The 44,253-nt window shown below is 64.0% G+C and carries 42 protein-coding genes (1 of these 42 only partly in view); 19 read left to right on the top strand and 23 right to left on the bottom strand.

Annotated elements, in window-relative coordinates; translation table 11 throughout:
- Together BST14_RS04265 and BST14_RS04260 are read right to left on the bottom strand one after the other, a co-directional pair.
- Nucleotides 1-249 (bottom strand): transposase (locus BST14_RS04265; protein ID WP_142279254.1); only part of this gene is annotated, 249 nt, incomplete at its 3' end.
- A 209-nt stretch (nucleotides 250-458) separates the two neighbouring features.
- Nucleotides 459-1,088 (bottom strand): TetR/AcrR family transcriptional regulator, encoded by a 630-nt coding sequence (locus BST14_RS04260; protein ID WP_245845289.1) that lies wholly within the window; start codon nucleotides 1,086-1,088, stop codon nucleotides 459-461.
- Between the two features lie 1,377 nt (nucleotides 1,089-2,465).
- On the opposite strand from BST14_RS04260, the gene BST14_RS04255 reads away from it, so the two are divergent.
- From BST14_RS04255 to BST14_RS04210, 10 genes are all read left to right on the top strand, one after another.
- Nucleotides 2,466-3,251 (top strand): MlaE family ABC transporter permease, encoded by a 786-nt coding sequence (locus BST14_RS04255; protein WP_083063353.1) that lies wholly within the window; start codon nucleotides 2,466-2,468, stop codon nucleotides 3,249-3,251.
- Nucleotides 3,248-4,102, top strand: coding sequence for an ABC transporter permease (locus BST14_RS04250; RefSeq protein WP_083063327.1), 855 nt, complete (start codon nucleotides 3,248-3,250; stop codon nucleotides 4,100-4,102). The genes BST14_RS04255 and BST14_RS04250 overlap by 4 nt, the downstream gene beginning before the upstream one ends.
- A 14-nt stretch (nucleotides 4,103-4,116) precedes the next feature.
- On the top strand, nucleotides 4,117-5,586 hold the full coding sequence (locus BST14_RS04245; RefSeq protein WP_083063352.1) for an MCE family protein: 1,470 nt from the start codon (nucleotides 4,117-4,119) through the stop codon (nucleotides 5,584-5,586).
- A gap of 36 nt (nucleotides 5,587-5,622) precedes the next feature.
- Entirely contained in the window at nucleotides 5,623-6,651 is a 1,029-nt protein-coding gene (locus tag BST14_RS04240; RefSeq protein ID WP_083063326.1) for an MCE family protein, read from the top strand.
- Complete coding sequence (locus BST14_RS04235; RefSeq protein WP_083063351.1) at nucleotides 6,648-7,970, top strand: MCE family protein; 1,323 nt, start codon at nucleotides 6,648-6,650, stop codon at nucleotides 7,968-7,970. Before BST14_RS04240 ends, BST14_RS04235 begins: the two co-directional genes overlap by 4 nt.
- Entirely contained in the window at nucleotides 7,967-9,316 is a 1,350-nt protein-coding gene (locus BST14_RS04230; RefSeq protein WP_142279253.1) for a virulence factor Mce family protein, read from the top strand. The genes BST14_RS04235 and BST14_RS04230 overlap by 4 nt, the downstream gene beginning before the upstream one ends.
- Nucleotides 9,313-10,473 carry an MCE family protein gene (locus BST14_RS04225; protein WP_083063324.1) on the top strand — a complete coding sequence of 387 codons (1,161 nt, stop codon included), beginning with the start codon at nucleotides 9,313-9,315 and terminating at the stop codon, nucleotides 10,471-10,473. The genes BST14_RS04230 and BST14_RS04225 overlap by 4 nt, the downstream gene beginning before the upstream one ends.
- Before the next feature lie 4 nt (nucleotides 10,474-10,477).
- Nucleotides 10,478-11,947, top strand: a complete 1,470-nt coding sequence (locus BST14_RS04220) for an MCE family protein (protein ID WP_083063323.1) — start codon at nucleotides 10,478-10,480, stop codon at nucleotides 11,945-11,947.
- The gene (locus BST14_RS04215; RefSeq protein WP_083063322.1) at nucleotides 11,911-12,660 is read left to right on the top strand and encodes an Rv1363c family protein; all 750 of its coding nucleotides are present in this window, start codon (nucleotides 11,911-11,913) and stop codon (nucleotides 12,658-12,660) included. Before BST14_RS04220 ends, BST14_RS04215 begins: the two co-directional genes overlap by 37 nt.
- 62 nt (nucleotides 12,661-12,722) lie before the next feature.
- On the top strand, nucleotides 12,723-13,409 hold the full coding sequence (locus BST14_RS04210; RefSeq protein ID WP_083063321.1) for an Rv1363c family protein: 687 nt from the start codon (nucleotides 12,723-12,725) through the stop codon (nucleotides 13,407-13,409).
- Nucleotides 13,410-13,464: 55 nt separating this feature from the next.
- On the opposite strand, the gene BST14_RS04205 is transcribed toward BST14_RS04210, so the two are convergent.
- The 8 genes from BST14_RS04205 to BST14_RS04170 all read right to left on the bottom strand — a co-directional run bounded on the left by BST14_RS04205 (nucleotide 13,465) and on the right by BST14_RS04170 (nucleotide 20,786).
- Nucleotides 13,465-14,100 carry a cysteine hydrolase family protein gene (locus tag BST14_RS04205; protein WP_083063320.1) on the bottom strand — a complete coding sequence of 212 codons (636 nt, stop codon included), beginning with the start codon at nucleotides 14,098-14,100 and terminating at the stop codon, nucleotides 13,465-13,467.
- Nucleotides 14,101-14,102: 2 nt separating this feature from the next.
- Nucleotides 14,103-15,278 (bottom strand): cytochrome P450, encoded by a 1,176-nt coding sequence (locus tag BST14_RS04200; RefSeq protein ID WP_083063319.1) that lies wholly within the window; start codon nucleotides 15,276-15,278, stop codon nucleotides 14,103-14,105.
- A gap of 49 nt (nucleotides 15,279-15,327) precedes the next feature.
- Nucleotides 15,328-15,831 (bottom strand): SDR family NAD(P)-dependent oxidoreductase, encoded by a 504-nt coding sequence (locus BST14_RS32790; protein WP_158085852.1) that lies wholly within the window; start codon nucleotides 15,829-15,831, stop codon nucleotides 15,328-15,330.
- Nucleotides 15,832-15,842: 11 nt separating this feature from the next.
- A complete protein-coding gene (locus tag BST14_RS04190) occupies nucleotides 15,843-16,670 on the bottom strand; it encodes a mycofactocin-coupled SDR family oxidoreductase (protein ID WP_083063318.1) in 828 nt (275 codons plus the stop codon).
- Between the two features lie 158 nt (nucleotides 16,671-16,828).
- On the bottom strand, nucleotides 16,829-17,608 hold the full coding sequence (locus BST14_RS04185) for an SDR family oxidoreductase (RefSeq protein ID WP_083063317.1): 780 nt from the start codon (nucleotides 17,606-17,608) through the stop codon (nucleotides 16,829-16,831).
- A 9-nt stretch (nucleotides 17,609-17,617) separates the two neighbouring features.
- Nucleotides 17,618-18,709 (bottom strand): acyl-CoA dehydrogenase family protein, encoded by a 1,092-nt coding sequence (locus BST14_RS04180; protein WP_083063316.1) that lies wholly within the window; start codon nucleotides 18,707-18,709, stop codon nucleotides 17,618-17,620.
- Nucleotides 18,706-19,854, bottom strand: a complete 1,149-nt coding sequence (locus tag BST14_RS04175) for an acyl-CoA dehydrogenase family protein (RefSeq protein ID WP_083063315.1) — start codon at nucleotides 19,852-19,854, stop codon at nucleotides 18,706-18,708. The genes BST14_RS04180 and BST14_RS04175 overlap by 4 nt, the downstream gene beginning before the upstream one ends.
- Nucleotides 19,851-20,786 (bottom strand): SDR family oxidoreductase, encoded by a 936-nt coding sequence (locus tag BST14_RS04170; RefSeq protein ID WP_083063314.1) that lies wholly within the window; start codon nucleotides 20,784-20,786, stop codon nucleotides 19,851-19,853. Before BST14_RS04170 ends, BST14_RS04175 begins: the two co-directional genes overlap by 4 nt.
- Nucleotides 20,787-20,832: 46 nt before the next feature.
- On the opposite strand from BST14_RS04170, the gene BST14_RS04165 reads away from it, so the two are divergent.
- Genes BST14_RS04165 through BST14_RS04155 form a run of 3 tightly spaced genes read left to right on the top strand, consistent with a single transcriptional unit; the run spans nucleotide 20,833 to nucleotide 24,031 of the window.
- Complete coding sequence (locus BST14_RS04165) at nucleotides 20,833-22,053, top strand: Zn-ribbon domain-containing OB-fold protein (RefSeq protein ID WP_083063313.1); 1,221 nt, start codon at nucleotides 20,833-20,835, stop codon at nucleotides 22,051-22,053.
- Nucleotides 22,050-23,210, top strand: coding sequence for a thiolase C-terminal domain-containing protein (locus BST14_RS04160; protein WP_083063312.1), 1,161 nt, complete (start codon nucleotides 22,050-22,052; stop codon nucleotides 23,208-23,210). Before BST14_RS04165 ends, BST14_RS04160 begins: the two co-directional genes overlap by 4 nt.
- An 11-nt stretch (nucleotides 23,211-23,221) precedes the next feature.
- On the top strand, nucleotides 23,222-24,031 hold the full coding sequence (locus tag BST14_RS04155; RefSeq protein ID WP_083063311.1) for an enoyl-CoA hydratase/isomerase family protein: 810 nt from the start codon (nucleotides 23,222-23,224) through the stop codon (nucleotides 24,029-24,031).
- 3 nt (nucleotides 24,032-24,034) lie between these two features.
- Here BST14_RS04155 and BST14_RS04150 read toward each other — a convergent pair whose 3' ends face one another.
- From BST14_RS04150 to BST14_RS04130, 5 genes are all read right to left on the bottom strand, one after another.
- Complete coding sequence (locus tag BST14_RS04150; RefSeq protein ID WP_083063310.1) at nucleotides 24,035-24,871, bottom strand: PaaI family thioesterase; 837 nt, start codon at nucleotides 24,869-24,871, stop codon at nucleotides 24,035-24,037.
- Entirely contained in the window at nucleotides 24,868-25,608 is a 741-nt protein-coding gene (locus tag BST14_RS04145; protein WP_083063309.1) for a FadR/GntR family transcriptional regulator, read from the bottom strand. Before BST14_RS04145 ends, BST14_RS04150 begins: the two co-directional genes overlap by 4 nt.
- A 102-nt stretch (nucleotides 25,609-25,710) precedes the next feature.
- Entirely contained in the window at nucleotides 25,711-26,853 is a 1,143-nt protein-coding gene (locus BST14_RS04140; protein ID WP_083063308.1) for an acyl-CoA dehydrogenase family protein, read from the bottom strand.
- Nucleotides 26,854-26,860: 7 nt separating this feature from the next.
- The gene (locus BST14_RS04135) at nucleotides 26,861-27,811 is read right to left on the bottom strand and encodes an acyl-CoA dehydrogenase family protein (RefSeq protein WP_083063350.1); all 951 of its coding nucleotides are present in this window, start codon (nucleotides 27,809-27,811) and stop codon (nucleotides 26,861-26,863) included.
- Nucleotides 27,812-27,855: 44 nt separating this feature from the next.
- Nucleotides 27,856-29,061, bottom strand: coding sequence for an acyl-CoA dehydrogenase family protein (locus tag BST14_RS04130; protein WP_245845288.1), 1,206 nt, complete (start codon nucleotides 29,059-29,061; stop codon nucleotides 27,856-27,858).
- Between the two features lie 109 nt (nucleotides 29,062-29,170).
- Here BST14_RS04130 and BST14_RS04125 point away from each other — a divergent pair, with 109 nt between their 5' ends.
- From BST14_RS04125 to BST14_RS04110, 4 genes are read left to right on the top strand one after another with little or no spacing between them, the layout of a single operon-like run.
- Nucleotides 29,171-30,667, top strand: a complete 1,497-nt coding sequence (locus tag BST14_RS04125; RefSeq protein WP_083063307.1) for an aldehyde dehydrogenase family protein — start codon at nucleotides 29,171-29,173, stop codon at nucleotides 30,665-30,667.
- Nucleotides 30,664-31,875, top strand: coding sequence for a CaiB/BaiF CoA transferase family protein (locus tag BST14_RS04120; RefSeq protein WP_083063306.1), 1,212 nt, complete (start codon nucleotides 30,664-30,666; stop codon nucleotides 31,873-31,875). The genes BST14_RS04125 and BST14_RS04120 overlap by 4 nt, the downstream gene beginning before the upstream one ends.
- Entirely contained in the window at nucleotides 31,875-32,825 is a 951-nt protein-coding gene (locus BST14_RS04115; RefSeq protein ID WP_083063305.1) for a VOC family protein, read from the top strand. Before BST14_RS04120 ends, BST14_RS04115 begins: the two co-directional genes overlap by 1 nt.
- 30 nt (nucleotides 32,826-32,855) lie before the next feature.
- A complete protein-coding gene (locus tag BST14_RS04110) occupies nucleotides 32,856-33,686 on the top strand; it encodes an enoyl-CoA hydratase/isomerase family protein (RefSeq protein ID WP_083063304.1) in 831 nt (276 codons plus the stop codon).
- 12 nt (nucleotides 33,687-33,698) lie between these two features.
- Here BST14_RS04110 and BST14_RS04105 read toward each other — a convergent pair whose 3' ends face one another.
- The 6 genes from BST14_RS04105 to BST14_RS04080 all read right to left on the bottom strand — a co-directional run bounded on the left by BST14_RS04105 (nucleotide 33,699) and on the right by BST14_RS04080 (nucleotide 39,803).
- Nucleotides 33,699-34,277 carry a TetR/AcrR family transcriptional regulator gene (locus BST14_RS04105; RefSeq protein WP_083063303.1) on the bottom strand — a complete coding sequence of 193 codons (579 nt, stop codon included), beginning with the start codon at nucleotides 34,275-34,277 and terminating at the stop codon, nucleotides 33,699-33,701.
- A 7-nt stretch (nucleotides 34,278-34,284) separates the two neighbouring features.
- Entirely contained in the window at nucleotides 34,285-35,289 is a 1,005-nt protein-coding gene (locus BST14_RS04100) for an aromatic ring-hydroxylating oxygenase subunit alpha (protein ID WP_083063348.1), read from the bottom strand.
- Between the two features lie 101 nt (nucleotides 35,290-35,390).
- Nucleotides 35,391-36,299, bottom strand: a complete 909-nt coding sequence (locus BST14_RS04095) for an SDR family NAD(P)-dependent oxidoreductase (protein WP_083063302.1) — start codon at nucleotides 36,297-36,299, stop codon at nucleotides 35,391-35,393.
- Between the two features lie 11 nt (nucleotides 36,300-36,310).
- Nucleotides 36,311-37,438 (bottom strand): acetyl-CoA hydrolase/transferase C-terminal domain-containing protein, encoded by a 1,128-nt coding sequence (locus BST14_RS04090; protein ID WP_083063347.1) that lies wholly within the window; start codon nucleotides 37,436-37,438, stop codon nucleotides 36,311-36,313.
- A 59-nt stretch (nucleotides 37,439-37,497) separates the two neighbouring features.
- On the bottom strand, nucleotides 37,498-38,655 hold the full coding sequence (locus tag BST14_RS04085; protein WP_245845292.1) for an acyl-CoA dehydrogenase family protein: 1,158 nt from the start codon (nucleotides 38,653-38,655) through the stop codon (nucleotides 37,498-37,500).
- A gap of 548 nt (nucleotides 38,656-39,203) precedes the next feature.
- The gene (locus BST14_RS04080) at nucleotides 39,204-39,803 is read right to left on the bottom strand and encodes a TetR/AcrR family transcriptional regulator (RefSeq protein ID WP_083063300.1); all 600 of its coding nucleotides are present in this window, start codon (nucleotides 39,801-39,803) and stop codon (nucleotides 39,204-39,206) included.
- Between the two features lie 304 nt (nucleotides 39,804-40,107).
- Here BST14_RS04080 and BST14_RS04075 point away from each other — a divergent pair, with 304 nt between their 5' ends.
- Both BST14_RS04075 and BST14_RS04070 read left to right on the top strand, forming a co-directional pair.
- Nucleotides 40,108-41,763, top strand: coding sequence for a pyruvate, phosphate dikinase (locus tag BST14_RS04075; RefSeq protein WP_245845291.1), 1,656 nt, complete (start codon nucleotides 40,108-40,110; stop codon nucleotides 41,761-41,763).
- Nucleotides 41,760-42,362, top strand: a complete 603-nt coding sequence (locus BST14_RS04070) for a MarR family transcriptional regulator (protein WP_083063298.1) — start codon at nucleotides 41,760-41,762, stop codon at nucleotides 42,360-42,362. Before BST14_RS04075 ends, BST14_RS04070 begins: the two co-directional genes overlap by 4 nt.
- Before the next feature lie 2 nt (nucleotides 42,363-42,364).
- Here the strand turns inward: BST14_RS04070 and BST14_RS04065 are convergent, their stop codons facing one another.
- Nucleotides 42,365-43,987, bottom strand: coding sequence for a PEP-utilizing enzyme (locus BST14_RS04065; protein WP_083063297.1), 1,623 nt, complete (start codon nucleotides 43,985-43,987; stop codon nucleotides 42,365-42,367).
- A gap of 71 nt (nucleotides 43,988-44,058) precedes the next feature.
- Nucleotides 44,059-44,253, bottom strand: the end of a protein-coding gene (locus BST14_RS04060) for a nuclear transport factor 2 family protein (protein WP_083063296.1). 315 nt of this gene lie beyond the right edge of the window; the window shows 195 of its 510 coding nt (coding positions 316-510); the start codon falls outside the window, past its right edge; the stop codon is at nucleotides 44,059-44,061.

The raw sequence follows: 44,253 nt of genomic DNA, 5'->3' as shown, positions 1-44,253 counted from the left end.
GACTTTCTCCAACTCCGCATCAGCCAACAACCGCTTCAGGGTGGCGTTTTCACGCTCAAGGTCTTTGAGCCGCCTAGCGTCCTCGGCCTTCAAGCCGCCGAACTGGTTACGCCACCGGTGATAGGTCGCTTCGGAGACACCCAGCTCGCGGCACACCGCCGCGGTGTCCTGGCTCTCGGCCAAAAGCCGATCGGCCGCCATCAGCTTGCGCACAATCTGTTCGGGGCTGTGCCGCTTCCTCGTCGCCATGATCTTGTCGAGCCTTCCTGCCCACGTCGTGGGCCGCAAGACTCTCATAGGCCATGGATCAACCGATCGGGGTCAGGCCATGTAAGATGAGCGACTTGGGATTGAAGCTGTCAATCCGTACGGTTTCGGTCACCTTCGCGAAGTATGGGCGACATCGGAACCGCCGAAGCGCCTTGTACCGCAGGCCATCTGTCGCGTGGTACATCGGTCTACCGACGGGGTGCTAGTGAGGCGATTAGCAAGTTGCGTAGCACGCCGTCATCACCGCCGTCTTCCGGCTTGGCGGGTTCAGTAATAAGGCTGAAGGTTATGCGGACAATCCAGCGAGCGAGAGTGTCGGGGGCCAGATCCTGACGAATCTCGTTTGCGGCGGCCGCCGTCTCGAGCCGGCGCACGAGGGCATCAGCGAGTTTGGCACGCCATAGCTCGGAGCCCTCTGCGTCGCGATAGGCGGCGCCCAAGCCTTCATGGCCGTCGACGAGCGCGCGCATCACCGCAGAGGCGCGAGCGATGTCGGTGCCGCGGAGGCATGCCGCGATTAGCTGAGCGAGAAACGGTTCGTCGGTCTGCCAGCACTGCTCAACCGCATTCAGGGTAGACGTCAGCAGTCGTACGAAGGAAGCTGCCAAAAGCGCGTCTTTGCTGGGGAAGTAGTAGTACACAGTCGATCTATGCACACCCGCGCGACGGGCGACGTCGCCCATCCGGGTACGCATCGGCCCCTTGTCCTCATAGCACGCATCGGCTGCGGCGAGCAGCCGTTCACGTGCCTCCTCCTCGTCCGCCGGCGAGTTCGCGGCCCGCGAATCAGCATGTCGATCGCTTGGCTGATCGGTCACAATTGCACCATAAAGCCTCAGGCAAGGCATTGATGCCGATCGCGGTCGGCCTCGGGCACCGCTGGGTGGCGGTTTGGCTTGGTGGTCGAAGTTTCAGCGGTGCAACCGCCCGCACCTGTGGCGCCGGCAATGGGCAACGGGCGCGCGTACCAGCGACGTTTCCCGCGCGCAGCTAACGGTTAGCGGTCGTCGAGGCGCGGGTCGAGCTCGCTCGGTTCAGCATCTGACAGAACGATTGAGAATCGCCCACGAAGAGCCCAAATCGCACCAAAGGTATAATCCGATATATAGATATATGTTTTGCTAAAACCGCCGTTGTCGGACGGGCCACGCTCTTTAGCGCACTGCGTTGCGGCTCAGCGCACAAAAGCGGCGGTCCGCCGCCGGACTGGCGCTACTTGCCCATCTGCTTCGAGGCAATGTTGAAAATTGCCGACTGGTATTTCTGCAAGCCCAGTCTGGAGCGCCAAGCGATTGGGAAGCATCGACCGACGTGAAGTTCGTAGCGATGTCGGCACCTATAACCGCTGGTCGCAGCGCTGTCTGTGGGGCGGCGTCCGCGGGGCGCCGCTTCGTGAGTTTCGGGCTGATCACCGGACCAGCATCCCGAGCGCGCACCGACACGACCGCAGCGGAACTTGTCCGCGGCGTTCTTCCGGCCTCACATCAGCACGGATATGCGCGAAAGCACATCGCAATCGTATTGTGCATATCCGCAAGGTGCACTTGATAAAAAATCCCAAAATACGACGGAGATTCCTCCCACGGGCGGTATTGCTGGCGGACGATTAGTAGGAGTGGCCGGACCGCTATCCTGCTGCAAATTCTCGACGACAAAAATCGTATTTTAATTTTGGGTTCTATTACTAAAGAGGCACTTATTTAGCAAACTTATAGCGCGACGGGCGCCTGGCTGTAAGCAGCGGTCATGATTCGGGCGGCCTTTGAGGGGATCGCTCCGGCAATAGCCAGGATGCAACGCGAAGACCCAGGTTAAAGGGTCGGACAGCGCGCACGGTAGCGCTTGCATTCCGCTGGCGGATCCGTCCAGCTTGGCGGGAGTGCGACAATCTGTGCAAAAATGTCGGGATAATCAGCAAATCACGTCCGGCGGTCTAAATCTAATTCGCTTCGCCCACTGGAAACACCGCGCGGCCGGTATTGCCTTGTCTTCCTGAGATGGTGTAGCGTCCCGCTGTGCTGTATGCCACATCAATACGACGGCGGGTTACCTTTCCGCCGGAGGGAGGATCCATACAGTCCAATGTTGGCTGCGATTAGATTTCGGGGAACACGCTAGTGGTGGCGGTAGATACTGAGCCCATTCCCGCCGCGTCCAGGGCGGCCGGTGCGGCCGGTGCGGCCGGTGCGGCCAGTATCCTGGCGTCTCTCGAGACTGGGCGGGCGGCCAGCGCCGCCAAGCCGCTACGGGAGGTTGGCGGTTTCTTCGCGCTGTCGCTCGACACGCTGGTCCAGATGTTCCGTCCACCTTTTGCCTGGCGCGAGTTCATCCACCAGGCGTGGTTCGTCGCTCGTGTGTCGATGCTGCCGGCCGTCTTCCTGTCGATCCCGTTCAACGCCCTGGCGATTTTCATCATCAACATCCTGCTCGTCGAGATCGGAGCCGCCGACGCCTCCGGCGCTGGCTCCGCCCTGGCGGCTGTGGTGTATATCGGCCCTATAGCGGCAGTGCTCGTAGTCGCCGGGACCAGCGCTACTGCAATGTGTGCCGACCTGGGTGCCCGGGCCATCCGTGAAGAAGTCGATGCCATGCGGGTCATGGGCATCAACCCGGTCCAGCGACTGCTTGTGCCCCGCGTCCTGGCGATCGGATTGAACGGGTTCCTTGTCAACTCCATCATCACCGTCGTCGGTTTGGTCGCCAGCTATTTGTTCTCCGTCTACCTCCAACACGTCAATCCCGGCTCGTATGCGGCGAGCCTGACGTTGCTCGTTGGGCTGAGTGAGCTAGTCATAGCGTTCGCCAAGGCGATGTTGTTCGGCTTCATCGCCGGTTTGATCGCCTGTTACAAAGGCACCACGGTCGGTGGGGGACCCCAAGGCGTCGGCAATGCTGTCAACGAGACGGTCGTGTACACGTTTTTGGCGCTCTTTGTCATCAACGTGGTACTGACCGCGATCACTAACAAGGCGACGATGTGAGCGCCGCGCCAGCGGCGGCCCGTTTGCCGCATCTGACGAGAACGCTGCACCGCCTCGTTGACGGTTGGAACCGACTCGGCAGCCAGACCGCGTTCTACGTTCGAACCCTCGGGTTTTTGTGGGAAGCGGTGAGCAGCTACAGAATAGAGACGCTACGGCTGATCGCAAACATGAGTTTGGGTGTCGGCGCTCTCGCTATGATCGGCGGCACCGTCGTGATCGTCACAACCTTGACGATGTCCACCGGCGGACTTGTGGGGATCCAGCTCTTCCGATCGTTGTCCGACGTCGGGGTGCAGGCGTTGAGCGGATTCGCGTCCGCCTATATCAACACACGTCTAGCCTCGCCGCTGATCGCCGACGTCGGCCTGGCAGCCACCATCGGTGCGGGTGCCACAGCACAGTTGGGCGCCATGCGGATCAACGAGGAAGTCGACGCGCTCGAGGTGATGGGCATCCACTCCGTCTCTTACTTGGTCTCCACCCGGGTGGTTGCCGGTGTGCTGGTGGTGATCCCGCTGTGGTGCATGGCGACGTTGTCCGGATATCTGGCCACCCGCAGCTTGATCATTTTTGTATACGGGCAGTCACCGGGCGTGTTCGATCACTACTTCCACACTTATCTGAAGCCCACCGACTTGATCTGGTCGCTACTGCAAGTGATTGCCGCCGGAACCGTAATCATGTTGGTGCACACGTATTACGGCTTCCACGCCTCGGGCGGCCCGGCGGGCGTCGGTGAGGCGGTCGGTCGCGCCGTGCGTACCTCCTTGATCGTGGCGGTCGCGGTGACGTTGGCGGTGGCATTGGCCGCCTATGGAGTGTCCGGCAACTTCCATCTGTCTGGGTGAGAGTTATGACGACCATGCGACGAATGCGACGAGAGGCTGGGCTGCCACCGGCGTTGTGGACCTTCATCCTGTTCGCGTTCATCATCGGATCGATCGTGCTGACGACAGCCGCGTTTAACAGAGACCTCAGGCCGTACGCACGCGTGACCGTGACGTCGGATCGTGCGGGCTTGGTCATGGAACCTGGCGCGAAGGTGAAGTTGCGCGGCGTGCAGGTTGGCCGGGTTGCGGCGATTCAGCCGGGCAATCCCGTGAAACTCCAGTTGGAGCTGTATCCCGAACAGCTGCGATACATTCCGGCGAACGTCGGCGCAAAGATCACCGCCACCACCGCTTTTGGCGCCAAGTACATCGACCTACTTACCCCAAACACCCCGAGCCCCAATCGGTTAGCGGCGGGGGCCGTTGTGTCGTCGAGCAACGTCAGCGTCGAGACGAACACGGTATTTCAGAACCTCGTCTCGGTGCTGAACCAGATCGACGTGCCTAAGCTCAACGCAGTGCTCACAGCCGTAGCGGACGGATTTCGCGGCAAGGGGCAACTCATCGGTGAGGCCACCACGGACCTCAACCAGGTGTTGTTGGCGGTCAATCCCCGCAGCGAGACAATCCGAGCCGACTTCCGCGCTTTGAAGGGATTCAGCGACACCTACGACGCGGCAGCGCAAAACATCGTGGCCGTTTTGAATTCGGTCAGCACTACAAGCACCACGATCACCGATGATGCCAAGCAACTTGACGCGTTGCTGCTCAATGTCAGTGGGCTTTCCCGCGCCGGCACCAACCTGATCGGCCCGAACAAAGACAACCTCGTGCACGGTGTCAACTTGCTGGAATCCACCACCCGTCTATTGATGAAGTACAACCCCGAACTCACCTGCACGATCGTCGGCGGAAAGAACGTGCTCGACGACTTCCTCCCCGTCGCCGGTGGCAGCAACGGATATTCAGTCATCCTCGACGTCGCGTTGCTGCTCGGCGACGATACCTACCGGTTCCCCGACAACCTTCCGATCAACGGCGCTAAGGGAGGACCCGGCGGTCAACCGGGCTGTGGATCGTTACCCGACGTCTACAAGAACTGGCCGCAGCGCTACCTGGTCACCAACACCGGGTGGGGCGGCGGGCTGGATATGCGGCCCAACCCTGGCATCGGTTTTCCCGGGTACGTCGATTACTCTCCCGTCACCCGAGGAATACCCCGACCACCGAGCATTCGCCATCCCGGCGGAGCGGCGCCCGGGCCCATCCCGTATCCGGGAGCCCCCCCGTACGGGGCGCCGCAGTATGCGCCCGATGGCACCCCGCTCTACCCCGGGTTGCCGCCCGCACCACCGCCAGGTAGGCCGCGCGACCCCGGCCCACCACCCGCAGGGACCGAGCCCTTTGTGCCGCCAACACCGGGCGGGTCGCAGCCGACCTGCGGGGTCGTCACCCAAGAGTGCTCGCCCCTGCCACCACCGCCCTACGCCCCAGCGCCCTGACCGCCCCGACTCCGACACGACCAGAGGAAAACAGACATGCGAGAGAACTTGGTAGGCGCCCTGTGGCGCCTGACCATCTACTTGGTCGTATGCCTGATCGGTGCCTTCGCGCTGCTCGCCGTCTTCGCCCAGTTGCGCTTCCAGCCGGAGAAGACCTATAAGGCCCGGTTCGCCAGCGTATCCGGACTCGAGAACGGAAACTTCGTTCGCGTCGCCGGTGTCGATGTCGGCAAGGTTAAAAACATCACCATCCAGCCCGACTCCACGGTCCTTGTCGAGTTCACCGCGGCCGACTCGGTAGTGCTCACTCAAGGCAGCAGGGCAGCTATTCGCTTTGCTGATCTCATCGGCGGTCGGTATGTGGCCCTCGAGGAGGGGGCCGGGGGAGTCACGCTCCTGCATCCGGGGGACACGATCCCGCTGAGTCACACGGAGCCCGCGTTAGACCTCGATGCGCTCATCGGTGGCTTCCGACCCTTGTTCCGCGCGCTGGATCCCGACCAGGTGAATCGGTTGACGGGTCAATTGATCGCCGCCTTCGATGGACAGGGCGCCACGATCGGCTCGTTTCTCACCCAGGCCGCCGCCTTGACGAACACCCTGGCCGATCGCGACCAACTGATCGGTCAAGTCATCACCAACCTCAATACCGTCCTGGGTTCGCTCGGCGGCCAGAGCAAACAATTCGGCAAAGCGGTCGACTCGCTGGCTGAGCTGGTGGAAGGCCTCAAGGCCCGCAAGCAGGACATCAGCAACGGGGTGGCGTACGGCAATGCAGCTGCGGCGTCGGTGGCCGATCTGCTGGCCCAGGCGCGCCCGCCGCTGACGAAGGTGGTGCACGAAGCGGATCGAACCACCTCGCTCGTTCTGGCCGATCACGACTATGTCGATCATTACCTCGAGACCTGGCCCGAGGCGTTCCAAATCCTCAATCGGCAGGGCATGTATGGAGACTTCTTCAGCTTCTACCTGTGTGACCTCGTGCTCAAGGTCAATGGCAAAGGGGGACAACCGGTTTACATCAAGCTGGCCGGCCAGGCCACCGGACGGTGCACGCCGAAATGAAGCCCTTCTCCGAACGCAATCCGCTTGTCATCGGCGCGGCCGGCCTCGCGGCCGTCCTGGTGCTCATGCTGCTGTCGGTGAACTATCAGAAGCTGCCATTCTTCAACACCGGAAAGACGTATTCGGCCTACTTCGCAGAGGCGGGAGGCTTGCTGCCCGGCGACCGCGTCCAAGTGTCGGGCTTCCGGGTCGGGCAGGTGTCCAGTGTGGATCTGGATGGACCGCGCGTGCTGGTCAAATTCAGTGTCGCCAACGGTGTCCGCCTCGGTGACCGCACCGAGGCGGCAATCAAATTACGAACGGTGCTCGGTACCAAACTCCTCGAGGTCACCCCGCGTGGGGACGGACAACTGGCCGGCCCGATCCCGCTCGACAGAACCACGTCGCCCTATCAGTTGCCAGACGCGCTGGGTGATCTCACTACCACGATCAGCGGGTTGGACACCAAGCAGCTGTCCAACTCGTTGGCCGTGCTGGCCAACACCTTCTCCGACACGCCACCGGACCTGAAGGCCGCGGTGCAGGGAGTGGCCCGCTTTTCGAAGACCATCGACGAACGCGACAGCGAGCTGCGAAACCTGTTGGCTAATGCCGATAAAGCGACGAAGGTGCTGGCCGAACGCAGCGACAAGATCGTCGGACTCGTCGCTAACACCAATGCCCTGCTGGTGCAACTGCGAAGCCAAAGCCGTTCACTGGAACAGATTTCGCACAATCTGTCGGCCCTAGCCCGGCAGCTCAAGGGATTCATCAGCGAGAACCGCAACACGTTCAAGCCTGCGCTCGACAAACTCAACGGCGTGCTTACGATGGTGGACAACCACAAACAGAATGTGCAGAAGGCTATTACCGGGCTCAGCAAATACGCCCTGAGCCTGGGTGAATCGGTCTCATCCGGCCCTTTCTTCAAGGCCTACTTAGTCAATCTGTTTCCCGGCCAGTTCGTGCAACCCTTCATCGACGCGGCGTTCTCCGATTTAGGACTGGACCCCAATGTTCTGCTGCCCTCCCAACGCGCCGATCCCCAGACCGGGCAGCCGGCTACTCCACCGCTGCCGATTCCGTACCCGCGGACCGGCCAGGGTGGCGGCCCGCGCACGACCATCCCGGACGCCATCACCGGCAACCCGAACGATCATTCGTGCGGTCCAGCCGGTGTGCCGCTACCTGGGCCTGGCTGCTATCCCTATCGAGAGCCGCCCGCCGCGCCACCACCCGGCGGGCCGCCGCCAGGACCTCCCGCGGCGCCGGGTCCCGGTGAAGGACAATCAATCCCGACTCCGGACCCGCCGACCCAAATCGAAGTTGGTGGACATTGAGCGCAGGTAAGGCCAGGATCGCCGTGGCCATCACCTTGGTCGCGGTGCTTGTCGGCGGAATTGTCACGCTGGTCCACTCGGCCGGCATCGGCCGCATCTACGTCACCGGATACTTCGCCAACAGCACCGGCCTCTACGGCGGCGACGACGTGGTAATCCTCGGGGTGCGTGTGGGCAAGGTCGAAAAAATCGAGCCACTGCCAGACGGTGTCAAAATCAGTTTCTGGTACGACGACAAGTACAAGGTGCCGGTCGACGCCAAGGCGGTGATCCTGTCGCCGTCACTGGTGACGCCACGCTCCATTCAGTTGACGCCGCCCTATACCGGAGGTCCGGTGCTGCCCGACCGTGCGGTGATTCCTCAGCAGCGCACCGCCGTTCCGGTGGAATACGACGACTTTCGCCGGCAGCTCGAAAAGCTGAGCCAGACTCTGCAACCCACCCAACCGGGTGGAACCAGCACCCTCGGGGCATTCATCAATACCGCGGCCGACAACCTGCGCGGTCAGGGCCCTGATATCCGCGACACGATAATCAAGCTGTCGCAAGCGATTTCCGCGCTCGGCGATCACCGCAACGATCTGTTCGGCACCGTGAAGAACCTGTCGATCCTGGTCTCCGCGTTGCATGACAGCAGCGACGTGTTGGGCCAGCTCAACCAGAATCTGGCCGCGACAACCGGCCTGCTGGCCGAAGACCCAAACCAAGTAGGCAATGCGGTTCACGACCTCGACGACGTCGCCGACGACGTCCGAAACTTCGTGGCCGATAACCGTGAAACGCTAGGTACGACCTCAGACAAGCTGGCCTCGGTATCGACAGCCCTGAACGAAAGCCTGGACGACGTCAAACAGGTGCTGCACGTCGGCCCGACAGCGTTCCAAAACTTCTTGAATATCTACCAACCCGCGCAGGGCACGCTGACCGGCGCGCTCGCGATCAACAACTTCGCCAACCCTATTCAATTCCTGTGCTCAGCAATCCAGGCGGCATCGCGTCAGGGCAGCAAGCAGTCAGCCAAACTGTGTGTGCAGTACCTGGCGCCCATCATCAAAAACCGCCAGTACAACTTCCCGCCCCTGGGAGAAAATCTGTTCGTCGGCGCCTCGGCGCGCCCCAACGAGATCACCTACAGCGAGGATTGGCTGCGACCGGACTACATTCCCCCGCGGCCACCGCCATCGGCCGACTCGCCTGAGGCTGCTGATCCGGCCAACCCGCCGGCCCCGGCCGGCGCCCCACCGGCGCCAGAGGCGCCGACCGCGCCGCCGGCTAAAGAACCCGTATCTACCAACCCGGCCGATGGCCTGCGAGGAATGATGACGCCACCCGGAGGTGGACAGTGACTCGACCACGGAGCTGGTGGCACTTCGCCACGGCGCTCGTTGCGACGCTGGTTGTGGCCGCGCTCTCTGGCTGCGATTTCCATGGCGCGAACTCGTTTACCCTTCCCGGAACCAAAGGCCGGAGTCCAGGCGCCTACACGATTCAAGCGCAAATGCCCGATGTCCAGAATTTACAACGGAATTCGCGTGTCCGAGTCAACGATGTCACCGTCGGGAATGTCACCAACATCGAGCTTCAGGGTTGGCATGCACTCGTCACCATGACCATCGACGGCGACGTTGAGCTGCCGGCCAACGCGACCGCCACCATCGGACAAACCAGCTTGCTCGGGTCGGTGCACGTCGAATTGGCGCCACCGACCGGCGTGCCACCCCAGGGGAAGCTCAAAAACGGGTCACTCATTCGGCTTGCGTCGGCCACCAGCTATCCCTCGACCGAACGCACCCTGGCCGCGGTTTCACTTCTACTCAACGGCGGCGGCCTCGGCCAACTCCAAGACATCACCAAGTCATTGGGGACAGCGTTTACCGGTCGCGAGCAAGACCTGAGAAGCCTGCTCGGGCAGCTTGATAGGTTCGTCGGCTACCTCAACGATCAAAAAGCGGACATCATCGCGGCAACCGACAGCCTCAACAACCTCGTCGGCCAATTCGCCGACCAAAAGCCGGTGATCGACAAGGCGCTCAAGACGGTCCCGGACGCCTTGGCCGTGCTGGAACGTGAGCGGGACAACCTCGCCGAGGCGCTGGGCGACGCAGGAAAATTCGGCGCGCTTGCCGCTGACTCGGTGAACAAGACCAAGGAGAACCTGGTCAAGGAGCTCAAGGACCTCGGCCCGGTGCTGCAGTCACTGGCCGATGCCGGACCGGCGCTGACTCGCGCTATCGGTTTCTACGGAACCTTCCCGTGGCCCCGAGACACCATGAGCAAATGGCTGCGTGGCGACTATGCCAACTTGACCGCGGTGATCGACCTGACCCTGAGTCGACTCGACGCGTCGTTTTTCACCGGAACACGCTTTGAGTGCAACCTGACCGAGCTAGAGCTGCAATGGGGCCGCACCATCGGCCAGATGCCCAGCCCTTGCACCGGAGGTGGGCCGTACAACCCCGGCAACCCGCTGGTCGTTCCCTACCACTTCAACCAAGGGCCGTGACAGCGTGCTGACCAGACGAGTCAAGATTCAGCTTGCGGTTTTCGCGGCGCTCAGCCTCACCGCCGCGACTATCATGTTCTTCGCCTTCATGCAAGTACCTACCGTGTTTTTCGGAGTGGGCCGCTACACAGTGACCCTCCAGCTGCCCCAAGCTGGTGGCCTCTATGAGGGCGGCAACGTAACCTACCGGGGCGTCGAGATTGGCCGGGTGCAAGCGGTGCAGCTGACCAACAGCGGCGCAGAGGCTGTGCTGCAATTGAATTCGGACATCAGGGTCCCTGCGGACCTCAGCGCCGAAGTGCACAGCGTGTCGGCCGTCGGTGAACAATATGTAGAACTGCTACCGCGCAGCGGCAAAGGGCCGTCGTTGAAAAACGGCGACATCATCCCATCCGACCGTACCTACGTCCCGCCGGATATCAACTCGCTGTTAGGCGCAACCAATCGGGGCTTGACGGCGATCCCGCGTGACAACTTGAAAACGGTGGTCGACGAATCCTATGTCGCCGTCGGCGGGCTCGGTCCGGAACTGTCTCGGTTGGTGAGCGGGACGGCGAACTTATCGATCGATGCCCGCAAGAATCTGGACGCGATCGCTGCTTTGATCGACAAACCCAAGCCGGTTCTTGACAGCCAGACCGACTCAGCCGGTGCAGTTCACGCATGGGCCGCCCACCTGGCGACCATCACCTCCGAGCTGCGCGACAACGATTCTTCGGTGCGCGGTCTTCTCCAAAAAGGCAGCCCGGCGGCCGCTGAGGCCAGCGCACTGTTCGACCGGCTCAACCCCACGTTGCCTATTGTGTTGGCCAATCTGGTCAGTATCGGACAGGTGGGGGTCACCTACCGGGACAACTTGGAATCAATCTTGGTCGAACTGCCCCAAGGCGCGGCCGATATCTTGGCGGTCAAGGTGGCCAACAAGAACACCAAACAGGCTTACAACGGTGCCTTCCTGAGCTTCAATCTGAACCTCAACTGGCCTCCGGTATGTAGCACCGGATTCCTGCCGGCCCAGCAACAGCGCTCGCCCAGCTACGAGGACTATCCGGATCCCCCGAAGGGAGACTTTTATTGCCGGGTGCCCCAGGACTCCATGCTCAATGTGCGTGGCGCCCACAACTATCCGTGCGAAACCCGTCCAGGCAAGCGGGCCCCGACGGTGAAACTGTGTGAAAGTGACCAGACTTACGTCCCCCTCAACGACGGCTTCAACTGGAAGGGTGATCCGAACGCGACGTACACCGGCCAAGGCATCCCGCAGTTCGCACCCGGTGAGGAGCCGCCCGGCCAGGTACCGCCGCAGTCACCGCCGGGGCCGTTGCCACCGCCGATCGCCGCAGTTCAATACGACCCAGCCACGGGCATGTACATGGGACCAGATGGGCGCATGTACACCCAGGGTGACCTCGCCCGCGGCAGCAAAAAGGAGCAAACATGGCAAAGCATGCTGGTGCCACCCAAGAGGAACTAACCAACACGGAACCGTCCGAAACGGCCTCCGACCCATCAGACCGCGTCGACGAGGGCTCAGCACCGTCGCTCGACGACGTCACTGAGAACCCGGAAAGCTCAGAGGCCTCACCCGGCTCCGACGACGCAGAAGATGTTAAGGGCGAGAAAGTGGCGTCTGACAACGCATCTCGTGATCAAGTTGCCGATGCCGACCGCGGTAGCGGAGGCGACGCATCGACCAATAAGCCCAGATCACCGGTGCGTTTAGCGGTCATCCTGGTGTTGCTCGCGGTGGTCGCTTTGGGCGCGCTGGCCGGATGGTTCGGCTTCCAGGAAGCAAAGGCACGCCAGGCGCAGCAGCAGCGCGAGGCGCTCATTCGCGTTGCGAGGCAGGGCGCACTGAACCTGACCACCATCGACTGGCAGCATGCTGACACCGATGTCAAACGCATTCTCGATAGTGCGACCGGCGCCTTCTACGATGATTTCTCCCATCGATCCCAGCCCTTTATGGATGTGGTGAAGAAAGCGCAGTCGACGTCGGTGGGAACCGTCACCGAGGCGGGCCTGGAATCACAGTCCGGGGACGAAGCTCAAGTGCTGGTTGCTGTATCGGTCAAGACTTCGAATCTCGGTGCAGCAGAACAGGATCCTAGACACTGGCGGATGCGCATCACCGTCCAGAGGATCGGCAACGACGTAAAGGTCTCCAATGTCGCATTCGTGCCATAACGGATCGGGAGATTGGCGGGCAGCGACAACCATGGTCACGGATCAGAAAAGGAAGCGTAGCAGTGCGAGTTGAAACCGATTCCGTCACAGAGCATGACGAAGTGGAGGTGGCCGAGGAGACGCGTCCACGCATCGCTGTTAGCAACACCGATGTTGAGCAGACCGGCGACGGCACCGACGCCCTCGACAGCAAAGACCTTGCCGAATCAGGGGAGAAATGCGCCGAAGATGACGATGCCGAGCGCTCAGCAGCAACCAAGCGTCGAATCAAGTGGTCGCGTGTGGTGGCCTTCGGCGTGTTACCCATCTTGCCGTTGGTGCTTGCAGCCGCCGTCGGCTACCTCAAATGGCAAGACGCCTGGGTCCGCGGATCAGCAGCCGCTGGCATCGAGTCGGTTACGGCCGCAAAGGATTCCACTGTGGCGATACTGTCGTACCAGGCTGACAGCGTTGAGAAAGATCTGGGCGGCGCCCGTGAACGACTAACTGGAAAATTCAAGGACTCCTACAGCCAGCTGATTCACGACGTGGTGATACCCGGCGCCAAAAAAGACCACATCGCCGCGACCGCGACCGTTCCCGCCGCCGCCTCGGTGTCGGCCACCCCGGACCACGCAGTAGCCTTGATTTTCGTCAATCAGACCGTGACCGTGGGTAATGATGCCCCTACCGATACTTCGTCCGCTGTGCGAGTGACTCTCGACAAGAGCGGTGGGCGCTGGCTGATCTCAGCCTTCGATCCCATCTAGTCGTCAAAAGTTTATGGAACGCGGCATCTCGCGAACGAAACCGAGAGCCAGCAGCTCAGCCGGTTCGTGGCTTGGCTTCCCGATGGAAGCTGCCTGCGGACCATTCTCCGATGAGGTCATCGACGGTGGTTAACCGGCCGAGCACGGCGATCGTGTTGTCCAGCACCTGATCTCCGTACTCGGCCGGCGTGCCCGCAACCGCATCGCGTGGGACCACGAGTTCGAAACCGGCCTGGGTGATGTGCCCGGCCGAAACCGGGAGTGCGAGGTTCAACGAGACACCGGCCAGAACAATCGTCCGCACGCCGAGGCCACTCAGGACCGGCAACAGCTCGGAATCCATGGTGGGGAACAAGCCATGATGGCGCGGCAGCACCAGATCGGTCGGCGCGAACAGCTTAGAGAGCACTTGAGTTTCAGGGGAGCCGGGTGCCCACGCCGCGGTGGCCGGCCCCAGCACTCGCCACAGCCGCGCGGTGCCCGGGTGCCCGCCGCCCAGTGTGCCTTCATAGGTGGCATGGACCACCCTGACACCAGACGTCCGCGCTGCGTCGAGGAGCCGGCAGACGTTCTCAACGAGTCCCGCGCTGTCCGCAGCGAGTTGTGGGAGAACCGATCCGGGTCCGAGCACACCGTTCTGGCACTCGACGCACACCACTGCCACAGCGTGGGATGGGCTTGCAGTGGCCATCCTCAGCACCGCAGTAACAGTGAGCCAAGTGCGAAAGTATTTGCGGGAAAGGTGATTGTGGGCTCGCAGTCCGGAGCCACCTCGAATTCGGGCGCCCGCTTCAGCCACTCCTCGACGATCATGCTGAGCTCTATCCTCGCCAAGTGTGATCCAAGGCAGCGGTGCGGGCCGCCGCCGAATCCCCAGTGAGGATGAACCTTTCCGTCCATGACCACATGGTTTGCCGAGATATCGTCACTGTCGTCCCGATTGATCGCAGCCAGACAAAGGCGCAGCTTTGTGTCAGCCGGAAACGTAACGCCGCCGATGGTCACCTCCCGGGTGGTCACTCGCGGGACCATCGGGGCGGGCGGCTCCAGTCTGACCATTTCCTCGACGAAAACGCGGATCTCCTCGGGATTCTCACGCAAAGTCCGCCGAAGTTTGGGGTTGCGTGCCAGCTCCAGGAGGGCGAAGCCCATCGCCGCGGTAACTGTGTCGAGGCCCGCGAGCACAAAGAGAAAGCTCAACCCGATTGCTTCGGCGTCGTCAAGCGGGTCGTCGCCGATGAGCACCTGCGACAGCAGATCGTTTCCCGGATTCTGGCGACGCTCATTGATCGCCTCCGAGACGTAGGTGACCAGTTCGAGTGCGGGGGCTAGGTCGGCGCCCTCCATTGACGGCAGCTCCGACAGGGCGATCACATTGTCTTTCCACGCGATCAGGCGGTCGCGATCCTTCAGCGGTAAACCGAACAACGTGAGGAACACCTGCGACGGGTAGGGGATCGCTACATCGGCCATCACGTCGCATTCCTTCTTCGCTACGGCCGCGTCGACGATGGAGATTGCCTGTTCCTGCAGCGATGGCAGCATGTCCTTGAGCGTGTGCGGGCTGAAAAACGGTTGCAGGATCTTCCGGAATCGCGTGTGCTCGGGCGGATCGAACGAGATGGGGACCAGCGGCAGCGGGCTGCCCAGCTCGTCGAACGCCTTCTTCGACGAGAACGTGCCTGGATCTCGCAGCGCCGCGAGGACATCCTCCCGTCGGGTCAGGTAGTACCAGCCATCCATATACACCACGGGCCCGGCGTCACGCACCGCCTTCCAGCCTGCTCCCCGGTCGGTGGCCATCGGCAATTTCGCCCATTCGAGTTCGGCCACGCCTGCGATCGCTCGTTCCTGTTGGTCGGTGCTCATGATCGTCCTCCATCCTTAGAACGCCGAACGGTGCAGTCCACCATCGACCTCAATCCACGCCCCAGTGATGTAACCTGCGGTCTCCGAACACAAGTACGCGATGAGTGACGTCGATTTCGTAGGGTTTGCCGATCCGTGCCGGGGGAACGCGTGCCTGCCTCAGCATGGGCTGGCGGCGCTGCTCCTCATCGGCGAGGCCCATGTTGTTCGTGAGATAGGCGATCGCGTTGTCGGTCTCGATCCACCCCGGAGCGAAGTCGCCGGGGGCCTGATAGATGGCTTGTCCGATGACGATCAGCGGCGGCCCGAACTCGTTGCCGACCTGCCGGGTGGCGTCGTCGAGCGCCTCGGGCTCACTGACGTCCGCACACACACCTACGGCCGTCTTCTTCTCGCGCCGAATAGCTTGCACGTCGCTATCGACGGAGGCCCTCGTTCTTGCCAGCACCGAGACCCGACAACCCTCGGTTGCGAGCATCCGCGCGGCCTCGAACCCGATGCTCTTACTCCCGCCGACGACCGGTGCCGACTTACCCCGGATTCCGCAGTCCACCAACGCTGTCCCTATCGGCGGACGTCCATGCCGGCGTCGACCTTGAGCACGCTTCCGGTGAAGGACCGGCCCAGATCGGAGATCAGGAACAAAATGGCGTTGCTCACGTCTTTGGGCTCGATCATTGGCAAGTCGGGCAGCGCCGTCTGCATCGCATTCGCCAGGTGCGGATACGCTTCAATGACCTTGAACAGCGCGGGATTCTCGGTCACCATCGGCGTGGCACAGTTGGTGGGGGCGACAGCGTTGACTCGGATCCGGTCGGCGGCGAGGAAATTCGCGTACGCACGCACCAAGCCGGTAATGGCCAGTTTTGCCATGCCATAGGCGTCCGAGCCGCCGCGGCCGTCGGTCATGTCCAGCAACGCCGCCATCGAACTGGTCGCGACGAGGTTGCCCCCCTCGCCGCGCTCCTTCAGGTGGGGGATGGCGACTTGAAAGGTGTTCCAGACACCGATTTGCATGATGTCGATTCCGACCCGTAACGCCTCGGAAGCGTCCACCTCATCGACATTGGAGAGGATGACGCCCGCGTTGGCGATCACCGTGTCGATGTGGCCGAATCGTTGCACGCCGGTGTCGAAGGCGCCCTGCAGCGCAGCCTTATCCCGCACATCGGCTTGCGCCAAAAGCATCTGCTGGCCCGTCTTTTCGACGAGCCGGGCGGTTTCCTCGAGATCGTCGAGGGTGCCGAGCTTGTAGGGCACGACGTCGAGGTCGTGGCAGATGTCCACACCGACGATGTTCGCGCCCTCCTCGGCGCACGCGACGGCATGTGACCGTCCCTGTCCGCGGGCCGCACCTGTTATGAAGACGACCCGACCCTCGAGTAAGGACATAAATGCTCCTCGCACCTTCGATCGCGCTGACTGTGCTCACGCCGTTGTCAGGGCGTCAGCCGCACCACGGATGGATGCTACGCGCCTGGGTCAGAAATATACAACTATTTCGATGATTAGAGCGTGCGCGGGGTCGAAAGCTCCGGCCGCGCGGGAAGTCAACGCGGAGCGAAGCGTTGTGCGCCGTCCAGGCGCAGCACTTCACCGTTGACGTACCCGTTGGTCAGCAGGAAGACCGCCGCGTCGGCGAACTCAGCAGGGGCCCCGAGGCGCTTCGGGAAGGGCACGTTGGCGGCGAAGTTAGCGATTGCCTCTTCTCCGACCGACTCCATGATCGGCGTCTTCATCGTCCCAGGGGCGATCGTGTTCACCCGAATGGCGGCGGAGCTCAGGTCGCGGGCAGCGGCGATCGTCAATCCGATCACGCCGGCTTTCGCCGCGGCGTAGGCGGTTTGACCGATCTGACCCTCGTAACCGGCGATGGACGCCGTGAGCACCAACGCGCCTCGCTCACCGTCGGCCTGCGGCTCGGCGGACGCGACGGCGGCGGCGACGAGCCGAGCGACGTTATAGGTCCCGTTGAGATAGAGATCGATGGTCTTGGTGAAGCCGGCAAGATCGGCCGGGCTGCCGTCGCGTTGCACGATGCGTTGCGCAACGCCGAACCCACCGTGTGCGACGACGGCATACCGCAGCCGGCCGAGTTGGTTGGCCTGTGCGATCGCTTCCTGCACCGAGTCTTCGCTCGTCACGTCGGTACTGACAAAACTCGCACGGCTGCCCAACTCGTCGGCCAGCGCCTTACCCCTGTCGGCGGCCAGATCCGCGATCACCACGCCGAGGCCTTCGGCATGCAATCGCCGCACCGCGGCCTCACCGAGGCCGCCCGCGCCCCCGCTGACGATCGCGGACGCACCATCGAATTTCTCGACTGTCACTGGATCTCCTTAAGTTGACTGCACCGATCGGAAATTGCCGATTACCAGGTCCCACGGGTCGGCGGCGGTTAGGGCCATCCGTCCGAGTCGACGCGCGTAGCCGGCGGTCGTGTCGTAGTCGTTACACCAGCTTTGGGCGCGCAGTGTCACCAACGACAACGGATGTTCGGCGGTGACGCCGATCGCCCCGTGAAGTTGGTGGGCGATGGTCGTGACCGATCTGACGGCCCGTCCGACAGCCACGCGTGCGACGACAATCGCGAATTCGGTTTCGCGACAACTGAATCCGTACTCCGCGGCGGCCGCGACGGCAAGTGTGGTGGCTGCTCGGGCGCGTTCGATCTCACCGGCCATCGCCGCTAGAGCATGCTGGACGGACTGGAACTTGCTCAGCGGCCGGCCGAACTGAATTCGTTCCCGCGTGTGCGTCACCGACATCGCTGCCGCCGCATCGAGCGCACCGACAACCTGTACGCAGCGACACCACGAGCCGCGCAGCGACAACTCGTCGGCGACGGCCGGTTCGACGACGGCGAATTCGTCGGCAGCCACGTCGAACGTCAATCGATCGCGTGGCTCTCCGGCCAGGTTGTGGCTCTCCACCAGCCGGGCATCACGGATGTCGACGACGCCCACGCGCGCCTCGTCGGGGCTTCGCGCGAGCAGCAGCACGGCCGCGCATGCGCGCGTCCACGCCACGTCACTGGTCGTTCCGCGGACACGGCCCCCCGAGGCATCCGCGTCCGCGATCGCGACGGTGAGTGGTCCTTCCGGCAGTTCGATGCCCGCCCGGTTGCCGAGCCAGCCTGCCAGCGCGTCGGTTTCGGCCAACGGGACAGCGCCCGCATGCCGGGCGATGCCGGATAGCGCAATGGCAAGCTCGGGCGGTCCCGCGCCCAAGTCCGCGGTGCTCGTCAACCGGGCCAGCCCCGTGTCCTCGAGGTTGCGCCATAGCTCTGCGTCGAATTGCTCGGGGATCCTGCGCTGACCGAGCCGGGCATCGAACGATCGCCGCCCGATGTCGTCGACCAGCTGCCGCAGCTCGGCATGTTCGTCGTTGACGGTGTCGGTGGCGAACACACCCGTCGAAAACGCCGTCATCGCAGTCCCATTCCCCGTGCGACGACGCCGCGCAACACCTCGTTGGTGCCACCGCGCAAGGTGAACATCGGCTTGTGCAGCGCCGCGGTGGCCATCAGCGCGGCCAGTTCCGGTGTCACCGGTACCTGGTCGAGCAGGTCGGTGATCACGTCGATCGATTCCTGCTCGAACCGGGTGCCAAGATCCTTGACCAGCGCCGCTTGATTCGCCGCATCCGTCTTCTCGCTGAGCGTCTGCGCCACCCACACCGATAGCTGTCGCAACGAAATCAGCCGTCCCAGAAGGTCTCCCACGATGCCGGCGGTGGTGTCATCGGTGCCGCCAAAGCTGCTCAACAGCCGGATCGCGGCCATGATCAGCGGTGCGGTCGACAGGATCCTTTCCGGCCCACTGCGCTCGAAGGACAGTTCCGCGGTCACCTGGTGCCATCCTTGGCCGACCTCGCCCAGCACGTCGCTATCCGGAACGAGTACATCCTCGAAAGCGACTTCGTTGAAATGATGGTCCCCGTTCATCAGCAGGATCGGTTCGATCCGCACACCCTGGGCGTCACAGGGAACCAGGAACTGGCTGAAGCCGTCGTGCCGTCGTTGCGGGTCCGGCGGACTCGTCCGGGCGAGCACCACAATCTGATGGGCGTGGTGCGCCCCGCTCGTCCACACCTTGGTACCGGTGAGCAGCCAGCCGCCGCGGGTCTTGGTCGCTTTGGTCCGTACGGCCGCTAGGTCGGAGCCGGCGCCATGCTCGCTCATGCCGATGGCCGAGTAGAAGGTCCCGGCGGCGATGCGCGGCAGCAGCCGCTCGCGCTGTTCCTCGCTGCCATAGGCCAACAAGCCGGGAACGACCTGTCGGTCGGCGACCCAATGGGCGGCGATCGGCGCACCCGCCGCCAGCAATTCCTCGGTCACCGCGTGGCGATGGAGATGGGTCAACCCTCGTCCGCCGTACTTCTCCGGAATGATCAGCCCCACAAGACCGGCCGCGCCGAGGCGCGCACTGAATCCCTCGTCCCAATGTCCGAGCCAGGAATCGACGTCGGGCACCCAACCGTATTCGGCCCGGTCGGCTCGCAGGAACTCCCGTACCGACATGCGGAGCTTGGCGAGCTCGGGCTCGTTGGCGCGCAGCGCGTCGTATTGATTCACGGATCAACCCGAACGGTCGGCAGCGGCGTGGAGGGCAGATAAAAGTTGGGCGCCAGATCTTCCTCGTGGGCGGCGAGTCGGTAGCCGGCAAAGTCGTCCGTGCCCTCCTCGCGCAGCACCTCCTCGTCGGTGTAGAAGTGGCCGGTACAAGCGGCGGGCCGGGTGATCAAGGCGTGCACCGCGTCGCCCATGATGCGGGGGTCTCGGGCTTGCGCCCGCACGCCGTCGCCCATCGCGACGATCAACCCCGTGCTGGCCACCGTCACCGCGGGCCACAGGGAGTTCACCGCGATGGGCACCGACGCGAATTCCGCGGCCCAGCCCAGCGTCAACAGACTTTCGGCGTACTTGCCGACCGTGTGGCCGACGTGTGCGCCAATCCAGCGCGGCTCCAGATTCAGCGGAGGCGAAACGTTGACGATGTGGGCGTTGTCGGACTGCCGTAGGTACGGCAGCGTCGCCTGCACCACCGCAAACGGCCCCTCGACATTGATCCCCAGTAGGCGGCGGAAATTCTCGGGAGGCAGCTTCGACGTGGCGCGCAGATCTAGTGCGCCCGCGTTGTTGACCACGGCGTCGATGCCACCGAACACCTCTGCCACCTCCGCCACAGCCGTTACAACCGCCGCCGAATCACGGACGTCGCACACGACCTGCAGTGCCCGGCCGCCGGCTTCGCGAACCGCGTCAGCCGACTCGCCTAAAGTGCCGGGTAGCTTGGCGTTCGGGGCATCGGTCTGTGCCAGTAGTGCAACCGCGGCGCCGTCGGCAGCGGCCCGCACCGCTATCGCGCGGCCGATGCCACGGCTTGCGCCGGTCACCACCAGCACGCGGTCCTTGAGCGTGCGAGAACCCGACCCGTCCACCGTCTTGAGCTCCTCCCACCCCGGGCGCGGACACGCGACCTCGAATGCTATAACTATATATCTCATTTAACGGGCGACTGCGACGACCCCTGTCGCACAGGAGCGAGGCATCATGACTCAAGTCATCTCCATCGGGACATATGTTCCGCCGTGGTGCAAGGGTGACCGGCGGGTCAAGGGACCCGACGAGGACGCGCTCACCATGGCGGTGGCGGCCGGCCGGGGTACCGACCCCGATGCTCTTGCCCGCCGGGTGGTCCTCGTGTCCCGCGACTTTCCGCTCATCGAGGGCGGCAACGGTGCAGTCCTGCTGGCGGCGCTATCGCTACCGGCTGATACGCCGATCGCGGAGGTGCTCGGCGGCGCGCCCGCGGTCTTGGACCAGATCGTGACGGCGTCGCCCGGCACGCTGGTGATCGCGGCCGACGACGACGGCGCGACTGCGGGCGCGGCCGCCGTGTTGATCGGCGACGGCGAACCCACTTTGACCCCGGTGGGGCGTCAGACGAGGAGCTTGCCGCTGGTGGCGCGCGGCGAGGATGGCAGGCGTCATTCCTACGCCGACCCCCGCCTGCAGCGCGAGGTTGGAATCCGGGGCACCATGAGCAGGCTCCAGTTGAACGGCGTTCCCGTCGTGGCAGCTGTGGCGGGCGTTCCCGGCGCGCAACTCGGTCCTGGGGTCGACGCGAAAGCGGCCGTGGAGGACCCCCAGGCGTCAGCCGCCGCGGTCATCAGAGTGATCGCACAGGCGATCGACAGGGGCGCGTCCGGCTTGGTGATCGCGGCCGAACAGTCGACGATGAGCGTGGCGGAACTCAGCAGCAGCGCGACCGCCCCGCGCATCGTTCGCGATGAGCTGCCCGCTCGCGAGCTTCCCGCCAGTCGGGTCGCCGAGGGCGTCGGCATTCCGATCTCCTTGCCGGCATACAGTCGTGCATTCGAGCCGAAGATCCGTTGGGAGGCAGCCGTATTCGACGAGCGACCCGGCGTCGACTCTGCGCCGCAGTTCCCGCCCCGCGTCCGCGTCGACAACTCCGGTTTGCTCGCCACCGAATACCGGCTGGAGCCGTTGCCGAGAACGGGCACCGTCTACACCCACACGACCATTCGAGTCCCGGTACCGGACCTCCCCAGCCCGTACTCGCTGGCCGTCGTGCAACTCGACGACAACCCGGTTCGCGTGCTGATGAAGGTAACCGGGGTTCCCGCGGGAGAAACGACGATCGGGCAGGCCGGCGCGGTGGTGTTGCGACGGATCGCCACCCGCGCAGGCATACCCGACTACGGCTACGCGTTCTGGCCCGGCCGTAGCGAGGAAGGAGCTCGGGCATGAGAAAGGTTGCCATCATAGGTGCGGGCATGACCCCGTTCGCCGAACATTTCGAACTCGGCATCAAAGACCTGGTTCCGATGGCCTACGCCGAAGCGGTGGGCAACGTCGACAAGGGCATCGCGAAGTCCGAGATCGAGGCGGCGTGGTTCGGAGAGCTCTCGACCACCGACGGCTTCCCGTCGGGCATCCTCGCGGATACCCTCGACCTCACCGACATACCCGTTACTCGCGTCGAGAATGCCTGTGCCACAGGGAATGACGCGATCCGCAACGGAACCATGGCCATCGCGTCGGGCTTCTATGACGTGGTCCTCGTCGTTGGGGCGGACAAGGTGCGCGAGACCGCTTCCAACACCACCTTCTGGGACTGGGCGGCGATGACCCGCGACAACGCCTGGGATTACCCACTCGGTCTGGTGGCTCCCGCGAACTTCGCGTTGCACGTCACCCGGTACCTGCACGAGTCGCCGGCGACCAAGGAACACATGGCCATGGTCGCGGTGAAGAACCACTTCCATGCGCTGACCAACCCCAAAGCGCAACTGCGCTACGAGATCAATGTCGAAAAGGCGCTCGCCGCACCCATCGTGGTCGAACCGTTCGGCCTCTACGACTGCACACCCCAAAGCGACGGCGCGGCGGCGGTTATCTTGGCAGCCGAGGACGTGGTCGATCGTTACACCGACCGCCCGGTTTGGGTGCGCGGGGTCGGCATCGGTATGGATCGGGTGATGCATCAGCACAAGCAGGACATGACCAGCTTTCCGCCTACCGTGCGGGCGGCGAAGTCGGCGATGCGGATGGCGGGACTGACACCGAGTGACATCGATGTGGCCGAGGTGCACGACTGCTTCACCGGGGTGGAACTGATCAGCTATGAGGACCTCGGCTTTGTCAGCAGGTTCGAGGCATACAAGCTGGTCGAGGCGCGCGAGAATTACGTGGGCGGCTCGATCCCGATCAACCCCAGTGGCGGCTTGAAGGCCAAGGGGCACCCGCCGGGCGCTACCGGCGTCGCGCAGTGCTATGAACTGTTCAACCAGCTTCGTGGCCAAGCCGAGAACCAAGTCGACGGCGCCCGGTTTGCGCTGGCGCACAACATCGGTGGTCCAACCGCGGTCTCCGCGGTCACCATCCTTTCCAATAAGAAGGACTGACGGGACATCACATGACGGCTTCCGACATCGCCACCCTCGCCGGCTACGAACAGTTCGCCCCATGGCTATTGGTGGAGAAGCGCGGCAACGTCCACGTCGTGAGCGTCAACCGACCGGAGGCGCTCAACGCCGTCACCGAAGAGGTGCACCACGCATTCGCCACCATCTGGAAGGCGCTCGACGCCGACGACGACGTCAAGGCGGTCGTGACCACCGGTGTCGGCAAAGCGTTCTCGGCTGGTGGGGACATGGTGATGTTCGGCCGCCTCATCGAAGACGAAGTGGCGCGCACGTTTCAGATCCACGAGGCCCGCACCGTCTTCCTTGAGGTGATCAACTTCCCGAAGCCCTTGGTGTCCGCGGTCAACGGACCGGCAGTGGGGCTGGGCTGTTCGATCGCCCTGTTGTCCGACCTACTGGTGATGGGGGAGAACAGCTACTTGGCCGACCCGCACGTGGCCGTCGGGCTCACTGCCGGGGACGGTGGCGCAGCCATGTTGCCCTTGCTGATCGGCATGATGAAGGCCAAAGAGTATGTGTTGCTTGGCGATCGCATCACCGCGTCGATCGCGGAGAAGTTGAACCTGGTCACCAAGGTCGTCCCCGACGATGCGGTGCTCGAGGAGGCGCTGGCACTCGGCGAGCGGTTCGCCGCGCTGCCGCCGCAGGCTTTGCGGTCCTCGAAGGTGGCGCTGAACATGCACCTTGCCCGGGCTGCCCAAGGTGTCCTCGAGTATGCGCTCGCCGAGGAACTGACGTCGTTCTCCACACCGGAGTTTAAGGAGCGAGTCGCCGCATTCCGTGCTCGATCCAAGAAATAGCCGCTACCGGTAGGCGGTGACGCGCGCCGTCAACGCGGGCTTGCCGTCGTCCCCGATCGCGCGCGCGTCGGCGACGGCGGTGCCGCGCCCGATGCGCAGCGGCGCCGCTACGTAGCGAGATTGGTGGCCGGCGTAGAAGGGACGTAGAAAGTTCACCCGGACCGACGCGGTTCGCATCGGCTCACCACCAGTGTTCACCGTCGCGGACGCGGCCAATTCCAGCCCCGCCGAGGCGATTCCGCCGTTGATGACGCCGACGGCGTTGTTGAGGAACGGGTCTACGTGCTGGCGCAGGACTCGCACCGCGTCGGCGGGCGGCATGGGCTCCACGGCCATCAGTTCCGCCAGAGAGGTGTTGTGACTCTTAGCCACCGTTTCGGCGGGCTCGCTCAGGTCGAGCGTGTCGGGCGCCACATAGTAAGACCGCACGGTGCCGCCGCCGATGACAACGCCGTCGCACGTCAGGGTGCACACCGAAAGCGCTGATGCGCTGTCGCGAGGGCCCAGCGGTCGTCCCGATGCGATGACGGGGGAAGCGGCTATCGCGGTCGCCCGTTCGCCTCCCTCGGGGCTCAGCTCGATGGCCAATTCGGTGGACACCGTCCATTCGGCGTCGCGATGGCGGAAGTGGTTGGACAACCCGCTGACTGCGTCGATCAGTACGGCCAGTGGGCCGACCGTCGGCAAACTGGTGAAAGGATTGCGCATGCCGGCCAGCGGCATCGACATCTCCACGAGGGCGCACTCTTGGTCCGCGATCAACACCTCGATCCCGAACCGCCGGAGCAGGTGGATCGGCGTCTCGATGTCGTGGCCGGCGTCCCGGCTGACATTCGTCATTCGAGAAGGTCGACCACGGTAGACAATTCGGAACCCGACAGCACGAATTCCTCCGCCTTCTGCAGGTGCTTTTTCCACAGTTCGCCGGCCTTCTCGGCGTCCCCAGCCTTGATCAGGTCCAGCACCATGCGGTGTGTTTTCGCAGACCGGCGAACTGCCTGCTCCGCGCGAGCACCTTCGGTGGGCTGCAGCGAGCGATTCGCCTTCTCGACGATGTGATGCAGCATGTCGCTGACGATCTGCAAGGTCTTGTTGCCCGCCAGCCGTGCGAGAGCTGCGTGAAAATCGGTCAATTGGACCACGGCATCGCTGCCCGGTTTCAACTGCTCCTCGGCTTCGACGATCTTCTCCAACTCGGCGATCGCTTTTGCGTTGTGCGTCTTGGCCAGCTGCACGACCATGGGCGTTTCGAGAGCGATCCGCGCGTCGTAGACGTCTTTGAGTGTCACGCCTTCGTACTCGAGGATGACTCCGGCATAACGGGCAAGTGTCTCGCGTCGCGGTCGGGTGACCCGAGCGCCACCACGTACGCCACGCTGCACGACGATGAGCGATTCCGACTCGAGAACGCGGAATGCCTCGCGCAGCGTCGGCCGTGACACGCCGAACCGCTCCATGAGTTCTGACTCCGGTGGGAGCATTGTCCCTTCGGCGATCTCGCCGCGGATGAACATCCTGCGCAGGACGGTGGCCACGCGATCGGCCATCTTCGGCTCACGAAGGCTGGTGACCTCCATATCGACCTCCACCGATCGTCGTAATCAACTAATTATTTGTAGGTTAGCCGAAAGGTCTTGCGCAAACCGCCAACCCGCCCCACTAAGTGAGCAAGCTCATCGTCAAAAGCCCATCGCGCGACCCATCAGGTCCTTCATGATCTCGGTGGTGCCCGCATAAAGCCGCTGCACCCGAGAATCGCGCCACAGCCGCGCCACCTCGTATTCATTGATGTAACCGTAGCCGCCGTGAAGCTGCAGGCACCGGTCGAGGATCTCCCACTGCACCTCGGAGGTCCACCATTTCAGGCCCGCCGCGTCGGCGTCGGAGAGGGTGCCCTCGTTGACCGCGAGCACGCACTGGTCCAGATACGTCTGTGCGGCATCGAGTTTCACCTGCATCTCGGCGATGAAGTGCCGGTTGACCTGAAATGTGCCGATCGGCTGTCCGAATGCCGTGCGCTCCAGCGCATACGCCTTGGTGAGGTCGAGCGCTCGCCGCGCTGCGGGTAACGCATAGCAGGCCACACCGACACGTTCGAAGGGCAGGTTGGACACGAGATGATAGAAGCCACGATTGAGCTCCCCGACGAGATTCTCCTTTGGAACTCTGACGTTGTCGAAGAACAACTCCGCGGTGTCAGCGGAGAACTGTCCGATCTTGTCGAGCTTGCGACCGCGGGTGAAACCCTCCATGCCGTCCTCGATCATCAGTAGGCTGATGCCTTTGCGCCCAGCCGCCGGATCGGTCTTCACCGCTGTGAGCACGAGCTTCGACAGCAGTCCGTTGCTGATGAACGTCTTCTGCCCATTGACCGTCCAGTGGTCGCCCTCGTCGCGGGCGGTGGTCTTGATGCCGGCCAGATCGGACCCCGCGGCCGGCTCGGACATCGCAATCGAACCGATGTACTCCCCGGAGATGAACTTCGGCAGCCAACGCCCCTTCTGTTCGTCGTTGGTCAAGCTGTTCAGATACGGCATCAAGATGTCGTTCTGGACACCAAGGCCGATGCCGACCGCGCCGGACATGAACATCTCCTCGGAGATGATCTGGTTGAACCGGAAGTCCTTCACACCGAGTCCGCCGTACTTCTCGTCGAATTCCCAGCCAATCAGACCGTGCTCGCCCGCGGCCAGCCACGCTTCCCGGCTGACCTTCCCGTCTCGTTCCCACTTCTCCACATGGGGAACGCACTCGCGCTCGAAGAAGTCCCGCGCGGTCGCGCGGAAGTCATCGTGTACCTCGTCGAAGATGTTGCGGCGCATCGGTTCCTCAGTCCAGGTTGATGATTGCGGGGAGTGCGCGCCCCGGCGCATAGGTGTCGAACAGGCGGTCGGCCAGCAGCGACTCCAGCTGCGCGTAGGAGCCGCACAGCGCGTCGATCTGGAAGCCTCGTTTCACATATCGATGAAGGTCGTGTTCGGCGGTCAGCCCGACCGCCCCGCACACCTGCAAGACGGCATCGGCGACGCCGCGGTGTGCTCGACCCGCCGCAACCTTTGCGGCCTGGGCCGACAACACCCCGCCGTAGCGCCATGAGTCCGCAAGGAGCGCCCGGGCACCTTCCAATGTGGCCGCAGCAGCCGCCAGGGCGTGGCGAGGGGACTGCAGCGAGCCGATCGGCGAACCGAATTGCACGCGGACGCCGACGTGTTCGACGGCGATGCGCAGTGCTTGATCTGCCAACGCCACGAGTTCGGTGGCAAGCGAGCGATGCGCCGCCGCGACCGCGCGGCCCCACTCAGTGGACGCGTCGATGAGGTCGCCGTCGACGGACCCTTCGACGCGAGTCCAGATCACACTCGGGTCGAAGGTGTCGAGTCGTTCGCCTCGCAGCCGGGCGGCGTCGACGACGGTGACAGAGACGGTTCCCATGGGAGCGGAGATCGGGACCAGGACGCGGCCGCGCGGTGGGCCGAGCAGGATGCCCTTCACCTGGTCCTCGTTCGAACTGGGCGTGGACCCGTGGGATAGGGCAGGCAGCATGACGGCATCCACCGGTGAATCCACCAGTGAGGCCAGTTCGGCCAGCATGACGCGGTCCAGCGCGTCGGTCAGCGCCAGGGTCCGTCCCTGCGCCCGGAACAACAGCGCACATGCGTCCACCGGGTATTCCGATTCGATCTCCGACCAGCCGAGTTCGGCCAGCAGCGGATCGATGACGATGTGGTCCTGTTTGGCCGCGACCTCGTCAAACAGGCGGAACACCGCATCTTCGATCATCGGCCACGATTCGTCGGTCGGATTCGCCCCCCGCGTGCGCATGCTCACGATGCGCGCCTTTCCTTCGGCAGCCCGAGAATATGGTCTGCGATGATCCCCCGCTGAACCTCCGCGGTGCCGCCCATGATCGTGGCGGCCCGCGAGTACCACCACTCCGCGCGTGCGGTGTCGAGCTCGGCAGGGCTGCCCCCGGTGCCGACCATCATGTGGCCGCGTGCGACGTCGAGGATCAGGTCGTTTACCGCGCGCTCGGCCTCACTGCAGAGCAGCTTGTCGATGCTGCTTTCCGGGCCAACGGATTCCCCGGCGGCGAGCTTGCGCACGGTGGTGGCGGCACGCGCCTGCGCCGCGATTACCTCGACGTAGACGCGCGCGAACCGCTCTCGCTGGGCCGAACTCGTGCCACGAGCGACCATGTATTCGCGCAGCCGCCCCAACCCGATCAGCACCTTGTTCAGCGCCGCATAGCCGTACATGCCGCGCTCGTACTGCATCAGGAACATCGTCACGGTCCAGCCGGCGCCGACCTCGCCGACCAGTCGTTCCGGTGACACCCGGACGTCGTCGAAGAACACCTCGGCGAGTTCGCGCCGCCCGCTGGCCAACGCGATCGGCCGCACCGTCACGCCGGGGGCGTCCGTGTCGACCAGCATCATCGTCAGGCCGCGGTGTCTGCTCTCTGGCGACCCGGTGCGGACCAGCACGCAGAGCCGCTTGGCGGTGCCGCCCTGACTGGTCCAGATTTTTTGGCCGTTGACGACGAACCCACCCGAGCCGTCTTCGGTCGCCCGGGTGCGCAGGGAGGCCAGGTCGCTGCCGGACTCCGGTTCGGAAAAGCCCTGCCCCCACCATTCGGTGCCGTCGAGGTAGCGCGGAAGGTACTCGCCTGCCAGGTGTGGGGCGTACTTCAGGATCGCCGGGCCCATCACCTCTAAAGTCCATGCCTGTGCCGGGATGGGCAGCAGCGCGTTCGCGAGCTCCTCGTAGAGAACGGCGCGGTGAATCTCGTTACCGCCCAGGCCTCCGGCCGCCTCGGGCCAGCCGTATCGGTTCCAGCCGTCGGCATGCAACCGCGCCATCACCGCTGCATCGTGGTCGAGCCCGGCCTCTGCGGTCGTAAACGCAGCGGCGCGCCATTCGTCGGCGCAGTCGAGATTGCGTAGATAGTGGCGCAGATCCTGACGAAACGCGGCTACGTCGAGCACATAGTCGTTGCTGTTCGCGGCGTCGTCGACGGCGTCAAGCACCACGGCACCCCCTTGTTCAGTATCGGGATCCGGCCTACGCTCGAATCAGCTAAACAATTAGCTATAAGGGGTACACTAGCTCACGCCCACAGTCCAGCAGGAGGAACTACCAATGACGGCTTCGCCGGTCGCCGAGCCCACCGCCCAATTCAATCCGGAGAGCCGCCTTTACATCGACGGCAGGCTGCGGGATTCGTCCGCCGGCAGGACCGTCGACAACGTCAACCCGGCGACCGAGCAGCTGCTCGGAACCTGTACCGATGCGGGCGCCGAGGACATGGAAGAGGCGATCGCCGCGGCCCGGCGCGCGTTCGACACCACCGACTGGGCGACCGACCACGAGTTCCGCAAGCATTGCCTGCTGCAGCTGCATAACGCCTTGCAGGAGGAAAAGGAGCACATCCGCGCTGAACTGATCGCCGAGGTCGGGTCGACGGTGGGGATGACCTATCTCGCGCAACTGGAGTGGCCGTTGGCCGACGCGGTGAGGTGGCCGGCGGAATACATATCGAAGTTCGCGTGGGAGCGGATGCTCGACCGGGACGCCAAGATGGGGGTTCCGTACAACCGCGTCGTCGTCAAGGAGGCGACGGGGGTGGTCGGAGCGATCACCCCGTGGAACTTCCCGTTCGAGATCATCAGCAACAAGGTGGGCCAGATCCTGGCGACTGGAAACACCATGGTCCTCAAGCCGGCGATCGAGACGCCGTGGAGCGCGTTGCGGTGGGGCCGGATCATCGCCGAGAAGACGGACATCCCGCCCGGTGTGGTCAATATCGTTCCGGCGTCTGACAACAACGTCGCCCAGGTGCTGGCCACCGATCCGCGGATCGACATGGTGTCCTTCACCGGGTCGACGGCGGTGGGCAAGCTCATCCAGCGTCTGTCCGCGGACACGATGAAGCGCAACATGCTCGAGCTCGGCGGTAAGTCGGCGTATCTGGTGCTCGACGACGCTGATCTGGATACGGCGTTGCCCGGATGCATTGGCGCGCTGATGCATTCCGGCCAGGGCTGCGCGCTCGCCACCCGGATGCTGGTGCCGCGCTCGCTGTACGGGCAAGCCGTCGAGGTGGCCACGGCCACCTTCGGTGCGCTCAGCGTGGGCGACCCGTCGGACCCGAACACCTTCTGCGGGCCGCTGGTGTCGGCCAAGCAGCGGGACCGGGTGCTGGACTACATCGAGATCGCCCAGCGCGAGGGTGGCCGCATAACTGTTGGTGGGGGCGCGCCGGACGGACTGGAGCGTGGTTACTTCGTGGCGCCGACGGTGGTGGCGGACGTTGAACCGGCTCACACGATCTTCCAGGAGGAGATATTCGGGCCGGTCCTGTCGATCACGCCGTACGAGGGCGGCGACGACGCCGCCGTCGAGTTGGCGAACAACTCCCGCTACGGTCTGGCGGGCGCCATCATGGGCTCTACCGAGCGGGCGATGGCCGTCGGGCGCCGCATCCGCACCGGTTCGCTGATGATCAACAGCGGTATGTATTACGGCGCCGACGCGCCGTTCGGCGGCTACAAGATGAGTGGCATCGGGCGCCAGAACGGCCACGAGGGCTTTGAACAGTACCTGCAGACCAAGACGATCGGGTATCCCGTCGCATGACCGACATTCTCAGTGGGGTTCGCGTTGTCGAGCTGGCCGCGTGGAGCTTCGTCCCCTCTGCGGGTGCCGTGCTCGCCGACTGGGGTGCCGACGTCATCAAAATCGAGCACCCGGAGACCGGTGATCCGCAGCGCGGGCTGGTCAGCTCTGGAGTTGTATCGGGCGCCGAGGGCGTCAATCACTTCATCGAACAGCCGAACCGGGGCAAGCGCAGCATCGGCCTTGACTCGTCGACGCCCGAGGGGCTCGAACTGTTGATGAAACTTGTTGCCACCGCTGATGTGTTCCTGACGAATCTGCTGCCGGACTCGCGCCAGCGGATGGGCGTCGACGTCGAGCACGTACGCGCCCGCAACCCGCGGATCGTCTATGCCCGCGGCCACGGCTACGGAACCAAGGGCGATCTCGCGACGCAGGGCGGTTTCGACTTGGCGGCGTATTGGGCACGCGGCGGGATCGGCGAGGCCTACGCCGCCGGCGACGGTTCATACCCGCCGTTGCAACGGCCCGCATTCGGCGACGTGTACGGCGGCTTTGCTATCGCCTCGGGCATCGTGGGCGCACTGTACAAACGCGAACGCACGGGGAAACCGTCGGTGGTGGACGTTTCCCTCCTCAGTTCGGCGATCTGGCAGCTGAGCCCCGACATCGTCGGCGCGGGCATCACGGGACAGGACATTCCGAAGTTCCAGTTGGCGGACATGCCCAACCCGGTGGCCAGCATCTATAAGACGCGCGACGGGCGCCATATCGCCTTCGTGCTGCTGCAGGCGGACCGGTTCTGGTCCGATTTCTGCACCCGTATCGGGCGATCTGACCTGATCGCCGATGAGCGGTTCGCCAACGCCGGCGTCCGGTTCCAAAACCGAGCCGAGTGCATAGCCGAACTGCGCAAGACGATCGGTCAGCATGACCTGGTGCACTGGGAGGAGGCGTTCAAGGGCTTCGACGGGGTGTGGGACGTGTTGCGCACCGCGCGCGAGATCCACGATGACCCACAGGTGCTGGCCAACGGCTACTTGCCTCGCACCGCCGACGCCAACGGCAATGAGTTCGCGCTCGCCGGCAGCCCGGTGCAGTTCGACGAGACCCCACTGCAATTGAGATGCGCGCCGCGACACGGCGAGCACACCGACGCGTTGTTGGCCGAATTAGGACTCAGCGAGGACGAGATCATTGACCTCAAAGTCAAATCGGTTGTGTTGTAGTGGCATCCGAGGATCTGGCCCGCCGCTTCTTACACGTCAACCTGAACTGTGAGTCCTTGGACGCGACCGAGCGACTCTACTCGGACGTTCTGGGACTGTCGGCGAGGATGCGCACCGACCCGACGGTGCCGACCAACGGCGCGATCCTCGGCATCGACGACGAAACGTACTGCTCCACTGCGTTTCTCTACGATGCGCGGGGAGGGCGCAAGGGCTGCGCGCTCGAGGCGATCGCGTTCGAATCCCCCCCTCTGAGCCGCGATCAACGCACCGAACCAACCAGACCGGGCATTCGCGCGACGCTCATGTGGGTCGCGGATCTGGACAATGCGATTGTGGCCCTGCGGGATTCGGGTCTATCGGTCGGCGATCCGGTAGACGGGCTCATCTCGGGCGCGAAATCGGTGCTCGCACTCGATCCCGACGGTGTTGTCATCGAGTTAGCGCAGGCCCCGGGCGATCTGGAGGTACCGGCCGGCGCTCTGTTTTCCGGAATCCGCATCGCGGCCATCCACGCCCTCGCCACCGCGGAGTTCTTGACCGCGATCGGCTTCGTCGAAGTCGAAGCGCCGACGACGGAGCGGGTTTCGGGCAGCCAATTGACGCCCACAGGTTCTGCCGATTCGGTCCAATGTGTGGTCGCGCGCTTCGCGCTCCCCGAGGACGGACACCGGTTCACCGTCACGGTGGTCCAGCATCCGGAAACGGCGACCGACGCGCCGGTGCCGTGGGGTGGCAACCGTCAGGGTCTCTATCGTTGCGCACTGCGGGTCGAGAACGTGGAGAAGGCACTCGCGGCCATGCCGAACTCGGTTGAGCGGGTCGGTGATCCGGTCTGGTGCCCGCTACCGGGAACCAAGATCGACGGGCTGCACATCGCGTTTCTGCGGTCCCCGGATGGCGTCGTGTTCGAGTTCGTCGAGCGACCGCTGAAGTTCTTCAGCACGTGACGGACCGCAATTCAACGATGGAGGAGTGACATGTCGGCCGAACCCAACGAACTCACCCCCCGCCCGCCAAACGGTGACTGGTTGGGCACGCCGTTTCTGAGGTTCGAACGCGACGGCGGCTTCGCGGTCCTGGTGCTCGACCGCCCCGCGGCACGCAACGCGATGACGCCGGCGATGTACTTCGGTATTCGCTACGCCATCTCGCGGGTCAATTCCGACGAGAACCTGGCGGGGCTTCTGATCACCGGGACAGGCGACGTATTCGCCCCTGGCGGCGACCTCGCCCAAGGCGCCGAAGACAATTGGATGGACTTCGCCGCGACGTTGGGCATGGACGTCACACCGTTCGACAGTCTGCGCCAGTCGGCAAAACCCGTTGTCGCCGCTGTGAACGGTCTCGCCCAGGGGGGCGGACTCCAGATCGCCCTTTGCAGTGACATGGCTGTGGTCAGCGATCGGGCGACGTTCCGAGTGCCGGAGTTGTACCGCGGAATTGCGGACACCTATTACAGCCACATGCTCGCCAGGGTGATCGGGCCTGTTCGCGCGCGGGATCTGATGTTCACCGGCCGGGTGTTGTCCGCCGAGGAGGCGGTTGACTGGGGTCTGGTCGCCCGGATGGTTCCCCATGACGAGCTGATGGAAGTCGCACGTGACGTTCTGGCTCAGTGCTGTCGGACGGCACCGCAGGCGCGTGCCCTCATCAAGTCCAGTCTCGACAACTACGTGGGTCTTTACGATCGCATCGGGATGAAGGTGAGCCTCGATGGCCCCGAGGCTCGCGAGGGGTTCATCGCGTTCAAGGAGAAGCGATCGCCGGAGTGGGTGCATCCGGAATTACGGGTTGCGGGCCGGCTGTAGTTGCTCGGACGATCAAGTCAGTAGGCGCAAGATCATTTCAGACAGCGCGAGCACGACACTTTCTCGTGATGCGGACGGAATCGCATTGTGTTGGACCATCAACCAGGTGCGGTCGAGCATCGCCATCACCGACAGCCCTAACGCGATGGGCTCGGCTTCGGGCGGCTGGGCCGACAGCTTGGCGATGCGCTCGCCGAGGGCCAGGGCTGTTCGGCCGTGGGCGCGCGTTACCGCCGCACGGAACTTGCGATCCCGGGGCGCATCGTCGGCTGAGCGGATGACGAAGGCGCCATTGCGGTCCAGATACGAGAAGTAGTCGTTGACCCACCCCCTGATTGCTGACTGGGTGGGGGAGTGGTCCAGATCGCCGAAAGATTCCACAACGTGCAGAGCTTCGCGGTAGGTCGCCGTCCCCAGCTCGATGAACAGTTCGGTTTTGTCAGTAAAGTAATAGTAGAAACTAGCCCGGTTGATCCGCGACAGATCGGTGATGTCGCGAACGGTGACACCCGAGAATCCCTTGCGTGCAAACGCTATCCGCGCGGCATCCAGTAGCGACTCGCGCGTGCGATCGGACTTGCGGCGCCCCATGGGCCCGTCAGACCCTGTGGCCGACAAGGCGGTCCGCCGCAGCCTGGTGGTGGGGATAAAAGCTGGAGCACCACGCACGGAGCTTCTTGAAACCGGCCGCCTCACTGGTCGCGAGTGTCGGCGGATCCATGTACTGCTGGTGATTCCAGATCTGAATATCCTGGGGAAGCGCGTATTTGGCTTGTGCGAGCCGTCCGGCGAAGTCGCCGGTCTCATCGTCGATCCAGTAGCCGGCGAAAATATCTGAGGTCTGGTCGTCGACCGGTGTAGTGCAGATGGAGATGACCCGGATTCCCTCGCGCGTGTGCTCTGCGTTGAAACTCACCCCTAGACCCGACCAATAGATCTCGATCGTGTTGAGGGTGTCGTCGGGGCGATCCACGCCGTCGGCCCACCGCTTGCCGAATCCCACCTTCGACGACCAGGTCGACATGTCGACGTTCTCACGCAGTACCACGGGGCTGATCGGGGTGTGGTGGACAAAGCGGAAGTGGTGTGGGTCGACCGCATTCTCGGCGACGATTTGCGGATGTACGTGGATGTTCGGGAATCGCGTGCGGCAGTCCGCGTCGAACGGATGGTAGCTGCGCGAGGCGACGTGATCTCCCAGCATCTCGAAATCATTCGGCAAGTGCCACAACGGGTCTCGGCCGGCCGGGTCGTGCCAGATGAATATCGACCCATTCGCCTCGGTGACAGGATAGGAACGGATTCGCCGGCCCCTATTGGGACGATCCTGGTAGGGGATGCTGACGTTGCGCCCCTGGCCGTTCCACACCCAGCCGTGAAACGGACACCGGATGCCGTCCTCAACGACACATCCGCCGTAGGCGAGGTTGGCGCCGAGGTGCCGGCAGTGGGCGTCCATGACCCACGCTTGCCCGTCGAGTGCCCGGAAGGCGACAAGGTCACGGTCGAAGTAGCGCAGGGCTTTCACCTGACCGATCGCCAAGTCGGCGCCCCACGCCACCTGGAACCATCCTGTCGGTTGCATCGTGGGCCAGTTCTGCATCGATAGCACTCCTTCGCCGGAAATACGCCGCCAGTTGCAAACATAGCTCATTTTCGACACTTGTGTCGAAAATGCCGACAATGCTCCCCACCGGTGTTACCTCAGGTCGCCGGCAGCGGCCCTGTCAGTCCGCGCGGCGACGTACCGTATAGCCAGCTCACCGCCTGGCCGATCTCGTCGAATGCCAGCGATGTCCCGTCTTTGGCGGCGTAACGTCCAGGCGCCTCCGCGAAACCTTGGATACGACTGAGCTTGTGACCATTGATGCGCAGGATCTGGCCCGTCAACCAGCCCGACTCCGGACCCTGCAGCCAGGCCACGACCTCAGAACTGCGCGCCGGGTCCAGTGCCGGGTCGGCGGCCCGGTCTCCCCTGAAAAAGTCCTCGCTGATCCGGGTAACCGCCAGCGGCGAGATCGCGTTCACCGCAACGCCGTAGCGGCGTGCCTCCATCGCCGTGACGACGGTGAGGTTAGCGATCGCGGCCTTGGCGGCACCGTAGGCACTTTGTCCGACGTTGCCCCACAGGCCGGCGCCGGACACCGTGTTGACGATCCGCGCGTCGATTTGGTTGCCGGCCTTGGACTGCGCCCGCCAGTACTCGCATGCGTGTTTGGTGACGGCGAACGTCCCCTTGAGATGCACCGCGATGACCGCGTCCCAGTCCTCCTCGGTGGCGTTCGCAACCATGGCATCTCGCACAATGCCTGCGTTGTTCACCACGCCGGTCAGGGTGCCGAAGGTGGAAACTGCCGTGGAGACCATGTCGGCAACGTCGTCCCACGACGACACCGAGCCGGTGTGCGCGATCGCCTTGCCTCCGGTGGCCTCAATCTCGGCGACAACCTCGGCGGCGGGGCCGGCGTCGCCCGCAGAACCGTCGCGGCTGACGCCGGGGTCGTTGACCACGACCGCGGCTCCATGTGCAGCCAGTGCTAGGCAATGACCGCGTCCGATGCCCCGTCCGCCGCCGGTGACCAGCACGACGCGTCCGAATAGCGGTCCGGTCATGGGCGCTCCCTTCAATCGAACAGCTCGGCGATGAGTCGCCTGCGCTGGTTCCAATCCGCGCCACGCAAATCCGCGTGGCCCGACTCTGTGACGATGACGTCGATGTCGTGCGCGGGTGTGGACGCCGGCCTGCTCAACCGCTTGACGAAGGGAGAGCGGCCGCGCACGGTGGACGGGACCGCAATAATCGACAGGCCGCCCCGGCTCATGCTCGCCGCTCCGCAGTAATCGGGATGTCCGCCGATGCCGCCGACGATCTTCGCGCCGGTCCCCTCGACGTTGATCTGACCGAACGGATCGATTTCAAGGGCGGTGTTGACCGCAATCAATGGAATGCCTCGAGACAGGCGGGTGAGATCGTGGGTGTAGTCTATGCCGTGCAGGATCGGCTTGCCGTCGGCCCAGCGGTAGAGCGTGTCGGTTCCGAATAGGTATGTGGCACTGGGTATCCCGATGAGAAGTCCGCGAGAGTCGAGGTCCACGACGGCATCGGTCAACAGTCCGGTATCGATGCGAAGTGGACGCTGCGTGCGGTTGAGCAGCGCCGCGCCCAGCTTGCCGGGGCCGTATTGCAGCCGCGAACCCTCGGGCACGAATCGCAGGACGGCGTCGGCCAGGGCTTCGTGAATTGCGTCCGGAACGATGCTCGGCACTTCGATCGGTCCCTCGCAGGTATGGCCGATGAATTCAATCGAATCGGTGGGCAGGGGCGGGCCGGCGTCGGCGAGTGGCGCGGTCGTGTCGGCGATCGCGAAAACGGCCGTACCGGCGTCGATTATCTCGCGTTGCCACGACACCTCGGTGCCGAAGTGAAAGCGGCCTGCCCGGCCCACCACGCGAGTGATGAGGACGTCGGGACGCAGCACACCTCGCATCAGTGCGGGGACCGAACTGAGCCGAGTCGGGACGAAGCGCGCTCCAGGAGATGTCAGTATGTTCCGCACGCCCCAGCCCGGCATGATCGCTACGACTTCGGCGAAAGCGTCGCAGTCCAGGCCGTGCAAGGGCGAGGGCAACCAGCCAACGACAAGTCGAACCCCACCAATCTCGCGCGCCACCGCGCTGAGCGCGGCACACACGGAAGTGGTGTCGTCGGTGCACCGCGGAGCGCCGACACCGTCGCCCAGTGCGACGGTCATGCCTGGGCGCAGCTGATCCTGCAGTGCGGCAGAGAATTTCGTCTGCACTGGATCGGCAGTCACCGCGGCTCTTTTGGTAGACCCAGTATCCGCTCGCCGAGAATGTTGCGCTGAATTTCACTGGTGCCGCCGAGGATCGTCTGCGCGCGTCCAACGAGCATGGCGTGGACCAACTCAGCCTCATCTGAGTCTTCGGAAGGGTCGACGCAGACATCTGTGCCCAGCACTTCGGTGGCGAGGTCGCCGAGGTCGCGATCAGTCTCCGAGGTCATTATTTTCAGAACCGAGAAGGCCGACGAGGACGTATCCCCTCCCGCGATCGCGCGCTCCCACGTGAAACGCAACAGCCACATTCGCACCCATAGTTTCGTCATCGATTGAGCCAGAATGGGATTCAGCTGATCGCGGTCACGGGCCGCCTGCTGCATTCGATCGAGCAGCTTGAACATTCCGACGGCCTGGGAACCAAGCGTGAGTCGCTCGCGTCCCAGCGTGACCATGGCGATGGACCACCCCTGGCCCTCGTCGCCGATCAGGTGGTCATCAGTCAACGCGACACCGTCGAAGAAGACCTCGTTGAACTTGCTCTCGCCGTCCATCTGCCGAAGCGGCCGCACCGAGACCCCGGCAGACTCCATCGGAACGATGAACATGCTCAACCCGCGATGTGAATCCGGTCCGGTGCGGGCGAGCAGCAGACCGAACTGCGCCGAATTCGCGGCCGAACTCCAGACCTTCTGACCATCTATGCGCCACCCGGACGCGGTCTTCTCCGCCTTGGTTCGCACGCCGGCCAGGTCGGATCCCGCACCCGGCTCGGAGAACAGTTGGGTCCAGACATGGTCTCCCAGTCGGATGGGCTCGAGATACCGGGATCGCTGCTGCTCGGAACCGAACTTGATAAGAACCGGCCCCACCAGGTCGATTGCGGTGATCGCAAGCTGGCGCGGCACCCCGGCGCGGGCGCACTCCTCGGCGAACAGCGCCTGATAGGTAACCGACGCGTCGGCACCACCGAACTCGACCGGCCAATGCAAGCACGCGTAGCCGTGCTGGGCGAGGTAATTGTGCCAGGCGCGCCCGGGCTCGATGTCCTCAGCGGTCGGCGTGGGGCCGTAGTTTCGAAGTCCCGGCGGTTTCGGCGAGCTCGCCAGGAAAGCACGGAACTGCGCCCGGAGTGCCCCGATGTCGTCGGTCGCCTCGCTAGTTCTCGACACGTCGGTTGACGTCGAGGTATGCGCCGTATTCGCCAAGACCCGATTCCATCGCGTTGAAGGGGACCATCCCGGATGTGGGTCCGAGACTGCACCGAAACCGACAAACATTTAGTTAATTACGCCTAGTGTAGCGACCGGCTCGTTGCTTGGGCAAGGCGACCACCTAGTAATAGGAGGCAGGCCAGGAAATGGACCGAAACTGCAAGGGCTGCGGTGTGGTGCGGAGTAGTGGTACTGATACGCACAACGCAGTCTGCCCGTCGAGGGGGGTGAATTGCCTGTCGAGCACAAGGCCAGCGCCCGCACACCGGCTGTCGCACACACCGACGACAGCGCCGGGGGGCTAAGTCGCCCAGCATCCTGTGAACGGGCTTCCGTCAGATGCCCGAGGAAATGGCGATCCTGCTTGCCAGGCAGGATCGGGCAATCGTCGGAGTGCATCCCCCGGCTTGGAATATTGTCGCCCGCAGTAGATTACGAGCGATCGAGCGTCGGTAGGCGTCGTGCCGGGATGCAGACTCGGTCGAGGGTTCCGTCACCTGGCAGTGTCAGTCGGTCTGCCTTACGGCCAATCCGAGCAGGGCAATTTCGACCTCTTGCCACCGCGAGCGCAGTGCGGCCGCATCGCATTCCAACGCATGCTCCAGTAATGGGCCGAGCAGGATTGGCGCGAGGTCTATCAAGAACGTCATGGCTGCCCGGATGTCGCGATCGGCTGAATCCGAATCGTTGGTTGCCATCCGAGCGCGGCAGTTGGCGAGCGCATCGTGAAACCACTCGACGATGCCCGTCAGCTCCGAGTCAAGCAGGCTCCGCCGAAGATAGGCGGCCACAACGGGATTGGTGAGAAAAGATTGTTCATAACGAGCCGGTTCGCGGCCCCGTTTCAGCGATGACGCCGCACCGGCCGGCACATCGGTTAGCCGTTCCAACACCCACGCCTGCACCTCGGACAAGAGGCGCTCCTTGGTCTTGTAGTGGTGCTGGACCAGCCCGGGTGACACATCGGCGCGTTCGGCTACCGCCTGCAGAGTCGATCCCCGCACCCCGCGTTCGGCAAAGAGCTCCATCGCCGCATCGCGAATCCGATCCTTCGGTGCGGCCGGCCGTGCCCGTCGTCCGTTGGCCGCGGTGTCCTCAGAAGTCATAGGAAGGTCGGCTTCTTTCCGTGGTTTCCGTGCATTTCATCGCCAGTGGAGTCGTCGGGGTTCAACGATCCGCCTTGGACACAGTAGGCGGTTGTCGCATCGCGGCGCCGCGACCGAGGGCTGAGCCACCCTTGCCTCCTCTTGCGACGATGTGTTTGTATTGGTTCGAGATACAAGCATATCGCGGCTCGCGAAAATGGGGTCACCGGTTCGACTGACAAAGGGCGGCAACCATGTCTTCCACCAACTCCCGCGACCACACGAGGTGGAGCGAAGTGCGGTGACGCCTTTTCAGGAGCAGCGACTGACCAACGACCGCGGTCGCCTCGGCGTCGACGCCGACGTCGTCCGACTGGACGGCACTTCGGGCCAACCGGCTCACGTACTCGGAAATAAGGCCTTCGGAATCAACGCGATGCGACGGCGCGGTCTGGCGGTCCCACCGGCCTTCTGCCTGACAACCAACGTGTGCGGGCGCTGGTTCGACGACCCCGTCACCACCCTCGACGCGCTTTGGTCGACCGTGTGTCAATCGGTGGCCTGGCTGGAGGCCGAGACCGGGCGCGCCTTCGGCGCGGCCGAGACCGGGCGCGCCTTCGGCGCCGGGCCCAGGGCATTGCTGGTCAGCGTCCGGAGCGGTGCCGCGCAGTCGATGCCGGGAATGCTCGACACCGTCCTGAACCTCGGCATCAATGATCACGTGGAAGATGCGCTGGCGCAGGAGTTTTCACCCTCGTTCGCGCGCGATACCCACTGGCGATTCCAGCGAATGTATCGCGACATCGTGCTCGACGACGACCACGGCGCGGTGCCCGATGACCCGCAGGAACAATTGCGGACCGCCATCGAAGCAGTGTTTCGGTCGTGGACCAGTCAGCGCGCCGTTGCCTACCGTGCCCACCACGGCCTTGACGACCTCGCTGGTACCGCGGTCGTCGTCCAGGCGATGGTTTTCGGCAACAAGGACGGGGATTCAGGAACGGGTGTCTTGTTCTCGCGCGATCCTCGAACGGGCGCTGACACCCCGTTTGGGGAATGGCTGGCCGGCGGTCAGGGTGAGGACGTCGTCTCCGGCACCGCCGAGGTGCAGCCGATTTCGGCTCTGGCCGCACGGATTCCCGCTGTCTACGCCGAACTCATCGACGCGGCCGTAACGTTGGAGAAAGCCAGCGGCGACGTGCAGGACATCGAGTTCACCGTTGAGGAGGGCAAGCTCTGGCTTTTGCAGACGCGGACTGCCAAACGCTCCGCTCAGGCCGCGCTGCGACTAGCACTTGCGCTACGGCGTGAAGGTCTCATCGATGATGCCGAGGCGCTGCGGCGCGTCACGGCCGATCATGTGCGAACGCTGTTGCTGCCGGCTCTTCAGCCCGAAACGCGGTTATCTGCAGCGCTTTTGGCATCGGGTTTGGCTGCGTGCCCGGGAGTGGTGTCGGGTCGGGCGTACACCGATGTCGATGATGCCATCGATGCCGCCGAACAGGACGAAGACGTGATCCTGGTGCGGACGGCGACCAGTCCCGACGACGTCCAAGGTATGCTCGCCGCCCGTGGCATTGTGACCGAGATCGGCGGTGCCACCAGTCATGCCGCTGTCGTAAGCCGCGAATTGGGCCGCCCGGCGGTCGTGGGCTGCGGGATCGGGGTGTCCGAAAGGCTGGCGGGGAAATTGATCACCGTAGACGGCACCGAGGGCGAAATCCGCAAAGGGGTGCTCGAGCTGGCAGCGTGGTCGGAGCACGACTCTCCGGACCTGGCCGAATTGACCGGCATCGCATTGCGGCACAGTCCGCTGCGGGCACATTCCAGCGGGAACTACCCGACCGTGTCCCAAGCTTCGGAGGTGGCTGTGCGCGAGGCGATTTCGGCGGGGCACTGCGACGTCGTTTCGCCGACCCCACTGATCACGATGCTGACCGCAATTCACCTCGATCAACGATCGGACGGTAGGACGTCATGAGCGAACTGACAGTGCTGCAAGGGGTTCGTCTCAAGGGCCGGGTGGGGCTTGATGAGCTGGCTGACACGATCGGCGAGGAGCCGACGGTGGTGGCCGGGCACGTCGATGCCCTCGGCGGTGCGGGGCTACTGGCGGTGGGCAAGTCGTTGCGAATCACGCCGGCGGGCCGCGGTCGGCTCGAGCAGCTGCTCGCCGCCGAGCGCCAGGGCATCGACGAAGCGGCCATTCACGCGGCATACAACGAATTCCGCGGCGTCAATGCCGAATTCAAGGAATTGGTATCGGACTGGCAGCTCAGGGACGGCGCACCGAATACCCATGAGGACGCCGCCTACGACACGGCCGTGTTGGCCCGCCTCGAGCCCATCCACGAGCGCACGACGGCGATAATCGCCGCAGCCGCAAAGCAAATCCCTCGGCTGGCGTACTACGCCGACAAACTCGGCAACGCGCTGCTAAAGGTGCACTCCGGCGATACCGCCTGGCTGACCCGCCCGGTCATCGACTCCTATCACACGGTGTGGTTCGAACTGCACGAAGAACTGATCGTCGCCGCCGGGCTCACCCGTGCGGATGAAGCCGCCGCCGGCAACGGCTGAGGTTAATACTCGGAGGACTGTGCCCGCTTTAAGATCTGCACAACACCGGTCGTGCCGTCGATGCGGCAGTAATCGCCGGTGCGCAACGCGCGCGAACCTTCCTTGGTGTTGACGATGCACGGGATGCCCAGCTCCCTGGCGATGATGGCGGCGTGGTTGAAAGTGCCTCCGATATCGACCACCAGCGCACTGGAGACGTACATCAACGACGCCCAGCTCGGGTCGGTCATGCGCGTGACCAGGATTTCGCCGGGCTCGACCTCGGCGTCGGGATCCGCTGCGTCCAGGATCACTCGAACGGGTCCCTCCACCACTCCTGCACTCGCGCCCACGCCGTGTAGTTCGGTGATGTCGCCGAGGGAAGCCTTGGCGACTGCGGTGGGCGTACCCTGCCAAGTCTCCGGTAGATCCATCGCACAGTATTGGCGGTGGCGTTCCTTGCGCCGCGCTACCACGTCGGTCCAGTCACCCTGCCGTGCCGCCAGCTCCTCGACGGTCAGGAAAAACACGTCCTCTGCGTCGGCCAACACACCTTGCTCAGCAAGGCAGGCCCCGATTCTGCGGCTACATGCGCGCGCCATGTCCAACGACTGCAAAAATGCCGCCTTGGCGACACCGCGCATGGGGATGGCTCGCGCCGTCATCCAGAGCACCAAATGGGCCAAAGGACGTTGTGCAATCGGAAGTGTGGCGATGAGGCGCGACTCCAGTTCCAGACGTTCGGTGCGCTTGCGTTGCTCGAGAATGGCCGGGTCGGCATCGTCGGCCATGGACGCCCAACCGGCCAAGGCGCTGCGTAAAGGTGCGGAATCCTCACGCCACACCCTGCCGGACAGCTCGCCTTCGTTCGGTCCGTGGTAACCGTGCCTTGCCACCACATCCTCGACCGTCAGACGTCCGCGCGATGCGGCCCAAAGATCATGCACCATCGCGGTTTCGGCGTGCTCGCCGTGACCACTCATCAGGTCGCTCAGATCGCCGACGCCGGTCCGCGCAATCAGTGCCGACAGTGCTTCGAAAGCCGGCTGCACCACGCAGGCGACCGCCTGCCCGTCCAGAATCACGCTGCGCCGGAACCGTTCTCGGGCCTCAGCCAGCCCTGCGACCGCCTGCGCGTAGCTCATCGTCGCCACCGAGCCGATCCGCGCCTGCCACCACCGATGTGTTTCGGCCTCGTTCTTGCGCAATATGCGCGGCAGGGTGAGAAACGACACCGTGGACCGTACCGCGATCAGCGGGTAGCGGCGGCGGCGCCGCTGGGGCCGGTGATTCGGCGGTACGATTCCGTAGATCCGCTCGGCCAGTCGTGCACCCGTGGTGCCCGGCAGGGAATCACCCATCCGGGTGAGGAAGTCCACGCGACCGGCCACCCTGCCATAGAAAATGTTTACCGTCCGGTCGGCGGGGTCGGCAGGCACACCGCGTTCGCGCAGCGGCAAGACGCCCATGGACACGAACGGTTCGCGCATACTGCATTCGGCAGGAGTGGCCCAGATCGACCAGCTCAACGGCGTCATGACGCCGGGCATCGCCTCGCCGATGTTCGACGAGCTCCAGAAGGCATCGGGCGCGCTGGTCCCGTGCACCGGGTTGTCGGCATCGGCGAAGAGGTCGAGGCTGGCCATTGAAGTCCTTTCGTGAGCCGCTTCGGTGCGGGCAAACGACGTTACGAGGTAGATGTAACCGAGTCAGTGCATCAGCGCCGTCGCGCTGTGATGTCGGCCGGTGCGCCAGCCGCTGCGAGATTGTGCACCATGTCGTCCAGGGCCGGGGTCACGGATCCGATGCAGACGCCCATCGGCCCCATGACATGGCATACACGATGGCTGATCAGCCATTTGCCGTCTATCCGTTGCAGGTGATCGGCATAGGCGCCGGTCATCACGAAGTC

The organism is Mycobacterium arosiense ATCC BAA-1401 = DSM 45069, from assembly GCF_002086125.1.
Lineage (GTDB): Bacteria > Actinomycetota > Actinomycetes > Mycobacteriales > Mycobacteriaceae > Mycobacterium > Mycobacterium arosiense.
Note: the sequence above shows the minus strand (reverse complement) of the source record. Positions and strands in the feature narration are given on the sequence as shown.

Excerpts from the sequence above, each read along its gene's own strand:
- BST14_RS04135 (WP_083063350.1), bottom strand. The coding sequence starts at position 27,811 with ATGATCGAAGATGCGGTGTTCCGCCTGTTTGACGAGGTCGCGGCCAAA.
- BST14_RS04145 (WP_083063309.1), bottom strand. The coding sequence starts at position 25,608 with ATGGAGGTCACCAGCCTTCGTGAGCCGAAGATGGCCGATCGCGTGGCC.
- BST14_RS04215 (WP_083063322.1), top strand. The coding sequence starts at position 11,911 with ATGGCAAAGCATGCTGGTGCCACCCAAGAGGAACTAACCAACACGGAA.
- BST14_RS04165 (WP_083063313.1), top strand. The coding sequence starts at position 20,833 with ATGACTCAAGTCATCTCCATCGGGACATATGTTCCGCCGTGGTGCAAG.
- BST14_RS04095 (WP_083063302.1), bottom strand. The coding sequence starts at position 36,299 with ATGACCGGACCGCTATTCGGACGCGTCGTGCTGGTCACCGGCGGCGGA.
- BST14_RS04150 (WP_083063310.1), bottom strand. The coding sequence starts at position 24,871 with ATGACGAATGTCAGCCGGGACGCCGGCCACGACATCGAGACGCCGATC.
- BST14_RS04100 (WP_083063348.1), bottom strand. The coding sequence starts at position 35,289 with ATGCAGAACTGGCCCACGATGCAACCGACAGGATGGTTCCAGGTGGCG.
- BST14_RS04170 (WP_083063314.1), bottom strand. The coding sequence starts at position 20,786 with ATGAGATATATAGTTATAGCATTCGAGGTCGCGTGTCCGCGCCCGGGG.
- BST14_RS04190 (WP_083063318.1), bottom strand. The coding sequence starts at position 16,670 with ATGTCCTTACTCGAGGGTCGGGTCGTCTTCATAACAGGTGCGGCCCGC.
- BST14_RS04155 (WP_083063311.1), top strand. The coding sequence starts at position 23,222 with ATGACGGCTTCCGACATCGCCACCCTCGCCGGCTACGAACAGTTCGCC.
- BST14_RS04065 (WP_083063297.1), bottom strand. The coding sequence starts at position 43,987 with ATGGCCAGCCTCGACCTCTTCGCCGATGCCGACAACCCGGTGCACGGG.
- BST14_RS04070 (WP_083063298.1), top strand. The coding sequence starts at position 41,760 with ATGAGCGAACTGACAGTGCTGCAAGGGGTTCGTCTCAAGGGCCGGGTG.
- BST14_RS04180 (WP_083063316.1), bottom strand. The coding sequence starts at position 18,709 with ATGACGGCGTTTTCGACGGGTGTGTTCGCCACCGACACCGTCAACGAC.
- BST14_RS04125 (WP_083063307.1), top strand. The coding sequence starts at position 29,171 with ATGACGGCTTCGCCGGTCGCCGAGCCCACCGCCCAATTCAATCCGGAG.
- BST14_RS04235 (WP_083063351.1), top strand. The coding sequence starts at position 6,648 with ATGAAGCCCTTCTCCGAACGCAATCCGCTTGTCATCGGCGCGGCCGGC.
- BST14_RS04205 (WP_083063320.1), bottom strand. The coding sequence starts at position 14,100 with ATGGCCACTGCAAGCCCATCCCACGCTGTGGCAGTGGTGTGCGTCGAG.
- BST14_RS04160 (WP_083063312.1), top strand. The coding sequence starts at position 22,050 with ATGAGAAAGGTTGCCATCATAGGTGCGGGCATGACCCCGTTCGCCGAA.
- BST14_RS04200 (WP_083063319.1), bottom strand. The coding sequence starts at position 15,278 with ATGAGCACCGACCAACAGGAACGAGCGATCGCAGGCGTGGCCGAACTC.
- BST14_RS04110 (WP_083063304.1), top strand. The coding sequence starts at position 32,856 with ATGTCGGCCGAACCCAACGAACTCACCCCCCGCCCGCCAAACGGTGAC.
- BST14_RS04090 (WP_083063347.1), bottom strand. The coding sequence starts at position 37,438 with ATGACCGTCGCACTGGGCGACGGTGTCGGCGCTCCGCGGTGCACCGAC.
- BST14_RS04120 (WP_083063306.1), top strand. The coding sequence starts at position 30,664 with ATGACCGACATTCTCAGTGGGGTTCGCGTTGTCGAGCTGGCCGCGTGG.
- BST14_RS04240 (WP_083063326.1), top strand. The coding sequence starts at position 5,623 with ATGCGAGAGAACTTGGTAGGCGCCCTGTGGCGCCTGACCATCTACTTG.
- BST14_RS04140 (WP_083063308.1), bottom strand. The coding sequence starts at position 26,853 with ATGCGCCGCAACATCTTCGACGAGGTACACGATGACTTCCGCGCGACC.
- BST14_RS04105 (WP_083063303.1), bottom strand. The coding sequence starts at position 34,277 with ATGGGGCGCCGCAAGTCCGATCGCACGCGCGAGTCGCTACTGGATGCC.
- BST14_RS04080 (WP_083063300.1), bottom strand. The coding sequence starts at position 39,803 with ATGACTTCTGAGGACACCGCGGCCAACGGACGACGGGCACGGCCGGCC.
- BST14_RS04245 (WP_083063352.1), top strand. The coding sequence starts at position 4,117 with ATGCGACGAATGCGACGAGAGGCTGGGCTGCCACCGGCGTTGTGGACC.